This is a genomic window from Nonomuraea sp. NPDC054003 (assembly GCF_055585125.1).
Genome location: NZ_JBVJKR010000004.1, coordinates 284955 through 340334, shown reverse-complemented (window position 1 = coordinate 340334; position 55380 = coordinate 284955). Strand labels below are relative to the sequence as shown.

Here is a 55380-nt window from a genome sequence, read left to right as displayed (position 1 = left end):
TGCCGATCAGCTCGCTCCCGGGCATCCGGGCGAGGGTGAGCGTGTAGTCGGCGTTGATGAAGGCGACGCCGCCCTCGGCCATGGAGGTGAGCGGGCTGGCGAAGTCGCCGGCGAGGGCCGTGCGCACGATCGGGGTGAGCTTCTCGTCGTCGACGAGCGGGCGGTCCTCGCGCATCCACAACCGCCGTTGGCCGGGCACCCACCACATCTCGAACGGCGGCTCCCAGCCCGTCGAGAGCTCCGGGGGGCCGTCGGGCGGGGTCTCGTCCCACGGGTCGGTGAGCACCGGCTGGTTCTCCGGCTGCTCGCTGGTGCGCAGCAGGACGGCGCTCACGCGGCCGATCACTCCCTGCTCGGTGCGGATCGTCGCGTCGGCCACCCGGATCCGCCGCCCGTCCCTGACGAGCGCGGTCTCGACCGTGACCGGCAGCATCGGGCTGTTGCGGAACAGGTCGACGGTGAGCCGGGCTACGTGCAGGTCGGGGTCGGCGTAGCGGGACTCGATGGCGCGGGCCGCCAGCCCGCCGAGCAGGCGGCCGTGCAGCATGCCCGGGGACCAGGGGCTGTGCGCGTGGGCGGCCGGGACGAACTCGGCGCCTTGCGAGGTGAAGAACGGGGACGTCACAGAATGAGATTCTAGAGGAGAGCCGCCCGGCCAGGTCGTGCGCCTCGGGCGCCCCGGCTCTTGAACATCCTCGCGGGGCGGCGAAGATCGGAGATATGACGGTCCTACCGCCCGCGGGCGTGCTCGCCGCATTCGGCCTTTCCGGCGTCCCGGAACCGCTGCCCGGTGGTGAGGGCCGCGCCGTACGGGTCGGCGGCGCGGTGCTGAAGCCGGTCGACGGCCGCGAGGAGGCCGAGTGGAGCGCCGGGTTGTTCGAGCGCCTGCCGCCGTCGGTGTCCTTCCGCGTCCCCCGGCCGATCAGGGCCGGTACCGGCACGTACGTGGTCGGCGGGTGGACGGCGTCCGAGCTCCTCCCCGGCCGGACGGGAACCAGGAGGTGGGCGTCGCTGCTGGCGGTCGGCCGGGCCTTCCACGAGGCGTTGCGGGACGTGCCGCGCCCCGATCTGCTGGACCGGCGCGTACACCCGTGGGCCGTCGCGGACCGGGTGGCGTGGCAGGAGGAGGACGTCGCGCTCCGGGGGGACGCCGGGCCGATGCTGGCCGAGCTGCTCGGGCTGCTCGCGCCGGTCGCCGCGCCCGCCCAGCTCGTGCACGGCGACCTGACGGGCAACGTGCTCTTCCACCGGGGCAGCCCGCCCGCGGTGATCGACTTCTCCCCCTACTGGCGGCCCGCCCCTTACGCGGACGCGATCGTCGTCGCGGACGCCCTCCTCTACCACGACGCCGAACCGGACCTGGTGGACGCCATCGGCGAGGACGCGCCGCGCTGGCTCGCCCGCGCGCTGGCGTTCAGGCTCGTGGCGCTGGGCCTGCTCACCGAGGACCCCGCCCCCGATGAGCTGGCCCGCTTCGCAGCCGTCACCCGGCTGGCGAGAGCGCGCCGCTGACGATCCGGTGTGACCGCAGGTGCCGGGTGGGCGGGGCGGCCCGTAGAATCCGCGGGTGCGTGATATCGGAGAGGACCCGCGGCCCGTCAGGGGCGCCGTGCGGGAGGTGCGGTCCCTGCGGGAGGCCGCCACGCTGGCCTACTCGCCCGACCTCGACGGGCTCGCCGATCCTGGCGAGATCGTGTGGGCCTGGGTGCCGTACGAGGAGGACCCGTCGCGGGGCAAGGACCGGCCGCTGCTCGTGGTGGGCCGGAGCGGGCGCAGGCTGCTGGGCATGATGCTGTCCAGCCAGGGCGACGACGGGCCCGACTGGTACGAACTGGGCGCCTGGGGCCGCGACGGCAAGACCTCGTACGTCCGGCTGGACCGGGTGTTCGAGCTGGACGAGGACGACATCCGGCGCGAGGGCGCGGTGCTCGACGCCGACCGGTTCACGCGGCTGGCCGCGCTGCTGATGAGGACGTACGGGTGGGCCGCGGGACGGTGAGTCCCGCGGTGAGTCCCGCGGCGGTCAGGCGGGGCGCCAGGCGGGGATGTCCCCCGCCTGGTGGAGGTGGAAGTCGGGGGCGGCTTCCAGGGCCTTCTCCTCGCCGCCCGGCGTGTAGGTGACGATCAGGCGGAGCGGGCGCCAGGTGGTGTTGAACGTCGAATGGTAGACGCCCGCCGGGATGTGCACGGCGTCGCCCTCGCGGATCGGGAACTCCTCGCCGTCGCCGACCATCTGCCGGGCCGCGCCGGAGATCACGTACAGGACCTCCTCGGCGTCCGGGTGGTTGTGGCGGGCGTGGCCCATGCCGGGGTTGACGATGACCTCGCCCAGGGTGCTGCCCGCGCCGGCGATCGCCGACGGAGTGACGAACCACTTGATCGAGCCCCAGCCGAACGTCATCGTCGGGACCGCGCCGGGATTGATGAGCATCAGATCTCCAGGTTCTTGAAGGCGGCGACCTGCTCGGTGATGGCCCGCTCGGTGGGCAGGCGCTCGACGGAGGACGCGCCGAAGAAACCGGCCACGCCCTTGGTGCGCGCGAGCACGTGCTGGGCGTCCTGCGGCTCGGCGATCGGCCCGCCGTGACACAGGACGAGGACGTCGGGCCGGACGGCGACGGCCGCGTCGCGCATCGCCTGCACGCGGGTCACGGCCTCGTCGAGGGTGAGCGAGGTGCCGGCGCCGATGCTGCCCTTGGTGGTCAGCCCGACATGCGGCACGAGCACGTCGGCCCCGGCCTCGGTCATGGCCCGCGCCTGGTCCTCGTCGAACACGTACGGCGCCGTCACCAGCTCCCGCTCGCGCGCCAGCCTGACCATCTCGACCTCGAGGTCGTACCCCATGCCGGTCTCCTCCAGGTTCTGCCGGAACACGCCGTCGTACAGACCGACCGTCGGGAAGTTCTGCACGCCGGCGAACCCCATGGCCTTGAGCTGGTCGAGGAAGCGCGGCATGACCCGGAACGGGTCGGTGCCGCAGACCCCGGCCAGCACCGGGGTGTCCTTCACCACGGGCAGCACCTCGGCGGCCATCTCGACCACGATCTGGTTGGCGTCGCCGTACGGGAGCAGCCCGGCGAGCGAGCCGCGCCCGGCCATCCGGTAGCGGCCGGAGTTGTAGATGATGATCAGATCGACGCCGCCGGACTCCGCGCACTTGGCGGACAGCCCGGTGCCCGCGCCCGCGCCGATCACCGGCCTGCCCTCCGCGACGGTCGCGTGGAGCCGTTCGAGCACTGTCTGCCGGTTCACCGCTTGCCTCCGATCATCTCGTGGAGCCGGTCGGCCATCGCCCGCCCGAACTCCGGGTCGTTGATGTGCAGGTCGAGCCGCACGGTCGAGGGGAAGGACGCCAGGGCGGCGAAGCAGGCCCCGTCCGCCTCCGGGTCGTGGAAGGGCATGCCCTCGGCGTCGAGCGCGGACACCCCCTTGAGCGGCACGAACAGCTCGGCCGGCCCGCTCGCCCCGGCCAGCTTGGCCGCCACCCTGCGGCCCAGCTCGGCCATCTCCTCCGGGGTGGTGCGCATGAGGGTCACCGTGGGGTTGTGCACGTACAGGTTGCGGCGGCCGAAGCGCTCGGGGACGGTGTCGCGCGGCCCGAAGTTGACCATGTCGAGGGCTCCGGGCGCGACCACCTGCGGGACGCCGTGCCGTCCGGCGGCGGTCAGCCGGTCGGGCCCGGCCGACAGCACGCCTCCCACCAGGTCGTCGGCCAGCTCGGTGGTGGTCAGGTCGAGCACCCCGGCGAGCATGCCGCTTGCGGCGAGCCCTTCCATCGCCCGGCCGCCGGACCCGGTGGCGTGGAACACCAGCACCTCGTACCCGAGCTCGCGCAGCCGCTCGCGGGCGGCGTCGACAGCGGGCGTGGTCACCCCGAACATGGTCGCCCCGACGAGCGGCCGGTCGCCCTCGGCGGCCCGCTGCTCCCGGTAGGCGGCGGCCATCCCGGCGGCCGCGGCGGCGGCGTTGCCGAGGATCGCCCGGGACAGCCGGTTGACGCCCGCGATGTCGACGACGCTGTACATGAGCGTGACGTCCTTCGCTCCCACGTACGGGGACACGTCGCCGGACGCCATGGTGGAGACGATCAGCTTGGGCAGGCCGATCGGCAGGTCGCGGACGGCCCTCGCGGCGATCGACGAACCACCGCTGCCGCCCACGGCCAGGACGGCGGAGACCCGCCCCGCCGCGTGCAGCTCCCCCAGCACCGCCGCCGCGCCCTCGCCCATCGCGGTGACCGTCGCCCCCCGGTCGCCGGCCGCGCGCAGGGCTTCCAGGTCGGCGCCGGCGGCGGCCGCGACCCGGTCGTTCGGGTGGTCGACGGGGTACGGCACGCCCGGGTCTCCGGTGCCAGCGTCGACCACCACGACTTCCTGGCCCAGCTCGGTCAGCCGGTCGCGCAGCCATCCGTATTCCTCGCCCTTGGTGTCGAGGGTGCCGATGAGTACGACTGTCATCCTCCGACGTTAACCCGGATGGGATCATGGGGGCATGCGTGTCGTGGTCATCGGGAGTGGCATCGTCGGGGCCGCCGCGGCTCACCGGCTGAGCGGGCGCGGCGTGCCGGTGACGGTGGTGGACGGGGCGTACCCGGGGCAGGCCACCCAGGCGGGGGCCGGGATCGTGTGCCCGTGGGTGGACCATCCGGACGACGAGGACTGGTACCGGCTGACCCGTGAGGGCGCCCGCCACTACCCGGGGCTGGTGTCGTCACTCGGCGAGTCCCTGGGGTACGCGCGGGTGGGCGCGCTCCTGGTCGCCGGCGAGCCCTCCGACCTGGAGCCGGTGCGCGCCCTGCTGGCCCGGCGGCACGCGGAGGCGCCGGAGATGGGGGACGTCGTGGACGTGGCGGCGCCGTCCGTCCTGTTCCCTCCCCTGGCGGAGGACCTGAGCGCGCTCCTGGTGCCGGGCGCGGCGCGCGTGGACGGGCGGGCGGTGCGGGACGCCCTCCTGCGCGCGGCCCTCCGTCAGGGGGCGGAGCTGCGTACGGGCACAGCCACGCTCACCTCGGACGGCGGGGTGCTGGTGCGTGCGGTCCGTGAGGCGGACTCCCACGGGCGCGTCACGGGGTTGCCCGGGGCTCCGGCCGACCGGGAATCCTGGCGTCAGGCCACCCCGGGTTCCCCCCAGGGCCCGCCTTCCGCACACGGAACGCATCCGGCGTCCGAGGCGTCTCCGTCCGGGGCCGTCCGCGACGCCGCCGCAGGTGCCCCGCACGAACCCGGCTCACCGTACGGGGACGAGCCGGAGGCCACGCTTACGGCGGGCACCCCACCCGAACCCCGCTCACCGTACGGGGACGAGCCGGAGGCGGGCGGTGAGGGGACGCTGGTCGAGGCCGACGTGGTGATCGTGGCCGCCGGGGCGTGGAGCGGGGAGGTGTGCCGGGGGCTCGGGGTGGAACTGCCGGTGTTCCCGCGCCGGGGGCAGATCGTGCACGTGACGCTGGAGGGCGTGGACACCTCGCGGTGGCCGATCGTGCTGCCCCACGTCGGGCCGTACCTGCTGGGGTTCCCGGGCTCGCGGGTGGTGGTGGGGGCGACGATCGAGGACGCGGGGTTCGCGCCGCGGGTCACCATGGGCGGCCTGGACGAGGTGCTCCGTGCGGGCCTCCGGGTGGCGCCCGGCCTCTCCGAGGCGACGGTGACGGAGACCAGGGTGGGGTTACGGCCGGTGCACGCACCGGGCCCGCCGCTCATCGGACCGGTGAACGACCGGGTGATCGTGGCTACAGGCCTGGGCGCGTACGGCCTGACAGCGGGCCCCTTCACCGGACGGGTAGCGGCCGGACTGGCACTGGGCGAGGAACCACCCCTCAACCTCCGCCCATACCACCCCCGACTCCCCTGACCTCCGACCACCAGCCCAGCCGCGTCGTCGCCTCGGTCCTCTGACAGGACAGTCGGGCCGCTGACCTGGGCCTCTGACAAGGCTGCAGGGTCGCTGGTCTCCGCCTTCACCGGTGCCGGCGCAGCCGGGTTCCCTGATGGCTGTCGGTCGCCGGTAAAGGGGGTGACGTCGTGGGTACGATCTGTGACATCCCCCGCGTGTGGTCGTGGGGAGGCGTCGTTGCGCGCGTTGGTGGTGCTGCTCGTCGTGGTGGCGGGGTGTGCCGTGTCGGTCCCGTCGAAGCCTCCGCCGTCTCCTCCGGGGACGAGCGCGCCGCCGCCGAGCGCGCCGCCGCGTGCGGAGCCCGAGGTGCCGCGGCGGGCGTCGGGGAGGTACGAGGTGGTCCCGGGCGGCGCGATGGCGAGGCGGGGGCGTGGGAAGGTGATCCGCTACCTGGTGGAGGTCGAGCGGGGGCTGCCGTTCGGGACGCGGGCGTTCGCGGCGGAGGTGCACCGGACGCTCAACGACCCGCGCGGCTGGGGCCGGTTCCGGCGGGTGGACGGGCCGCCGGTGCGGTTGCGGGTCGCGCTGTCCAGCCCGCGGCTCACCGACCGTGAGTGCGTGCCGTTGCGGACCAGCGGCGACCTGTCCTGCTGGAACGGCTCCCGCTCGGTCATCAACGCGCGCCGCTGGGCCGAGGGCGTCCCGCAGTACGGCGGCGACCTGGCCGCCTACCGCCGCTATCTGATCAACCACGAGGTGGGGCACGCGCTCGGCCACCGCCACGCCAGATGCCCGCGACGCGGCCGGCTCGCGCCGGTGATGGCGCAGCAGTCGAAGTCGTTGCACGGCTGCCGCCCGAACCCGTGGCCGCACCCGGAGCGTGGCCGCGAGGAGCGTTGACGTGGAGAGCACGGCGGCGGTGCGGTCGGCGCGCTCCGATCTTCCGCGATCTATCGTACCGATAGGGAACATCGGGGCTCTCCCGCCGGGTTGACGCGGGAGGACGTTTTCCAGGGGGTGTGAGCATGGCGGGTTTCCGGACGGCACGGCGCGTGCTGGCGGGTGGCGCGGTCCTGGCGGCCGCGGGCTGGGCGCTGCGCCGGGTGCCCGCGGAGCTGGGGCTGCGGCCCCTGGGCTCCGGGCCGGTCCGAGCGGGCCGGATGCGGCGCTCGCCGCAGTTCCGTGACGGTGTCTTCTTCAACCGGATGCCGGAACCGGTCACGTTGATGACCGCGCCGCCGGTCGGCGCGATCGCCGGGCTGCTCAGGAACAAGGAGCTGCGCCGGCCGCCCGGCCCCGTCCCGGTGCTGGCGCCGCCGTCCGGTGAGCCCGCTGCCGGCGGGCTGCGCGCGACCTGGTACGGGCATGCCTCGACGCTGGTGGAGATCGAGGGCAGGCGGGTGCTGCTCGACCCGGTGTGGAGCCGGCGGCCGTCTCCGTCGCAGCTGGTCGGGCCGAAGCGGCATCATCCGGTGCCGGTGCCGATCGGCGGGCTGCCCCAGGTGGACGCCGTGGTGATCTCGCACGACCACTACGACCATCTCGACATGGCCACGGTGCGCGCGCTCACCCACACCCAGAAGGCGCCGTTCCTGGTCCCTCTGGGCATCGGCGCCCACCTGGAGCTCTGGGGCGTGCCGGCGTACCGGATCATCGAGCTCGACTGGGACGAGGAGGCGGAGGTGGCCGGGCTGCGGTTCACGGCCACCGCCGCCCGCCACTTCTCCGGCCGGTCGTTCACCCGCAACGACACGCTGTGGGGGTCGTGGGTGGTGGCCGGGGCCGCCAGGCGGGTCTTCTACGCGGGCGACTCCGGATACTTCCAGGGCTATCGGGGCATCGGCGCCGCCCACGGGCCGTTCGACCTGACGATCATGCCGATCGGCGCCTACAGCCCGTCCTGGCCGGACATCCACATGACCCCTGAAGAGGCGGTGACGGCCACCGTCGACCTCGGCGGGAGGCTGATGCTGCCGGTGCACTGGGCGACGTTCACGCTGGCGCCGCACCCGTGGGCCGAGCCGGTCGACCGGCTCTGGCACGAGGCCAAGGCACGCGACGTGCCGTTCGTGGTGCCCAGGCCCGGTGAGGCCGTCGACACCGCCGACCTCCCCGCCGTCGACACCTGGTGGGAGATGCTGGGCCCGGCCCGTACAGTCGGGGGGTGAGCAACCTGGAACCGGACCCCTCCGAGATCCTCTGCGGCCCCGGCGGCGGCGCGGGCGGCGAGACGCTGGAAGGGCGCGCGGTGCCGCTCGGCGGCCCGCGTGCCATGACCGTGACGCGGACACTCCCCCACGTGCACCGGCGCATGATCGGCGCCTGGTGCTTCGTCGACGCCTACGGCCCGGAGCAGGCGGAGATGCGGGTCGCGCCGCACCCGCACACCGGCCTGCAGACCGTGAGCTGGCTGGTGGCCGGCGAGGTGCTGCACCGCGACAGCCTGGGCAGTCTCCAGGAGATCCGGCCCGGCAGTCTCAACCTCATGACGGCCGGGCGCGGCATCTCCCACTCCGAGGAGTCGCGGCTGGGCACGCTGCACGGGGTGCAGCTGTGGGTGGCGCTGCCCGGCGGGCACCGGGAGGTCGCGCCCGCCTTCGAGCACCACGCCGTGCTGCCCGTGCTGTCAGGGCCCGGCTACGCGGCCACCGTGTTCATGGGCGCGCTGGGCGGGGTCCGCTCGCCGGCGACCGCGTACAGCCCGCTCGTGGGGGCGGAGATCGCGGTCGACGGTGACGCCGAGGTGCCGCTCGATCCCGCGTACGAGCACGGGCTGCTGCTGCTCGACGGCGAGGTCGCCGCGCTGCCGCCGGGGCCGCTGCTGTACGTGCCGCCGGGCCGCGAGGTCGTGCGGCTGAGCGGCGCCGGGCGGGTGCTGCTCGTCGGCGGCGAGCCGTTCGCCGAGGAGATCGTCATGTGGTGGAACTTCGTCGGCCGGAGCCACGACGAGATCACCGCCTTCCGCAAGGAGTGGATGGAGGGCGACGGGTTCGGCACGGTGCGCGGCTACGACGGCGCGCCGCTGCCCGCTCCCGCGCTGCCCGGCACGCGGCTCAAGGCCAGAGGCCGGGTTCGCTAGGCCGTTCACGGGGCCCACGGCGCGGCCAGCTGCCACGTGCTGTCGGCCGTCAGCGTCTGCGGGCGGTTCCACGCGGTTCCCGTGCCGTTCGCCGACCACACCTCCGCTTGGTAGTGCCGCAGGTACGAACCCGGATAGTTGATCGATTCGAGGGTCACGCCGTCGCCCTGCAGGCCGGGCCGGGCGCACCAGGTCGCGTCCTGGGCGAACAGCGCGCTTCCGTCGTTCGCGTCCATGCGCACGCGCGAGTTCGCGTGGCGGAGGAACCGTCCCGGGTAGTTGACCGACTCGAAGGCGTAGCAGCTGGAGTCGGCGAGCCCGCGGCGGATGGTCCACGTGGCGTCGTTCTTCAGCAGCGCGCCGCTGCCGGAGTTGACCACCGCGGTGGACGCCAGGCTGTCGGCGTGCCGCAGGTAGCGGTCGGTGAAGCCCCAGGTCCGCACCTGCAGCGACCGGCGCGCGTCCACGGGGAGGTCGGCGGAGCTGCGCCACAGGGCGGGGGCGCTGACGTCCCAGGTGGCGTCGGCGTCGAAGGTGGCGCCGCCGTCGAAGGGGTTGGGGCCGCTCGGCCTGGCCAGGTAGACGTTGTCCGAATGGTGCCGCAGGAACGCCCCGGGGAAGTTCAGCGATTCGAACGAGGCGCCCGTGCCGGTCCGGCCGGGGCGCGCGCACCAGGTGGCGTCCGCGGCGAACGACCCGCCGGTGCTCGCGTCGAGCCGCACCACGGAGTTCGCGTGCCGCAGGTAGCGGCCGGGGAGGTTGACCGACTCGAACGAGTGGCAGCGGGCGTCGGCCAGGCCGGGCACGGCGCGGAACGACGCGTCCCTGCGGGCGAGGTCGGGGCTCGTCGTGGTGATCACGTCGGTGCGCGCGACGGAGTCGGCGTGCCGCAGGTAGCCGCCGGTGTGGCCGGGGGTCGTCACGCGGAACGAGCGCACGTGGCCGGCCGTCAGCCGCGGCGTCGCGTTCTCGTTCGCGGCGGCGGCCAGGAGGTCCCGGTGGGCGGCGCGCACCTGGTTCGTGTCGACCTTCTGGACCCGGCGGTCGTAGGTCATCAGGCCGTTGTACTCGCCTTCCAGGTCGGTGATCTCGGTGTAGACGGACCCGCTCAGGCCCTTCTTGGTGACCAGCTCCCGCAGGTCGCGGACCATGCCGGTGTAGCGGTCGCCGAGCTGCGCGCCGCTGGTCAGGTGCTCGTAGGCGAAGAAGCCGCCGTGCGGGCTGTACTCGTGACCCGGCGTGCGCAGGCCGAGGCCGCCGAACTCGCCCAGGATCGAGACGCGGGTGGAGGAGGGCGCGGGAGCGTCCGGGCCCGTGTACACGTGCCAGTCGACCATGTCGCCGTTGCCCGGGTCGCCCAGCGAGTTGCAGCAGTTGAACCCGCTGTGCCCGTTGACCAGGCGGGTCGGGTCCTGGTTCTTGACGTTCTGGATGACGCGGCGGGTGTCGGCGAGGTTCCACTCGCCCCAGCCCTCGTTGAACGGGACGTAGGCGACGACCGCGGGTGAGCTGCGGTGCTCGTCGACGATCTCCCGCGCCTCGGTCTCGAACTGCTGCGCGTGCGCGGGGGTGATGTTCCTGTTGGACGCCTGCATCGACGGGATGTCCTGCCACACCAGCAGGCCGAGCCGGTCGGCGTGGTAGTACCACCGCTGGGGCTCGACCTTGATGTGCTTGCGCACCATGGTGAAGCCGAGCTCCTTGTGCTTCCGCAGGTCGAAGGCGAGCGCCGCGTCCGTGGGCGCGGTGTAGAGGCCGTCCGGCCAGTAGCCCTGGTCGAGCGTGCCGAGGTGGTAGACGAACTCGCCGTTGAGCGTGGGCCGCAGCACCCCGTTGACGAGCCGCTTGCCGACCTCGCGCATGCCGAAGTAGTGCGTGGTCCGGTCGACGGTCCGCCCGGCGCCGTCGCGCAGCGAGATCCGCAGGTCGTACAGGAACGGGTCGTCGGGCGTCCATCGGCGGGCGTTCGGCACGGGCACGCGGAACTCGGTGAACGCGCCGGTGGCGGTGCCGACGACGGTGGCGCCGTCCAGGGCTTCGGCGAGCACGGAGTGCCCGCTGACGTTCCCGCGCGTGAACACGCGCACCCGGAGCGTGTCGTCGCTCAGGCTGGGGTACGTGTCGACGCTGGAGATGGACGACGTGGGCGTCGGCTCCAGCCACACGGTCTGCCAGATGCCGGACACGGGCGTGTAGAAGATGGCCGACGGGTCGCGGGTCTGTTTGCCGATGACCGGGTGGCTGCCGTTGTGGCCGGAGTCGGTCGGGTCGTACACCTTGACGATCAGCTCGTTCGTGCCGCCGTCGAGCGCGTCGGTGATGTCGAACTCGAAGCGGTCGTATCCGCCCCGGTGGCTGCCCATCGCCCGGCCGTTGACCCAGACCGACGCCTCCCAGTCGACCGCGCCGAAGTGCAGCTGCACCCGGCGGCCCTGCCAGGCGGGCGGGACCGTGAACGTCCGGCGGTAGAAGAGGTAGTGGCGGTCGTCGCCGGCGGGGCGCATCACGCCCGACAGGGCGGACTCGACCGCGAACGGGACGTTGACGCGCTCCGGCAGGGTGACGCCGAACTGCGGCGCGCCGTCGGTCGCCGACTGCCTCAGCTGCCACTCGCCGTTGAGGTTCAGCCAGTCGGGCCGGGTCATCTGGGGGCGGGGGTACTCCGGTAAGGGCGTGCCGACGAGGGCCTGGCTCGTCCACGGGGTCGACAGCGGCGGCGGCTTGGCCGGCGCCGCGTGGGCGGGCTGGGCGGCGAGCGGCAGCCCGGCGAGGAGGGCGAGCAGGAGCGCGCACGCCCTGGCGCGATGGCGGGTCTTCATGGATATCTCCGTTGGGGGGTGGGAGACGGCCGGATCGGATGGTAACCCCGGGCGACAGCCGGGCCGGCAGAGCCGACATGACGTATACGTACACCTTGGTGCGCGCCACCGGCACCCCCGGTCATGGAAGAAGGCCCGCTCGGGCGAGCGGGCCTTCTTCGTCGCGGTCGTCTGATCAGATGGTGACCTGGTGCCAGGCGCCCCGCTTGGTGAGGTTGTTGCTGTAGTAGCCGATCTGGCTGACGCGGATGCGGACCTTGTCCACGTTGTGCTTCCAGAACGTGAAGTTCTTCACGTGGCCGGCGTTGCACAGCTTGTAGGCCCCGGCCTCGTCCCACTTCCAGTTCGGCTGGTAGAGGTGGTGGACCCGGATCTGCACGAACGCGCACTTGCCGCCCTGCTGCAGGGTGCGGAAGTCCAGGTCGTACAGCTTGCCCTTGATCCGGACGTCGTTCTGGGTGTGGGCCGGGTTCCAGTTGGCCTTGACGGTGCCCTTGGCCTTGGCCTTGAAGTTGCTGGAGTAGTAGGAACCCCAGTTCTGCGTCGGCGGGTTCATGATCAGGGGCTGCGGGTCTGTCGAGGCGGCGGCCGGCGCGCCCATGACCACGGCGGTGGCGGCGGAGGCGGCGGCGAGCGTGAGAACGGTGCGAAGCGAGCGGCGCATGACTTCTCCTTGAGGGATGAGTGCTCCCCGGGCTTCTCCCGGGGGCCCCGTGTGCTGTCGGGGTGTGCACCACCTTGATAAGGCCGACCGCCTGCCGGACGCTTGCTCGTGCGATGCCGCGCGCCTGCAGCGCACTGTATCCGTGGTTGCAAGCGCTGACTTACCGCGTTTTCCCGGCCGTCCCGGCTTCGACGGCGAGGAAAGCGCGGCTAGTAGACCGAGATGTGCGGGTGGTCGTAGTGGTTGGCCGTGGTGCCGCCGCGGTCGGTCATCACGCGCCAGGAACCCGTCCTGACGTGCCAGATCCGCTGCCGGTAGATGATGTACATGATGCCGAGGCGCCGGGCGTTCTTGATGGCCCACTCGGCGATCGCGTGGCCGCGCTGGACCTCGGCCGGCGAGGGGAAGGCGCCGCCCCGGCTGAGCATGAAGTCGCAGGCGCGGCCCAGGGGGTGCTCGCCACCGTCCTGGATGGGCCGGTAGCAGCCGATGCCCGGCCCCGTCCCGAAGCGTCGCTCGATGAGCGACTTGACCAGCCGCATGCGCGGGGTGACGTTGTCGGACCCGTCGGGGAGCTGCGGCACGAACGTGCCGTCGGAGCGGCGGCCGGGCGCCTTGTGCAGCTGGTCGATCTTGTCCCTGATCTTCTCGATCGTGGCTTCGGCCTTCTCGCGCCGGCCGGCGAGGTCCTTCACGGTGGCGTCCAGCTCGTCGGCGCGGGCCTCCGCCTCCTCCTTGGCCTGCCGGTGGCCGTCGCGCACCCGGGCGAAGCCCGACAGCTTGGCGTGCTGCTCGTCGGCGAGGTGCCGGGTGAGCGCCAGCCTGCGGATCAGGCCGCCCCGGTCCTCGACGCCGGTGAGCAGCGCCATGTTCTCGGACCCGCCGGTCATGTACTGGGTGATCGCCATGGCGCGCAGCTCGGTGGCGTGCCGGTCGAACACCTCCTGGGATCCGGCCAGCTTCTCACGGGCGGCCTTCTCGGCCTTCTCCGCCTGCTGCTGCTCCCGGCGGCCGTGGTAGTAGTCCTCGATCAGCTTGTCGGACTCCTTCTGGAGTGCGGCCAGCTCCTTCTCCAGCTTCTTGACCGAGGGCTTCGGGTCCGCGAGCGCCGTCAGCGGGACCGCCGCGGTCAGGCCGGGACAGAGTGCCGTCAGGAGGGCCGTCGTGCCCAGAACTCGGAGGAGGCCGCGCCGCCTGCCGGCGGAGGACGCAACGGCCACGCTTCTCCTTCGCCACGTGGTGCAGGACGCGTTTCCGGGCCTGGACTGCACGGGCCGGTCGCGCCCACTATCGAGGCAAAATAGTAGGGGATCTTTCGCTCACCTGTGGCCAATCATGATTTATCCGCATCAGAAGCGGTGCTCAGGCGGCGGCTCTGGTGAGGAGCCGGTCGACGGCGCGGGCCACCTCCCGGCCGGCCCGGTTCGCGCCGATCGTGCTCGCGGAGGGCCCGTATCCGACCAGGTGCAGGCGAGGCTCCCGGACCGCGCGGGTGCCGTCGACCTTGATGCCGCCGCCGGGCTCCCTCAGCCGGAGCGGCGCCAGGTGGTCCAGCGCCGACCGGAAGCCGGTGGCCCAGACGATCACGTCGGCTTCCTCGTACCGTCCGCCGGGCCAGACCACGCCGCCGGGGGTGATCCGCTCGAACATCGGCCACCGGCGCAGCGCGCCCGCCTCCAGCGCCTGCCGGACGACGGGGGTGGCGCCGAGGCCGGTCACGCTGACCACGCTCCGCGGCGGCAGGCCGGCGCGGACCCGGGCCTCGACCTGGGCCACCGCCTCGCGCCTGGCCTGCTCGCCGAAGTCGTCGCCCCGCAGGTCGGGCGGCCGGCGCGTCACCCAGAACGTCTCCCGTGCGACCCCCGCCAGCTCCGCCAGCACGTGCGCGGCCGAGTGGCCGCCGCCCACCACGACCACCCGCAGCCCGGCGAACTCGGCGGGCCCGCGATAGGAGACGTAGTGCAGCTGCCGGCCGCGGAAATCCGCCGCGCCCGGATAGTAGGGCCAGTACGGGCGCGTCCACGTGCCGGTGGCGTTGACCACAGCCCGCGCGGCCCACCCTGCGACGACCTCCCCCGTACGAGAGGACCCGGACGACGTCGACCCAGCGCGGGAGGACGAGCCCGCGTCGGCATCGACCGACGTGCTAGAGGATGGGCCCGCGTCGCCGTCGGCGGACGCCGCACCAGTGCGGGAGGACGGGCTCGCCTCGGCAGCGGACGACGCCGCATCGGTGGCGGCGGTCACGGCGGCGCCGAGGCGGGCGGTGATCAGGAGGCGGTCGGCGGGGCCCGGCTCGACGGCGGTGACCTTGGCGGGGCGGCGCACGTCCAGGCCGAGCTCCCGCTCGTAGGCGGCGTAGTAGGCGGGCACGACGGATGCGGCGGGCCGGTCGTCGCCGTCGCGGGCCGGGTCGCGCCGGACACCGGGCAGGTCGAAGACGCCGTGGACCTTGTCCATGGTGAGCGTGGGCGAGCGGTGCCGCCACGCGCCGCCGGGCCCGTCGTCCGCGTCCAGGACCAGCGGGTCGTGGCCGAACCGGCGCAGGAAGTAGGCGCTGGACAGCCCCGCCTGCCCGGCGCCGATCACTACCACGTCTACCTCGTCCATGTCCATGCCAACCATCCGCGCGAGCCGGCTCTTCCCCGCTGGTCGTCTACGCTGAGAGAGCGCTCTCACGCCCGTCGTCGTCAGGAGAGTCCATGCGGTGTCCCCCGGCGTGCGCGGCCCTGCTCGCCGCCTTCCTGATCACCTCGTGCGGCCCGGGAGGGCACGCTCCCCCGCCCACCCCCGTGGCGTCGGCGAGCGGGTTCGACGGCACCGACGCCGCGTGGCTGCAGCTCATGATCCCGATGGCCGGGCGCGCGCTCCCGATGCTGGACCTGGGCGCCCGGCGCGGTTCCACGCCGGAGGTGCGGGAGCTGGCGGCGTCGCTGGCCGAGGCGCACCGCGACGAGCTGGACCGGCTGCGCGAGCTGCGCGCCGCGGCGGGGCTGCCGGACGTGAACGCGCACGAGGGGCACGACATGCCCGGCATGGCGACGGCGGCCCGGCTCGACGCCATGCGCGGAGCCCGGGGGAAGGCGTTCGACCGGCTGTTCCTGGAGAGCGTGCGCGCGCACCTGGACCAGTCGGTCAAGGTGACCCGCGGCGAGCGGGACTCGGGCGCGGACCCGCGAGCCCTGGCCATGGCCGCCGACCTCGAACGGACGCGCACCGAGCAGCTGAAGGCGTTGTCCGCCGTGGAGTGACGGAAGAGGTCAGAGGGTCGTCTCCAGGACGGGACGGCCCCGTACTCCCGGATCGGCCGTGAACAGGGCGCCCGCGAGGGGCTGCTCCGCGCGGTCGACGCCGACCGCGGAGGTGGTGATGAACAGGCGGTCCAGGCCGTCGCCGCCGAACGTCACCGCGGTGACCTTCCGCACCGGCAGCTCGACCACCGCGTCGAGGGTGCCGTCGGGCGCGTAGCGGTGCACGGCGCCGCCGTCGAAGAGCGCCACCCACACGCCGCCCTCGGCGTCGACGGTCAGCCCGTCGGGTTTGCCCCGGTCCACGGTGACGAACGGGCGGCGCGCGGTGAGCCCGTGCTCACGGTCGTAGTCGAGGACGTCCACCCGGCCGGTCATGGTGTCGGCGTAGTAGGCGCGGTCTCCGGAGGGGCTGAAGTCGAGGCCGTTGGAGATGCCCACCCCGGACAGCACCACGGTCAGCGACCCGTTGCCACGCCTCGCCCAGCGAGCGGAGCGGCGCGTGGAGGTCGTCGGCGTCGGCGAGCAGCAACTCACGTTCGGCGGCGACGAGGAACCCGCCGCCCGCGCGCGGCCTGATGACGGCGGCCAGCGATCCGGCGTGCCTGCGCCGCACGCGCCCCTGCGCGTCGAGCGCGAGCAGGTCGCCGGCCAGCATGTCCACCCAGCGCAGGCCGCCCCAGCGCGGGTGCCACGCGGGGCCCTCGCCGTGGTGGGCGATGGGTTCTGTCACGGGATGTGCGGAGATCGCCATGCGGGCATGCTAACATCATGAATGCACGTTCATGAACGCATGTTCATCCAGGAGTTGGTATGGCGATCGTCAACACTCACCAGGCCGAGGCGTGGAACGGCTACGAGGGGGCCCACTGGGCCGGCCACCACGACCGCTACGACGCCATGAACGGCGTCTACAACGAGCACCTCCTCCGTTTCGTGCGCGACGGCGACCGGGTGCTCGACGTCGGGTGCGGCGCCGGCCAGCTCACCAGGCTGGCGGCGCGGCGGGGCCGGGAGGCGACCGGGCTCGACCTGTCGGCGCCCATGCTCGCCAAGGCCCGCGAGCTGGCCGCCGCGGAGGGGGTCGGCAACGTGACCTTCACCCAGGGCGACGCCCAGGTGCACGACTTCGGCGAAGGCGCTTACGACCTGGCTGTCAGCCGGTTCGGCATCATGTTCTTCGCCGATCCGGTGGCCGCCTTCCGCAACATCGGGAGCGCGCTGGCGCCCGGCGGGCGGGTGGCGTTCCTCAGCCTGCGCGACATACCGGAGCTGGTCACGGTGCTCGGCGCCATGGCGGCCCACCTGCCGCCGCCGCCCGAGTCGCCCGACGGCACCTCCCCCGCCTCGCTCGCCGACCCCGCCCGCGTCCAGGAGGTGTTCACCGCTGCGGGCTTCACCGATGTGGAGGTGACCCCGGTGGAGGCCGACCAGGTGTGGGGGCGCGACACGGAGGACGCGGCCGCGTTCCTCGCCGGGTGGGGGCCGATCCGCTACCGGCTCTCCCTCGCCGATCCCGCCTCCGCCGAGCGCGCCACGGCCGCGCTCGCGCCGGCCCTGCGCCCGTACGAGCGAGCGGGCGCGGTACGGCTGCGCGGCTACGCCAACCTGATATCGGGCGTACGGGCATGAGCCCTCGTAAAGCGGCAGCCGTCCCCGGCAGTGAGTCGTTGCCCGCGCACCTCATCGCGACGGCCGAGCGGCTGATCGCCCGGCACGGCGCGGCGGGGCTGACCGTGCGGGCCATCGCCAAGGAGGCGGGGGTCGCCGACGGGGTGCTGTACAACCACTTCGCCGACAAGGAGGAGCTGATCGCGCGGGCGCTGCTGGCGCACGTCCGGACGGTGGAGCGGAGCCTCCCCGCGCTGCCGGACGGCTCCGGCGAGGGTGACCTGGAGACCGGTCTGCGGGCGTACGTCGACTACGGGGTGGCGCTGCACCTGGCGATCCTGCCCGCCTTCGCCGGCCTCCTGGCCCAGCCGGGCGTCCTGGCCCGCTTCGCCGAGCTCGGCGACGGCCCCGGCCTCCTCCGAGGGCACGCCGAGGGGCCGGACGGTTTGCGGGGGGCGCTGACGCGTTATCTGCGGGCGGGGCAGGCGGCGGGCAAGGTCGCCGCGCGGGCCGACGCCGAGGCTGCGGCGACCATGGTGGTCGGGGCCTGCCACGAGCTCATCCTGCCGCACCTGTTCACGGGCACCCCGGCCGGCGAGATCCGGATCCCGCCCGGCTTCACCGACCGCCTGGTGGCGACGTGCCTCAGCGGCATCGCCCCTGGCTGAACCGTACGGGCGGGTTTGGCGTCAGCAATCGGTGGCATGGGGTCATTTACTGGACGAAAAGGGACAAAAGTCCTGCCCGACCGTTCCACCCGCAGGAGATGAGGACGCCATGCCCGCCACCGGCCGGGGGAGCCTGCTGTTCATCGGGAACGCCACGACGCTCATCCGCTACAACGGTTTCAACCTGCTCACCGACCCGAACTTTCTGCACCGCGGCCAGCGCGCCTACCTCGGCTACGGGCTGACGACCAAGCGCCTGACCGAGCCCGCGCTGCGGATCGACGAGCTGCCGCCGCTGGACGCGGTGGTGCTGTCGCACATGCACGGCGACCACTGGGACCGGGTGACCCGCAAGGGCCTGGACCGGGACACGGAGATCGTGACGACCCGGCACGCGGCGCGGCGGCTGGGCCGGCAGGGGTTCAAGCGGACGACGGGCCTGTCCATCTGGCAGCAGCACGAGCTGCGCGGCCCCGGCGGGTCGGTGACGATCACCGCGCTGCCGGCCCGCCACGCGCCCGGCTCCGCCGAGACGCTGCTGCCTCCCGTCATGGGGAGCATGCTGGAGTTCTGCGACTCGGAAGGGCTGCCCGACCTTCGGCTGCTCATCAGCGGCGACACGCTGATGGACCGGCGGCTGGAGTCGATCCCGATCCGCTTCCCCGACGTCGACGTGGCGGTCGTGCACCTGGGCGGCACGAAGCTGCTCGGTCTGATGACGGTCACGATGGACGGCGAGCAGGGCTCCCGCTACGTCGACCTCGTCGATCCCACCACCGTGGTGCCGGTCCACTTCGACGACTACGCGGCGTTCGCCTCGCCGCTGAGCGACTTCAAGCAGCACATGCTGAGCTGCGGCCTGGACGATCGCGTGGTCTATCTGGAACGGGGCCAGAGCCTCCAGCTGACCGGACGCCGTTCCAGCGTCTGAGCCCCTTGCCTTCACGCCGTGCGCGTGGTTCACTGCACTCAATGGAGATCGGTGCTCTCTGATTGGAGCGGTGAACTATGGAATCGCTGGACGTTCCCGGCGGCCGGATCGCGTACCGGGTCAGCGGCGAGGGCCCGCTGGTGGTGCTGGTCCACGGCATGGGCGACACTCACCGCACCTTCCGCCACCTGATCCCCCGGCTGGCCGGCCATCGGGTCGCGGCCATGGACGTGCGCGGCTACGGCGCCTCCGGCACCGGCTGGCCCGGGTACGGGGTGGACGCGATCGGCTCTGACGTGCTCGCCCTCATCCGCCGGTTGGGCGGCCCGGCGACGGTCATCGGCCACTCGATCGGCTGCTCGTCGGCGGTCTGGGCGGCGGCCGAGTCGCCGGAGTCCGTCTCCGGCCTCGGGCTCATCGGCACGTTCTCCGGTGAGACGAGGGTCAAGGCGTGGATGCGGGCGGCGTCCTGGCTCGTCGGCAGGAACGCCGGGCTTTGGGGGATGTTCCTGCGTACGAGCTACCCCTCGGCCCGGCCGGACGACTTCGACGCGTACCTGGCGGAGCTGAAGGCGGCCCTGCGCGCGCCCGGCGGCATGGTCCCGTTGCGCGCGCAGATCGCGCTCTCCCTGTCCGGGGTGGAGAACCGGTACGCCGAGGTCACCCAGCCGTCCCTGCTGGTGATGGGCGGCAAAGACGCCGACTTCCCCGACCCCGCCGGCGACGCCGCCCGCACCGCGGCCAAGCTCGGCGGACCGGCCACGGTACGCGTGATCGACGGCACGGGCCACTACCCGCACGCCGAGATGCCCGACCAGACCGCCCAGGCCCTGCTGCCCTTCCTGGCAACGATCACGCCACCCCTCGCGACCCACCACCGAAACGACCGCGCACCGACCAGCTGACCCGCAATCACCGAGCGGCACTCACCCGACCGGGGTGGTCGGGGTGAGTGACTGAGGGCGGGACAGCACTCACCCGACCGGGGCACTCACCCGGCCTGGACCAGCGAGCGGCGCTCGCCCGATCAGGTAGTCGGGCGGCGCTTGCCCGGCTTGGATAAGCGCGGGGTTCACCCGGCCGGGCGGGCGGTGGACGTCTGATGTCGGCGGGCCGGCTCCTTTGCCTGTGTCGAGGGCGACCGGCGGTCAGGCCGGTTGTGGGTGGTTATTTGACGGCGCCGAAGGCGACGGCGGTGGCTGAGGCGATCACGGTGGTCAGCACTGCCATCAGCAGGACGGTGGCGAGGGGGTTGGGCCGTTCTGGTGGGTCGGGGCGTGCGGCCACGATCCTCAGGTTGGAGGTGGGGGTGGGCTCGGCCTTCGTGGGGGTCGGGGTGGGGGTCTCGACGGGCGGCGACACCTGGGAGGCGTGCCAGGTGCTCTCCGGGGCGGGGGTGGCGCGGCATCTGCCGATGTGGACGTGGGAGCGCGGGGTCTCGACGCACACGGCGTCTCCGTACACCCGCACGTCAGGCACCGACACCAGCGGCCCCGGCCGCCGCTTCCCCGGCACCCGGCCCTCCCCGACGGAGACCCCGGGCGGCTCGACCCGGGGTTTCGACACCCGCGGTTTCGACACCCGGGGCTCGGCCAGCCGGGGCTTCGACAACCGGGAATCCGGCGTCCGGGACTTCGGCCGGGACAGGTTCCTGGCCAGCCGTTCCGCCCGCTCCCCCAGCTCGGCGGGGTCCGGAGGGCCGTAATCGGCACGCACGCCCGTCACGGACCAACGCCCGGCGCGATACGACGCGCCCTCGACGCGGCTGACACGCACGGGCGGGAGATCCGAGGGCGCGACGGGGCGGACGAGCGGTGGGGCGGGGCCGCTGCCGCGCGCCGCCGGTTCGGCGGGCAGGCAGGCGGACAAGGTCAGCAGGGTGATCGCCACCAGCAGGGGGACCAGGGGACGTGGCATGTCAGACGCCTCCGGCGATGCGGGCGAACTCGTTCAGCGCCGCCGTGAAGGCTTCCGGGCCGACCGCCAGAGGACCGTCGAAGGCGCGGGCGATGTCCCAGGTCAGATAGGTGCCGAAGCCCAGCAGGGCGGCCATCGCCGCCAGCGGCAGCAACGTGATCCCGCGCGGCCGGGCCCCCGCGAGGAACGGGAAGAAGATCACGGCCAGCCCGGTCAGGACCGTGAGGGACTGGAGGCCCGCCGGCGGGGTGGCGGCGGCGTCCGCGGCACGCTGGGCGCGGGCCGCGCCGATGGCCGAGAGGTGGCCGAGCGTGGTGGTCCTGGCCTCCCGCTCGTCGTCGTCGTCCGAGGTCAGCTCGATGATCCGGGAACGCAGTTCGTCGAGCCTGACACCGCCCATCGGGTCGAGCTCACCCCGGGCCATCCGCGGCCACTCGTCCTCCACGACAAAGGTCGCGTACTCCCGCAACCCGGTGCGGATCGGCTCCACCATGACGGACGGCAGCCCGGCGGCGGCCCAGTAGGCGTCGACCACGGCGCGGCTCTCGACCTGGGTGTTCTGTCTCGCCGCGTCGGCGGTGGTCCAGGGGACGATCACGGCGATCGCGAAGACCAGCAGGAACAGCGCCGACAGCATGGCCCCCGCGTGCCCGGCCGACGGCCCGTCGGCGCCGCGGTCGTCACTCCCCTTGCCCGCCAGCCGGAACGTGAAGGCGGCGGCCCCCACCAGGGCAACCGCCGCCATGACCGAGAACACGTACGCCACCATGACGATCTCCTCGTTACCGACGGTGATTTGACCAACACAGTAAGCGATGTGATCGGAATAGCCAAGGATTCGCCGGGCCCGGCTGGACGGATCGCCGCCCAGGCGGTCGCCGTCGCGCCATCCGTCCAGCCGGTTCCCGGCCGCGGGCGCGCAGCCTCCACGATGGAGCGCGTGAACCTACTCAACGGCCGCAAATTCGTGATGGTGAGCTCGACCGCGAGCAAGGTGGACCCCGACAGCCCCACCGAGTTCGAGTACTGGGAGGAGGACGGCCTGGTGTGGGGCAGCTACACCGGCGACACGGTGACCCTCGGCCGCTTCGTCGGCACCCGGGAGGGCGAGCGGGTCTCGATCTCGTACGTGCACGCGCTGGTGGCGGGCGGCACCGCGGCGGGACGCAGCGACAGCCGGGTGGAGAACGAGTCGGACGGCAGGCTGCGCCTGGTGGAGGAGTTCATGTTCGCCGGTGACGACACGCCGCACGTGAGCGTGTGCACCGAGGTCGTCGCCTGACCGTCAGGTGTCCTTGCGCAGCGCCGCCCTGCCCTCGGCGGCCTGCACGAAGCGCATCTTGCCCAGCGGCACGTCCCCCGGCGTCTCGGGGGCGGGCCGCCGGGCGGGGCGGGCCCGCTCGCGGTCGCTCGGCAGCACGTAGGGCCGTTTGAGCACCTCGTCCAGGATGAACACGGTCTCGGTGGCCTTGACCGCGGGGATGTTGGCCAGCCGGTCGGTCACCATGGCGTGCACCTCGGCCACGTCCGCCACCCTGACCAGGATCATCGCGTCGTGCTGCCCGGTGGTGATCGCGCAGTACTCGACCTCCGGCATGCGCGCCAGCTCGGCCCTGAACTGCTTCCACATCTGCTGCCGGACGGTCACGAAGATGAGCGCGGTGATGCCCAGTCCGGCCTTGACCGGGTCCACCTCGGCGGTGAAGCCCTTGATGGCGCCCTCCGCGCGCAGCGCCTCGAAGCGGGTGTAGGCGTTCGCCCGGGAGATGCCGACCCGCTCCGCCAGGGACGCGACCGAGATCCTGCCGTTCTCGCGGAGGACCTCAAGGATCTTCATATGGGTGGAGTCCAGGTCGAGCCCGATGCCGATCCGTCCAGGGTGCGTGCCCCCGGTACCACCATTTCTGGAAATTTCAGTCATTGTTACCTCGCACTCATTTATATCCGTCTCAGTGACCGCACAGAACCTGGACAGATTGACGGACAATCCTGGGCGTTCCCGTTCGAACCGTCCACTTGGAGGACCTACATGGCGACCCGCTCGCAGACGGCGGCAGTGCTGCTCGCCGGTGCGCTCGCCCTCGCCGCCTGCGGAAGCGGCGGCGCACAGGCCCCCGCCGCGCAGAGCGGCGGCAAGACCCTCGTCATCGACACGTCCTTCGACCTGAAGACGGCCGACCCCGGACGCACGTACGAGCCGACCGGCCTCATCGTGGGCAAGGCCACGTACGAGACGTTGCTCACGTTCGACGGGTCGGACGTGAGCAAGCCCGTCCCGGCCCTCGCCGAGTCCTACGAGCTGTCCGACGACGGCAAGGTGCTGACGCTCAAGCTCAAGCAGGGAGCCACGTTCGCCGACGGCTCCCCGATCACGGCCGACGACGTGGTCTTCTCGCTCACCCGGGTCCGTGACATGAAGGGTAGCCCGTCGTTCCTGCTCGACGGCGTGGAGGTCGAGAAGACCGACGACACGACGGTCACGATGACGTCGGAGAAGGCCAACGCCGCCCTGCCGTACATCCTGCCGAACCCCGCGCTCGGCATCCTCAACAGCGACGTGGTCAAGGAGAACGGCGGCACCGCCGACGCCCAGGACAAGGCCGAGCAGTACCTCAACGCCAACTCGGCGGGCTCCGGCCCGTACCAGATCGAGACGTTCAACGTCAGCAGCCAGGTCGTGCTGAAGGCGAACCCGCAGTACCACGGCGACAAGCCCGCGTACGAGAAGGTCGTCATCCGCAACGTCGAGTCGGCGACGCAGAAGCTCAACGTGCAGCGCGGCGACAGCCAGCTGGCGCTGAACCTGTCCGGCGACCAGGTGGCGAACATGCCGGACACGCTGCAGGTCAAGAAGACCGCCTCGGCGAACGTCTTCTTCCTGCTGGCCAACCAGGACTCCAAGATCAGCGACGTGACGACGAACGCCAAGTTCGTCGAGGCCGTCCGCAAGGGCGTCGACTACTCGGGCCTGCTGGAGCTGGCCGGCGAGGGCGCGGCCAGGGCGCCGGGCGTGATCCCGTCCCAGATCCTGGGCGCGCTGCCCGAGGGCGAGGCGGTCCAGCGCGACGTGGAGGGCGCCAAGGCGGCGCTGGCCGAGAGCGGGCTGTCCAACCCGACGGTCAAGCTGGAGTACCCGACCGAGCTGACCGTGAACGGCCTGTCCTTCCAGCCGCTGGCCGAGCGCGTGCAGGCCAACCTCAAGGAGGTCGGCATCACGGTGGACCTCCAGCCCGCCCCGGTGACGACGGCGCTGGACAACTACCGCAACGGCAAGGAGGAGATGGGCCTGTGGTACTGGGGCCCTGACTACCCCGACCCGAACGTCTACCTGGCGTTCCTGCCCGGCCAGCTCGTCGGCGAGCGCGCCGGGTGGAAGGCCGGCGCGAACAAGGAACTGGAGGAGCTCGGCGAGAAGGCGGCCACCGCGATCGGCGACGACGCCCGCACGCAGGCCTACCAGGAGGTGCAGCGCAAGCTGAACGAGTCCGGGCCGTTCGTCCCGCTCATCCAGCCGAGCCAGAACATCGTCGCGGCCACCTCGGTCACCGGCATCGAGTACCACCCGGTGTGGCAGGTCGACGTCGCCGACCTGGGCGTGCAGTAGAAGTGCCCGCGAGCGTGGAGAAGGGCGCGGCGGTCACCCCGCCGCGCCCCCGGCGGCCGGCGCTGCCGCCGCTGGCCCGGTTCCTGATCCGCCGGGTGCTGATGGCCATCCTCCTCGCGTGGGGGGTCACCCTGGTGACGTTCGTGCTGACGAACCTCGTACCGGGCGACCCCGTGGCGGCGAACCTGGGCCAGCGGGCCATGAACGACCCGGAGATCGTCGCCCAGTGGCGGGCCGAGCACGGGCTGGACAAGCCGCTGTGGGAGCAGTACGGCCTGTACCTGCAGGGGCTGGTCCAGGGTGACCTGGGCGACAGCCAGCAGAGCCACCGGCCCGTCAGCCAGGACCTGGCGGAGGCGGTGCCGGCCACGCTGGAGCTGGCTGGCGCGGCCATCCTCATCTCGCTGGTGCTCGGCGTGGCCTTCGGCGTGATCGCCGCGCTGCGCCGCGACCGGCTCTCCGACCACCTGCTGCGGCTGCTGAGCCTGATCGGCATCTCGGTGCCGACGTTCTGGCTGGCGCTGGTGGCGTTCTACGTGTTCTTCTACCGGCTGCAGATCACCCCGGGCAGCGGCCGGGTGGACCCGGCGCTCGGCGCGCCGCCCCCGGTGACCGGGCTGCACACGGTGGACGCGCTGCTGGCCGGCCAGTGGGACGTGTTCGGCTCCGCCGTCGGCCACCTGATCACGCCCGCGCTGGTGCTGGCGCTCTACACGATCGGGCTGCTGACCCGGTTCACCCGCTCGGCGGTGCTGGAGGTGCTCGGCCAGGACTACGTGCGCGCCGCCCGCGCCAAGGGCCTGCCGGGACGGGTGATCCTGTTCCGGTACGTGCTGCGCTCGGCGCTGGTGCCGGTCATCACGGTGGCGGGCCTGGCGTTCGGCAGCCTGCTGTCCGGCACCGTCCTGGTGGAGGCCATCTTCGCCTGGCCGGGCATCGGCCAGTACGCCTACAAGAGCGCCACCACGCTCGACCTGCCCGCGGTGATGGGCGTCGGCCTGGTGGTGGGCGTGGTGTACCTGGTCATCAACCTGATCGTGGACGTCCTGTACGGCGTGATCGACCCCCGAGTGAGGTTGCGATGAGGCGGGATCCCCTGGCCCGCAAGGGGCTGCTGGGCCGGCTGCCGCAGGCCTGGCGGCAGCCGCTCGCCGTGTCCGGCGTGGTGATCGCGGTGGCCTGGCTGGTGATCGCGGTGGCGGCGCCCTGGCTGGCCCCGCACGACCCGCTCGCCCAGGAGCTGCCGCGGCTGGCGCCGCCGGGGCCCGATCACTGGTTCGGCACGGACCAGCTCGGGCGCGACATCCTGTCGCGGGTCATGCACGGGGCGCGGGTGTCGATCCCGCTGACCCTGGCGCTGGTGGCGCTGTCGTTGCTGATCGGCGGTCTCCTCGGCGCCTGCGCCGGATATTTCGGCCGATGGGTGGACGAGACGATCATGCGGCTGGCGGACCTGGTGTTCGCGTTCCCGACGGTGATCCTGGCCATGGTGGTGGCCGCGGCGCTCGGCGCCAGCCTCACCAACGCGGTGCTGGCCGTGCTGGTCGTGGCCTGGCCCGCGTACGCGCGCGTCACCCGCGGGCTGGTGCTGGGCGTGCGGGAGCGGGAGTTCGTGCTGAGCGGGCGGCTGCTCGGCTTCTCCGCGTGGCGCTCGCTCCGCGTGGACGTGCTGCCGAACGTGACCGGCCCCATCCTGGTGCTGGCCACGCTCGACATCGGCACCGCGCTGCTGCTGCTGTCCGGCCTGTCGTTCCTGGGGCTGGGCGCCAAGCCGCCGTCGCCCGAGTGGGGGGCGATGGTGTCGTCGGGCGTCGAGGTGTTCGACAGCTGGTGGGTCGCCACCTTCCCGGGCCTGGCGATCCTGACCGTGGTGCTCGCGTTCAACTTCCTCGGCGACACCCTCCGCGACGCCCTGGACCCCCGTACCGCTCGCGCGATCAAGGAGCGTGCGCTGTGACGCTGGCGATCACTGACCTGAAGGTGACGATCGGCGGGAAGGACATCCTGCGCGGCGTGGACCTGACGCTGGAGCCCGGCCGGGTGCACGGCCTGGCCGGCGAGAGCGGCTCGGGCAAGACCATGACCGGGCTGGCCGTGCTCGGCCTGCTGCCGCACGGCTCCCGCGTCACCGGCGGCATCGCGCTGGAGGGGCGCGAACTGCTCACGCTGCCGCCCAAGGAGCTGAACAAGGTGCGCGGCGGCGAGGTCGCCATGGTCTTCCAGGACCCGGCCACCAGCCTGCACCCGATGCTGACCGTCGGCAGGCAGCTCACCGAGCACATGCGCCACCACCTCGGCCTCGGCAGGGCCGAGGCTCGGGACCGGGCGGTCGAGCTGCTGCGCAAGGTGCGCATCCCCGGCGCGGAGGAGGCGTACCGGCGCTACCCGCACCAGTTCTCCGGCGGCATGCGGCAGCGCATCGCGATCGCGGTGGCGCTGGCCTGCTCCCCCAAGGTGCTCATCGCCGACGAGCCGACGACCGCGCTGGACGTGACCGTGCAGGCGGGCGTGCTGCGGCTGCTGCGCGGGCTCTGCGACGAGCTGGGCCTGGCGGTGCTGCTGGTCACGCACGACCTGGGCGTCATGTCGGCGGTCGCGGACGAGGTGAGCGTGATGAAGGACGGCCTGGTCGTGGAGACCGGGCCGCGCTCCCGGGTGCTGCGCGAGCCGGATCACCCGTACACTCGCACGCTGCTGGCGTCGCTGCCCGACGCGGAGGTCTCATGAGTAGCCTGCTGAAGATCGACGACCTTGTGGTCGAGCACCGCACCCCCGGCCGGCCCGTGGTCAGGGCGGTCGCCGGGGCGAGCCTGGAGGTGCGCGCGGGCGAGGTGGTGGGCCTGGTCGGCGAGTCCGGCTGCGGCAAGTCCACGCTGGCCCGCGCCGTGGTCGGGCTGAACCGGGCCGCCTCGGGGTCGATCAGCTTCGAGGGGACGCCGGTGACGCCGCTGGGCCTGCGCCGCAGGACGATGACCGGGGTCCAGATGGTGTTCCAGGACCCGTACGCGTCGCTGAACCCGCGCCGCCGCGTCGGCGACCAGATCGCGGACGGGCTGCGGGTGGCGGGCGACGCCACGAGCAGTCCGGCCGACCTGCTGGAGCGGGTGGGGCTGCCGCGCGAGTTCGCCTCCCGGCACCCGCACGAGTTCTCCGGCGGGCAGCGGCAGCGGATCGCGATCGCGCGGGCGCTGGCCGCGCGGCCGCGGCTGCTCATCGGCGACGAGCCGATCTCGGCGCTGGACGCCTCCGCCCAGTCCCAGGTGGCCACCCTCATGCGGGACCTGGCCGTCTCCTCGGGGGCGGGGCTGCTGTTCATCAGCCACGACCTGTCGGTGGTGCGGCTGATCGCCGACCGGATCGCGGTCATGTACCTGGGGCGGATCGTCGAGGTGGGCGACACGGCCGAGGTGTGGGCCGAGCCTCGTCACCCGTACACGCAGGCCCTGCTGGGGGCGATCCCGAAGCCGGACGGGATGGGGGTGCTGCCGGCCGAGCTGCCGGGCGACGTCCCCGACCCGGCGGACCCGCCGCAGGGGTGCCGGTTCCATCCGCGGTGCCCGCTGGTGATGGACGTGTGCCGGGTCAAGGAGCCGGAGTTCGGGCCGGTCGCCTGCTGGCTGCACGAGCCGTCGTGACCCCGCCGGACCCCTCCCAGCCCTCGCCGGACCTCCGGCCGGTGGGCGGCGTGCGGGAGGAGCGGACGCGCCCCGCCGTGTCCGTTCCGGTCTCCGGAGGGGACCGGCTGAGTGCCGTGCGGGCGGGGATGGCGGCGGACGGGATCGACGCGCTGGTGCTGCGGCCCTCGCCGGACTTCCGGTTTCTCGGCGGGCGCGGTGACGGCTTCCTCGTGGTGACGATGGACGGGGCCGCCGAGACCGCGGACCCGCGCCCGTACCTGCCGCCGGGGGTGCGGCGGGTCGGAGTGGACCCCGAGATGCGGGTGCGGGAGCTGTTCGGGCTGGCCGTCGACGCGGAACTGGTCCCGGCCGCGCAGGTGCTCGCGCCCCTGCGGCTGCGGAAGGAGCCGTACGAGGTCGCGATGGTCGAGCGGGCCGCCCTCGCCGCCGAGTCCGTGCTGGCCTGCGCCCCCGAGCTGTCCTGGTTCGGCGCCACCGAGCGGGCCATGGCGACCCGGCTGCTCGTGCTGGCGCTGGAGGCGGGGTGCGAGGAGGTGCTGTCGGTGCGGGTCACGGCCGGTCCCGGCACCGCCGCGCCGGGGAGCGTCCCGTCCGACCGGGTGATCAATCCGGGGGACGCGCTGCTGGTGTCGCTGAGCGCGCGCTGGGACGGTTACTGCGCCGAGGTGGCCCGGGTGTTCGCGGTCGCCGAGCCGCCGGAGGACTACGACGCCGTGTACTCGGTCGTGGTGGCGGCCCGCCACGCCGGGATGGCGGCGGCCCGGCCGGGCGTGCCGGCCGCGGCGGTGGCGGCGGCCGTGGCGCAGGCCGTCGACGACAGCGGCTACGGCCGGTTCGCGGCGCCCGGGGCTGGCCGGGGCGTCGGGCTGGGCGCCGACGAGGGCCCCCGGCTGCGCGCGGACGACGACACGCCGCTGGAAGCGGGCATGGTGCTCTGCCTGGAACCGGCGATCTACGTACCGGACCTGTTCGGCGCCCGGGTGGCCGACATCGTGGCGTGCACGGAATCCGGCCCCCGCCCCCTGACCACGGCCCCCTCCTCCCTCCCCGTCCTCGAACGCTGACCCCGCCCAGAGCGGGCTCCTCGGGCGGGGCGACGAAGAAGCCCGCCGTCTTGGTATGCCCGGACGAATCCCGGCGGGGGTGCGGTGGCATAACGTCGCGGTGACATCCGACCCACGGAGAGGGCCGACAGCTTTGAACGCCATCAGAGAGCTCCACGGCATCGCGGAGTTCGAGCAGGTCATGGCGCTGTTCGAGGACATCTGGCACTTCGAGCCGGCCGGGCGGCCGATCACCGCCGAGCTGATGCTGGCCATGGCGCACGCGGGCAACTACGTGGCGGGCGCCTTCGACGGCGAGCGGCTGGTGGGCGCGTCCGTGGCGTTCTTCGGCGCGGACGCCACGCTGCACTCGCACATCACCGGCGTGCTGGGCTCCCCCGGCACCGGGTTCGCGCTGAAGCTGCACCAGCGGCAGTGGGCGCTGGAGCGCGGGGTGCGCCGGATCACCTGGACGTTCGACCCGCTGGTGCGCCGCAACGCCCACTTCAATCTGGCCAAGCTGGGCGCCCGGCCCGAGGAGTACCTGCCGGCCTTCTACGGCGTCATGGACGACGCGATCAACCAGGGCGACGAGGCCGACCGGGTGCTCGCGGTCTGGCCGATCACCGACCGGCGCGTCGAGGCCCTCGTCTCGGGTGCGCGCTCCCCCGTACCGGTGCCGCCGGACGCGGTGGTGGCCCTCGCCGGCGAGGGCGGGCGCCCGGTGCCCGGCCGCGCCGACGCCGCCACCGTCCTGGTCGCCGTGCCCGAGGACGTCGAGCGCCTGCGCCGCACCGACCCCGGCACGGCCAAGGCCTGGCGGCATGCCGTACGGGAGACGCTGGGTGACATGCTGGCTGAGGGACGCAGAGTCACCGGATTTCACGACAAGTCGTACTACGTAGTGGAGAGAGCGTGAAGATCACTGGAGTCGAGCTGCGCCGGGTCGCGATGCCGCTGGTGGCCCCGTTCCGCACCTCGTTCGGCACCGAGACGGCCCGCGACGTGCTGCTGGTGCGGGTGGTGACGCCCGACGCGGAGGGCTGGGGCGAGTGCGTGGCCATGTCGGAGCCGCTCTACTCCTCCGAGTACGTGGACGGCGCGGCCGAGGTGATCCGCCGCTTCCTCCTGCCCAGGCTGCCCGCGAGCGTGGACGCGCAGTCCGCCGGCCGGGCCATGGAACCGGTCAAGGGACACCGGATGGCCAAGGCCGCGCTGGAGACGGCCGTGCTGGACGCGCAGCTGCGGGCGTCGGGCGAGTCGTTCGGCCGCTACCTCGGGGCGTCGCGCGACCGGGTGCCGTGCGGGGTCTCGGTGGGCATCATGGACTCGATCCCGCGGCTGCTCGACGCGGTGGAGGGCTACCTGTCCGAGGGGTACGTGCGGATCAAGCTGAAGATCGAGCCCGGCTGGGACATCGAGCCGGTCCGCGCCGTCCGCGAGCGCTTCGGCGACGACGTGCTGCTCCAGGTGGACGCCAACGCCGCCTACACCCTGGCCGACGCCCGCCACCTGGCCCGCCTGGACGCCTTCGACCTGCTGCTCATCGAGCAGCCGCTGGCCAACGACGACTTCGTCCAGCACGCCGCGCTCGCCCGCCGGTTGCGCACCCCCGTCTGCCTGGACGAGTCCATCGAGTCGGCCGAGCACGCGGCGGCGGCGATCGCCCTCGGCTCCTGCTCCATCATCAACATCAAGCCCGGCCGCCTGGGCGGCTACCTGGAGGCCCGCCGCGTCCACGACCTGTGCCGGGCCAACGGGATCGCGGTGTGGTGCGGCGGCATGCTGGAGACGGGCCTCGGCCGGGCGGCGAACGTGGCGCTGGCGGCCCTGCCCGGCTTCACCCTCCCGGGCGACACCTCCGCCTCCCGCCGCTACTTCGCCACCGACCTCACCGAGCCCTTCGAACTCTCGGACGGCCACCTGGCAGTGCCGACGAGGCCTGGCCTCGGCGTGGACCCGATCCCGTCCATCCTGGACGAGATCACCACGTCCAAGGAGTGGATCCCCCTCTAGTACGGCAGCCGCCATTCATTAGTTGACCTGGCTATATGCAGTGGCCAGGCGGGCTCGGTGATGGAACCAGCGGGCGCGGGCTTGATGGCGGCGTCGCCAGGTCGACCAGTGGACGGTGTGTTCCAGCGTCGGTGGATGTCCGGTGACGGCGTTGAACAGGCGCTTGACCTCGGCGACCGTCAATGGGATCAGGCCAGGGTCGGCCGGCGTGGGTGTCGGTTCCATGCCGGGCTGCTGCGGCGGCGACCGCGCAGACGGCCAGGCCGGCCATGACCAGCACGAGGTGCCGCAGTAGTGCCTCATAGAGGCGGACCTGGGACTCGTCCAGGCCGAACAGGTCCTTGCCGGCCTGGAAGCTCTCCTCCACCGGCCACCTCAACCCGGCGGCTGAGATGAGGCGGGCCAGGGTGGCCGGCTGACCGGCGGGCACGAAGCAGTAGTGAAAGGCCAGCTCACCGGTGGTGCGGTGCTTGCGGACCAGCAGGAAGTGGGCAGGGCTGGCGGTGGCGATCCACGCCCAGGCATAGGTGCGTTCGCCCTTGGAGCCGTGCCCGGCTGAGCGAATGGTCCACCGGCGTTTGGGCCGCAGGTGCTTGGCCACGGCTTGTTCACAGGTCAGGCAGGCGCCGCCGCCGAGGGTGAGGGTGAAGGTGGCGCGGATGCGCAGCACGTAGGCCTGGCCGTGGGTTTCCAGGTAGGTGCGCAGCGTGGTGCAGGCGCCGTAGACCTCGTCCCCGGTCACGAAGTCCAGGCGCACGCCGTCGGCGTAGGCCTCGCGCAGCAGGCCGATGGCCAGTTCACCCTTGGTCGCGAAGCTGAGGTCCAGCGGAAGAGCGGTGGTGATGGCGGTGACCGGGTCGCTGATCTGCTCGGCGGGGATCCATTGCCGGGCGCCGATCAGCGCGTGCCCTGCCCCGGCGCGCACGTAGGCGAGGTAGACGGTGTTGATGCCGTTGTCGATGCCGCCGGCGCAGCCCATGTGCTGGCGTTTGACGCCTGCCGTGGCCGTGCCCTTCTTCTCCTGGCCGGACTCGTCCAGCACGCCGACGGTCAGGCTGCCCGGCCGGGTGGCGGCATCCAGCCGGGTGACAGCGAAGCGGCGGACGGTACTCATCGCGCCCACGGTGTCCCATCGGGCCCGGTTCAGCAGGCGCTGGGTGGCGTCCGGACGGCGGTCACCGATCCACTCGGCGATCGTCCAGCCGTTGCGCCGGGGCAGCTCGGACATCACGGCCCGGACGTACTTGGCGGCCTGCAGTCGCGGTTCGATCCGGGGGAACATCGGGGCCAGCGCGGTCATGAGGTCGTCGAGGTTCTGTTGCGCCCGCCTGGCCTCTACGATGAGGGCAGCAGCCGCTTTGGATCTTGTTCTCGTCACACAGACATGATCACGAGCGGCTGCTCTCGTTGTACGGGGATCCCGCCAGAAACTCACGCCCGGCCCGGCACCACGTCGTCCCAGCTCACACAGCAAATGGCGGCTGCCGTACTAGGCTTGCTTCTTTGTTCCCTAGATCGTCGTGAGGACTCTGGGGATGGGGCCGCGTTTGACGTTCTGCCCATGTTGTAGCGGTGCGCGGGGGCCGCTGATCAGCTGGCCGAGAAAGATCCACTCTATAATGCAATCAGACAAAGCGCACATATGCCTATAATGTATTATCAATACAATTTCGGCGCGCACCAATCAGGCAATAAGCGCACCTAGGCTTGTAATATGTTACAAACAAGCTTGCGCGGCGATTCTCGCTGTATATGATCCGATGCATGACGTGGTGGCAAGGGATACTTGCAGCGGGAACGGGGGGACTTTTCGCAGTCATAGGCGTGCTGATCGGCGTATGGGCAAATCGCAGGAAGATCGCGGCCGAAATTGCGAAACTAGGGGCTGACGCAACGAAGGTGCCACTCGAGGCCGAGAAGATAAGGGTGGACATCGAGAAGACGTTGCAGGAGGCCGAGAAACTGCGCCTGGAAACCCAGAAACTGCGACATGAGATCGGCACTGTGATAACTGCCGTGGACACTGCGAACTCCGGCCACAGTGAGAAACTGGAACAGATTCACGCGGCCGTGGAGGAGGCGGTGAGAGATGTGCGGGAGCTGGATAGCGCGGTGAAGAAGCGCATGCACTGGCAGATAGAGCCGGAAATGCTTCGTGTGTTGACCGCCCTGGTGCAACGATCGGGCCACGCGCTGAACGGCAGGCTCAAACACGCCGAGATGATAGAGACGATTAGCTCTGTCGAAAATACCGAGCCAGCCGAAAGAATAGTCGAGGCGTTGATGAACGAAGGATATATGCGTTCCAGCCCTGACAGTAGATACGAAGTGACGACCAAGGGCAGGCAGGCACTGTCACGGGGAGGTTCCTTCTGATGGCGCGTAGGTCATGGCCGATCAGCAGAATCAAAGAGAACGCGGGGGAAGGAGTGCTGGAGATACCGAGTCTCGCCATACTCCGGTACCGCACTCCTGAAGAGTTGATCTCCAACTTCACCCAGCTGTGGGGTGTCGAACCCACAGCGGTGAGTCTTCCGGCAACAGAGTTCGACGGCCCTCTCTTCGGGGTGGATGGACTTCGGGGCATCAAGTTCTCCACTTATGCCAGCGTCTCCAACGTCCTCAATGGTTTTGAGGACGTCGTCCAGGAGTTCGCCTCCCGCGGCATGGGCATCGTGCTCACCATCTGTCCGAACCTGTCTTTCATCCCAGGCGAAGGGCTATCGGTTCGCGACATCCTCGGTGACGCGTCGCCACAACTGTGTGTGGCGAATCCGCGGAGCGTGGAGGTGATCGCCGCCATCCTGGGCACAGGCGTCGATATCGTTAGAGAAGTATGCGCACAGCAGCCGGGAAAGCTGCAGGGCATCGCCATCGACGCGACCGACCTATGGCCGATGGGCGGAAGCCTGGGGCGCGTGGAGGCCACATGCTTCTGTGCGTTCTGCACCCAGCACTTCGACAGGGTGGCGCCGGATCTCCTGCTGAGGTTCAAAACGTTTCCGAATCCTTGGAGCCTGTTGCTGAAGCCCAGCAACACCGGCATCGGATTCGTTGACGAAGTCGGCCCGCTCACCAGCCCTGAGGAGATCGTCGGCCTGTCACGCCAGCGAGGCTACGTCGAGCAGTTCCAGAATGCCGCCGAGTCGTATCTGCTGGAGAATGCGAATCTCCTTCTGCGCTACATGCGGGCAAGGCACGAACAGACAGTAGGCGCAATAGCGGCTATCTTCGACCAGGCCTGCCACGAGCTGGACGATCTGCCTCGAAGGATACTCATCATCGAAGGCGAGCGGTATGGGTGGACCACAGGCATCTGGGCCGAGGAATTGGATCTGGCCTATCCCGCGGGCGATAGAACATTCGATGAGGTATGGCTCAACGCGAACCCCAACTTCATCCTTACAAGAGTTCCTTACCGAGTCTACATGTGGCGCAGGTCGCGCTACGTCATCTCCTCGTTCTTCGATCTTGCCGCCAGCGCCACGGATCCGACTCGCCGGGCTATATCCCAAATAGCACTGAGACCTCCCGGCCAAATCCGGAAGATTCTCTATCAGCGCTTCTATCAGATGCTGGCATACGGCCTGAACAGCGAAGGAGCGCTGCTGTCGCTGCCGGGAGGGCTCAGGCGCGGGGGAGCATCCGGGGAAGGCGACAGCACGCGGCTGGGATTCGTCGGCGTGTCACTCGATCGCGAATTCGGCGAGCGCTTCATCAATCAACTGAACATCGCCCCCGGCCAAGTGGACATCCTCGGCGACCAAGAGGCTGAAGCTCACCAGTCCCAAGCCGGTGCTTTGAGCAATATAGACCCCCATATCATGCAGCTCTTGCTGCATCAGTTCCAGGCCAGAGAAGGCTAGACATCGCCGGCTTCCTCCTCCCTGAGGAAACGGAGGAGCCGCAGGACCTCTCCGGGTCGTTCGACGCCGACAAACTTCAGCGGCGCAGGCGCGGCACCGCCTCCAGGAGGGTCCGCGTGTACGGATCGGCGGGGCTGGAGACCAGGTCCACCGTGGGGCCGTGTTCGACGACGCGCCCCCGGTGCATGACGGCGATCTCGTCGCACACGTACCGCACCACCGCCAGGTTGTGCGAGATGAAGAGGATCGGCAGCCCCGTCCGGTCGCGCAGGGATCGGATCAGGTTGAGTATGGACCCCTGCACCGACACGTCCAGGGCGCTGGTGATCTCGTCGGCGACCAGGAGGTCGGGGTCGGCGGCGAGGGCGCGGGCGATGGCGACGCGCTGGCGCTGGCCGCCCGACAGCTCGCGCGGGTAGCTCGGCGCCGTCTCCGGGGGCAGGGACACCATGCCCAGCAGGCGGGGCACCTCGGCGGCGCGGGCCCGGCGCGGGAGGTGGAGGAGGGCTTCGCCGACGGAGTCGCCGACGCGCATGCGCGGGTCGAGCGAGGCGTACGGGTCCTGGAAGATCATCTGGATGCGGGAGGCGCCGGTGACGCTGCCGGTGTGCGGGACGAGGCCGCTGACGGCGCGGGCCACGGACGACTTGCCGCTGCCCGACTCGCCGACGAGCCCGACGATGCGGCCGGGCGGGATCTCCAGGGTCACTCCGTCGACGGCGGTGAACGTGCCGTACCGGACGGTCAGGTCGTCGATTCTCACGAAGCCTCCCAGCAGGCGACCCGGTGGTCGTGGCCGTGTGCCTCCAGCGCGGGCCGGTCGGTGGCGCAGCGGCCGGTGGCGAGGGGGCACCGGGGGGCGAACGCGCAGCCGGCGCCCACCTCGGCGGGCGCCGGCTGGCGGCCGGGGATGCTGGCCAGCGGGAGCGCCCGGTCGGTGTCCATGTCGGGCAGGGACGAGATGAGCGCCCGGGTGTACGGGTGGGCGGCGCCGTCGGCGAGGCGGTCCACGGGCAGTTCCTCCACGACCCGGCCCGCGTACATGACCACCACCCGGTCGCACAGCTCGCCGACCACGGCGATGTCGTGGGAGATGAACAGCGCGCCCGCGCCGCTCTCCTCGACGACCTCGCGGAGCAGGCGGAGGATCTGGCGCTGGACGGTGACGTCGAGCGCGGTGGTGGGCTCGTCGGCGATGATCAGCTTGGGGTCGCCCATGAGGCCCATGGCGATGACGGCGCGCTGGCGCATGCCGCCGGAGAGCTGGTGCGGGTGCCGCGCGGCCTGCTTCTCCGGTTCCGGCAGGTGGACGTGGCCGAGCCGGTCGACGGCGCGCCGCCGGGCGTCCTCGCGGGTGGCGCCCTGGTGCACGACGGCGACCTCGGCGAGCTGGCCGCCGATCTTGAGCGCGGGGTTGAGCGAGGCCATCGGGTCCTGGAAGACCATGGCGAGGGAGGTGCCGAGCTGCTTGCGGCTCAGGTCCGCCACGTCCTCGCCGCACAGCCGCAGCCGCTCGTGGCTGACGGTCCCGGGGTACGGGACGAGCCCGCCGACGGCGGCGGCGGTGAGCGACTTGCCGCTGCCCGACTCGCCGACCAGTCCGACGATCTCGCCGGGCCGCACGCTCAGTGACACGCCGCGCACCGGGGTGACGCCGCCGGGGAAGGTGACCGTGAGGCCGGCGACGTCGAGGACGGCGCCGGGCTCGGTCTCCCCCCCGCCCGCGGCGGCGGCCGGCCGGTCCTGGCGGGAGCGCGGAGTCCGTACGGGGGTGCGGGCGGCCCGCCTGGCCAGGGCGTCGCCGAGGAGGTTGAAGCCGATGCCGGCGAGCGCGATGGCGGCGGCCGGGCCGAGCGCGACCTCCGGGTGGATGTAGATGCGGCCGAAGCCGTCGAAGAGCAGCCTGCCCCAGTCGTAGTCCGGCGGCTGCACACCGAGACCCAGGAACGACATCCCGGCCAGGCCGAGCAGCGCCCCGCCGAGCGCCTGGGTGAGGTTGAGTATGAGCGGCTCGGCGATGTTGGGCAGCACGTGCCGGGCGAGGATGCGGTGGCGCGGCACGCGCAGCATGCGGGCCGCGGCCACGTAGTCGGCCCCGGACACGGAGGCGGCCAGCGTCTGGGTGAGCCGGGCGAAGCCGGGGGCGATGGCCGCGCCGATGCCGAGCACCGCGCCGCGCGCGCCGAGCCCGGCGACCACCGCGGTGAACATGGCCAGCAGCAGGCCGGGGAAGGCGACGAGCGCGTTGACGGCGCCGGTGACGAGCCGTCCGGCGCGGGCGGGCAGCACGGACGGGAGCGCGCCGAGCACGATGCCGGCGCTCGCGCCGATGAGCGCGGCGGCCAGCGCGAGCTGCAGCGAGTACCGGCCGGCGACGAGGACGCGGGCGAGCAGGTCGCGGCCGAGGTTGTCGGTGCCGAGCGGGTGCGCGGCCGAGGAGCCCTGCAGGATCGCGCCGGCGTCGACGAGTTCGGCCGCGTCCCCCCAGATGGGCGGCCCGATCACGGCCAGCACCACCATGAGCGCGGCCAGGGCGGCGCCGGCGATGGCCGCGGGGGTGCGGAGCATCACGACTCCTTGATGGCGGAGGTCGGGTCGAGCACGCCGAGCACGACGTCGACCAGGAGGTTCACGAGCAGGACGATGGTGCCGTAGACGAGGATCACGCCCTGGGCGACCGGGTAGTCCTTCTGGGTGATCGCTTCGACGATCTTCCCTCCGAGCCCTGGCCAGGCGAAGACGTACTCGACCAGCACGCTGCCGGCGATGAGCGAGCCGAGCAGCAGCCCGCCCAGGGTGAGGGTGGCGGTGAGCGTGTTGGGCAGCACGTGCCGCAGGTGCAGCCGGGCGGCGGGCAGCCGCTTGGCCCTGGCCAGCCTGACGTAGTCGGTGCCGAGCACGCGCAGCGTCTCGACCCGGGCGATGCGGGCGATCATGGCGGCCGGTCCGAGTGCCAGCGCGAGCACGGGCAGCAGGTAGGACTCGGGCCCGGCCTTCCCGGCGGGCGGCAGCAGCCCCAGGCCGATGGCGAACACCGCCACGAGCGCGATCGCGTACAGGAACTCGGGGATGGCCACCACGGCGCTCGTGACGGAGCCGAACGTGGCCTCGGTGCCCCGGTTGCGGCCGTTCTCGGTCCGTACGGCGGCCCACATGCCGAGCGGGACGGCGGCGAGCAGCGCCACGACGGTGGCGAGCAGGGCGAGCGCCAGCGTGTTGGGCAGCCGGGCGGCGATCACGGCGGTGACCGGCTCCCCCGTGAGGAACGAGGTGCCCATGTCGCCGGTCACCAGCCCCGACACGTAGGCGGCGAGCTGCTCGTGCGGCGGCAGGTCCAGGCCGAGCGCGGCCCGGCGGGTCTCGACCAGCTCGACCGGGGCGGCCGGGCCGAGCGAGGCCCGCACGGGGTCTCCGGGGATCAGGTGGATCATCGCGAACGCGGCCAGCACGAGCACCGCGAGCGACACCGCGAACCGGACGAGCCGCCGGATGAGCGGACGGCGCACTCAGCCTCCCTGGGTGAGCCGGAACGAGCTCGGGTCGAACAGCCCGCCGGCCATCCGGAAGGCGGCGTTCTTGGTGGCGATGAGCGTGGTGTTCCCCACGACGGGCACCAGGTCGGCGCTCTCGAACAGGGCGGACTCGGCCTGGCCCCAGAGCGCGCAGCCCTCCTCTCCGGGCGTGCCGTTGGCCTCGGTCACCAGCTCGGTGTAGCGGTCGTTGTCCAGGTGGGCGAAGTTGGCGCCCTTGGGCGCGGCCGGGCCGGAGAGGAAGCCGACGAGCTGCGACGGCAGCGTGACGGTGATCGGCAGCCAGACGGCGTCCCAGTCCTGGGTGACGTTGAGCGACTCCGACAGCTTGGTGTCGAGCACGCCGTTGAGCTTCACCTCGGCGCCGGCCTTCTTCCAGGCGGCGGCCATGTACTCGGCGGCGGCCTGCACGCCCGGCCCCCGGGTGGTGGCGTAGAGCAGGCGCAGGCTGAGCCGCTCGCCGTCCTTGACCCTGATGCCGTCGGGACCGGGCTTCCAGCCGGCGGCGTCGAGCGCGGCGGCGGCCGCGGCCTCGTCGAAGGCGGGCACGTGGCCGGTGACGGTGTCGCCGGGGCAGGCTCGGGGTTCGACGACGAGCCCGGTGGCGGGCCGGCCGGTGCCGCCGGAGGCGATGCCGCCCAGCTCGGTCAGGTTGAGCGCCTGGGTGAGCGCCTTGCGGACGGCGGGGTCGGCGCCGGGCCGGCCGTCGCCCTGGTGGTAGAAGAACTGGCCGTTGCCGACGGGGGTGACGATCTGCCCGATGCCGGGGGTGGACTCCATGCGGGCGCGGTCGGGGCCGAGGAACTGGGCGCCGTTGAGGGTGCCGGCGACGAGCAGGTTGGCGGCGGTCTGCTCGTTCGGCACGACCTTGAGCACGACCTGCTCGGGCAGGTCCGCGCCGGTGCCGCTGCTCCCCCAGGCGTAGTCCCGGCGCACCTTGAACGTGTAGTGGTCGCCGGGCGCGGCCTCGGACAGCACGTACGGGCCGGAGCCGGAGGTGCCGCGGGCGAGCAGGGAGCGGTCCTCCACGCCCTTGCCGCAGACGATGAAGATGCTCCTGGCGCTCTCCAGGATGAAGCCGAACGGCTCCGGCGTGGACAGCGTGACGGTGCCGTCGCCGGCCTCCGCCTTCATGCCCACCGGTACGAACACGCCGTAGACGGGCGACTTGGTGTCCGGGTCGGCGATGTGGTTGATAGTCCCTGCCACGTCCTCGGGGGTGACCGGGGAGCCGTCGGAGCAGGTGACGTCCTTGCGCAGGGTGAAGGTGACGGAGTCCGGCTTGACGTCCCACTTCTCGGCGAGCCCGGGGACGATGCCGCCGTCCTCGCCGGCCCGCACGAGCGTGTCGTACGCGATCGAGAGCACGGTGTTGGTGACCGACAGCACGCCCGTCGCGGGGTCGAGCACGCCGGGGTCGGCCGGGATCGCGTACGTGAACGTACCGCCGGTGGACGTGGGCGCCGCCTCGGGCGTGCCCGCGCCACATGCGGTGGCCAACAGGGCCAGCGCGGCGGCGCCTGCTGCTTTCTTCATGGGAACTCCGGGAGGTGGGAGGTGATGCCCCACCTTTTCCGCTTGCGGCGGCTCGTTCTTCGTGCCCGCCCACGAAATCCGCGCGCGCCGTCGTGCTACGGCCCGAAGATCCGCATCTGCAGCATGACCGTGAGCCTGGCCTCGGGGTCGGACAGGTCCAGGCCGCTGATCTCGACGAGCCGCTTGAGCCGGTAACGGAAGGTGTTGGCGTGCACGTGGACGCGCGCCGAGGCGGCGTTCACGTCGCCGAACGCGTCGAGGTAGGCCCGCAGGGTGGCGGCCAGCTCGCTGCCGTGCTCGCGGTCGTGCTCCAGCAGCCGCTGGTAGGGGCCGGTGGGGGTCTGCTCCTCGGCGCCGGCCACGTCGGCGACCTGCAGCAGCAGCGACTCGAAGTGGACATCGGTGTAGCCGGCGGCCTGGCCGGAGGTGCCCCGGGCGCGCAGGACGCGCAGCGCCCGGTCGGCGTCGGCGCGGGACCTGGACGCCTGGGCGAGGGTGCCGGCGAGCCGGCCGACGCCGATGTTGGCGGGGTGGCGGGGGCCGACCCGGGCCAGGAAGTCCTGGGCGATGCGCACCGCGCGGGCCTCCTCGTCCTCCGGGCCCGCGGTGAGCGGCAGCACGGCGTACGCGACGGAGCCGACGAGCGCGGCGGCGGCCTTCGGGTGGATGGTGGCGACGTGCAGGGCGAGCGCGTCGCAGAAGCGCTGGCGGTCGCTCTCGCCGCGGGCGGGGTCGCCTTCCTGCTGGTCGGTGAGCTGGGCGGCGAGCACGCACAGCCGCTGGGTGGCGATGCCGAGCCGGCCCGCCGCCTCGGCCGCGCCCGTCCCGCCGGCGAGGACGGTGGACAGCAGGTCGGCGCGGAGCCGCCGCTGGGCGTCGGCGCCCGCCCGGTCGCGCAGCAGCCGCAGCGCCACGATCTTGGCGGCGTCGGCGAGGGCGCGCTGCCGCTGCTCGGTGAGCGGCTCGCCCACCGCGGCCCAGATCGAGCCGAGGATCTCGTCGCCGGAGCGGACGGCGACGGCGGCCCGGTCGAGCATGTCGGCGGGCAGCTCGATGTGGATGGGGTCGCGGCTCTGGTAGAGCTCCTTGAGCGCGCCGCGCTCGTCGAGCATGCGCCGGTAGCGCTCGGGCACCTGGCGGCCGAGCACGGTCTCGACGCGTCCGGGGTCGGCCTCGTCCTGCCGGCCGGAGAAGGCCAGGACGCGGGAGGAGCGGTCCTCGATGGTGACGGGCGCGTCGAGCAGCGCGCAGACGGCGTTGGCGAGGGAGAACAGGTCGCCCTGCGGCTCGTCCTCCGGCCCGTCCAGGTCGCCTTCGGCCAGCAGCGAGCGCAGCAGCGCGGCGACCTGCGACCAGGAGGCGGCGCGGGTGAGGCCGAGCACGGCCACTCCGGTCTCGGTCACCGCGGCGCGGACCCGTTCGTCCACCTCGACCGGCAGTTTGACGACGATGCCCGCCGCCCGCGGCGCCCGCTCCAGCAGGGCGCGGACGCCGTCGGCGCCGCGCACCCCGACGGCGAGCACGATCCCGCCCGGCGCCACCATCGGCTCGTCGTGCGGGTCGTAGATGTGCACGCCGGTGACCTCGGCGTCGAGGTCGCCGGGCGCGGCGGCCACGTCGAGGACGGTGCTGCCCAGGTCCTGCAGGATCCGCCCCAGGCTGGCGCGCGGGCGGGTGGTCATCCACTCACCATAGGGGGCGGCCGTCATGGGCCGCGCAACCGGTCCACCGCCAGCCGGGCGGCCCGCCCGATCACCGCGTCGGCGGCCGGGTCGCGCCCGCCCAGCTTGTCCGTGCGCAGGAACACCGCGACGGCGTAGCGGCCGCCGTCGGGGTACTCGACGACGCCGGCCTCGTTGCGCACCCCCCACAGCGTGCCGGTCTTGCCGGAGACCCGGACCTCGTCGCCGAACCCGGAGGCGAGCCGGTGCGGCCAGATCTGCCTGCCCATGACCGCGCGGACCTCGGCGCACGCCTCGGCGGGGCCGGCCTCGTCCCGCCAGATCCTGGCGAGCAGCGTGGTGATCTCGCGCGGCGTTCCCGACGTGGTCCGCGCCGGGTCGCGCACGGCCAGCGGCTCGATCAGCTCGCGCGGCATCCCGTCGAGCTCGACGGTGCCGAGCTCGGCCTCGACCTGGGCGAACAGCTCGGCGCAGCCGCCGATGAGCCGGGTGCGGCGCAGCCCGAGCCGGGCGAGCGTGGCGTGCACCCGGTCCAGGCCGACCCGGCGCAGCAGCACGTCGGTGGCCGCGTTGTCGCTCATCGTCATCATGAAGTGCGCGAGGTCCCGCAGCGTGAGCGAGACGTCGTCGGCGCAGCCCGAGGTGCCGATGCCGCCGTCCTTGTCGGCGGCGGTGACGGTCAGCCGCTCGGTCCGCGCCAGCTCGCCCGCCGCCGCCTGCAGGGCGTACTCCAGCAGCACGGCGATCTTGAACACGGACGCGAGGACGACGGGCTCGTCCGCGTCGAGGCATGTCTCGCGGTCGCCGTCGACGTCGCGGGCGTGCAGGAAACCCCGCGCGCCCGCGCCCTCGAACACCTCACGCACGCCTTTCAGCCCGTCCGGGGCGTGGCGCGGGCGCCCAGGTGCACGTACGGGGAGCCGTCGGGCAGCTCGAAGAACACGGCCGAGAGCCAGTCGGGGTCGCCGTCCCTGCGGCCGACGAAGGTGACCTCGTCGACGGGCCGCAGGTCCAGCTCGACGGGCTCGTCCAGCGCGGCCAGCTCGCCGGTGGACTCCATGCGCAGCCGCAGCCCGCCCTCGCGCTCGCCGATCGTGATGCGGGACCCGGCGCGCTCGTAGACGCCGGCGTAACGGGCGGAGTCGACTTGGACGGGCTGCTCGGGCGGGCCCAGCCTGGCGGGCACGGTGACGCCGTCGAGCTCGGCGAACAGCTCGGTGACGACCCGGTGGGTGAACGCGCCGCTGTGGCCGCCGTTGACGGTGACGCAGGCGATGGTGCCGGTGCCGGGCAGCATCCAGAGCATGGCGTGCTGGCCGATGGTGTTGCCGCCGTGGGAGACGACCTTCCGGCCGTCCCACTCGTCGAGGATCCAGCCGATGCCCCACTGCCTGCCGAGCGTGTGCGGGTTGGGGATGTCGATCTGCGGCTCCCACATGGCGGCCGGGTTCTCCAGCAGGCCGCCTTCGAGGTGGGCGCGGGCGAAGGCGACCACGTCGGCGGGGCGGGCGCAGATGAGCCCGGCGGGTCCGGCGGAGCGCATGAGCCCCCAGACCGGGGCGGGGTCCCCGTTCTCCATGTGGCCCATCGCGGCGCGGAAGCGGAGCACGTCCTCGGCCAGGGTGGCGGTGTGGGTGAGGCCGAGCGGCTCGATGATCCGCTCGCGCAGCACGTCGTCCCAGCGCTTGCCGGCCAGCTTCTCCAGCACCCGGCCGGCGACGATGAAGCCGGAGTTGCAGTAGGACTGGGTGACGCCGAGCGGGTGGTTCTGGGCCAGGTCGGCGCAGGCGGCCACGTACTTCTCGACGCAGTCGTCGCCGCGGCCGGTGTCCAGGAACAGGTCGCCGTCGATGCCGCTGGTGTGGGAGAGCAGGTGGCGGATCGTGACGGTCTTGGTCACCTCGGGGTCGGCGACCTTGAACTCGGGCAGTACGTCGACGACGGGCGTGTCCAGGGTGAGCCTGCCCTGCTCGATGTCCTGCATGAGCAGGGTGGCGGTCCACACCTTGGTGACGGAGCCGATCTGGAACAGCGAGTCGGGGGTGCTCTCGACCCCCGTCGCCTTGTTGAGCACCCCGGCGGCGAACTCGTGGAGCTCCCCCTGGTGCAGGTAGGCGAGGGCCGCGCCGGGCACCTCGTATTCGGCGATCAGCTCGGCGAGCCGGTGACCCATTGCTGCAGCCACGCGATGATCCTCTCGTTGTAGTCGAACCGGTGTGAGGGGCGTCCGTTGAGGATGAACAGGTGGGAGGCGTCTGGATAGCGCACCAGCCGGACGGGCACGCCGCGCTCGCGCAGCGCCGCGAACCACTGCTCGGCCTGGCCCACGGGGCAGCGGTCGTCGGTGTCGCCGTGCAGCAGGAGGGTGGGGGTCGTGACGTCGTCCACGTGGGTGAGCGGGGACTGGGGTACGACGTCACCCCCGCATTCAAACATTCTCAGGAAATATCCCATATCGGAGGTTCCACCCATGCTGACCAGGTCAGTCACGGCACCTCCGGGGATGGCGGCCTTGAACCGCCCGGTCCGCGTGGACAGCCAGCAGGTCATGTAGCCGCCGTAGCTGTAGCCGGTGACGGCCAGCCGCTCCGGGTCCGCGACGCCCTCGGCCACCAGGTCGTCGAGGGGGCCCAGGAAGTCCTGGGTGTCGGCCAGCCCCCAGGCTCCGGCCGCCGCCTTGTAGAAGGCTTCACCGTACCCGTCGCTGGCGCGCGGGTTCAGGGTGAGCACGGTCCAGCCGCGTGCGGCGAGCACCTGGTGGTAGAGGTGCGCGCCGTCGAAGACGGGCGCCCAGGCGTTGTGCGGGCCGCCGTGGATGTCGAGCAGCAGCGGCCCCGGCCCGTCCATCGTCTCGTCGCGCAGCACGAACCCCTCGACGGGCGTGCCGTCGGCGGCGGTGAACGTGCGGCGGACGGGGGTGAACAGGTCCACCCCGGCGAGCGCGTACGAGGTGAGCGCGCCCTCTGGCGCCGGGGTCTCGGATGGGTCCGGCGGTGACTCTCCCGATGTCTCGGATGTTCCGCCCGGCGGGAGATCCGTCAGGTACACCTCGCCAGCGCTGCGGGCCGTCGCGGCGACGTACGCGAGCTTTCCGGCTGCGGTGCCCGCACCGGCCACCACGGCGTCGCCGCCGACGACCTTCACCGCCGTCCCTCCGGTCAGGGGCACGGTGTAGAGGTGCGTGCAGCCGCGGTCGCGGGCCGCGAACAGCAACTGCCCGCCGGCGAGCCGGGGCGCGGCGCCGGGGTAGCCGGGCGCGCCCACCATGACGTTGCGGTCCAGCCCGGTCTCCAGCTCCCGCGCCCCGTCCGCCTCCACCAGGTGGAGCCGCGTGTGCCCGACCGGCTCGACCGGCCCGGCCACCACCAGCCGCCCGCCGAGCCACCACACACCGCTGGCGATCACCTCGGGACCGGTCAGCCGTTTCGGCTCACCCCCGCCCGCCTCGACCGCGTACACCGAGCTCGACAGCCGCAGGTCGCCGTCGGGCTCCATCCCGGCGGTGAACGCCAGCCGCTCCCCGTCCGGCGCCCACGAAGGCTCCCCCGCGTGGAAGCCGCCCTCGGTGAGCCGGACGGTCTCCCCCGACGTCACCTCGGCGACGAAGACCTGCGTGGTGATCCCGCGCAGCAGCCCGGCGCCGTCGGCCTTGTAGTCCAGCCGGTCCGCCACCACGGGAGCGTGCGGGTCGAGCTCGCCGTGCGGACCCGCGTACGCGATCCTGTCGCCGCCGGGCGACCACACCGGCGCGCCCGCTCCGAGCGGCGCGGCGGTGAGGACGCGCGGCTCACCGCCGTCCATGGGCAGCAGGTGGATCTGCGGCCGGCCCTCGACGGACCGCAGGTACGCCAGGGTGCGCCCGTCCGGCGACCAGCGCGGGCAGCTCCCCTCGGCGAGCCGCCGGGGCTCCGCGCCGGGGGCGGCGAGCCAGATCTCGTCGTGGTTCCCGTCCGGCTCGCGCCGGGCCGTGGTGAGCGTGTACGCGACCGCGCCGCCGTCCGGTCGCGGCTGCGGATCGGACGGCACGGCCAGGCGGAACAGGTCGTCCAGCGTGATGCGGGGCATGAGCGAACGCTAGGCCAGCACCGTCACGCCTTCTTCGGTCTGCAGGACGAACCGGGGCCCGCGCCTTGTCCGACGGACCAAAGGGAATATTCGATTGCCCATCGCCGCTGAGAGCAGCACCATGGTCATCATGATCCGGCACGCGCTCCCGACGACGCCCGCCCGCGCGGGCGCGTTCGAGCGTGCCTGCGACGGCCTGGAGCGCTGACCTCTTCCCGTTCGTCCCGGAGTGTGACCCGGCGGGGAGAGGTAGACGGCCCTGCACGGGTCACCACGCATCCAGGTTCGCAAGGAAGGGATCATGGCCAAGCAGGCCTATGTGCGGAACAAGCCGCACCTCAACATCGGCACGATGGGCCACGTCGACCACGGCAAGACCACGCTGACCGCCGCCATCACGAAGGTGCTGGCGGAGCGCGGCCAGGCGACGTACACGCCGTTCGAGCGGATCGACCGCACCCCGGAGGAGCACTCCAGGGGCATCACGATCAACATCTCGCACGTCGAGTACGAGACCGCCACGCGGCACTACGCCCACGTGGACATGCCGGGCCACGCCGACTACGTGAAGAACATGATCACGGGGGCGGCGCAGCTCGACGGCGCCATCCTGGTGGTGTCGGCGCGCGACGGCATCATGCCGCAGACCAGGGAGCACGTCCTGCTCGCCCGGCGCGTGGGCGTCGAGCACCTGGTCGTCGCGGTCAACAAGGCCGACGGGGCCGACCCGGAGCTCACCGACCTGGTGGAGCTGGAGCTGCAGGACCTGCTCGGCGAGCACGGCTTCGGCGGCTCGCCGATGGTGCGCGTCTCCGGGCTGCGGGCGCTCGAGGGCGACCCGGCCTGGACGGCGTCCATCGACGAGCTGCTCCGTACGGTCGACGACCACATCCCGGTCCCGGTCCGGTACGTGGACGCGCCGTTCCTCATGCCCGTGGAGAACGTCATGTCCATCACCGGCCGCGGCACGGTCGTCACCGGGGCCATCGAGCGCGGCGCCGTCCGCGTCGGCGACCCGGTCACGGCCGTCGGGCTGGGCGGCGACCTGTCCGCGGTCGTCACCGGCGTCGAGACGTTCGGCCGCACGATGGAGCGCGGCGAAGCGGGCGACAACGCCGCCCTCCTGCTCCGGGGCGTCCAGCGGCACCAGGTCAGGCGCGGCATGGTGCTCGCGGCCCCGGGCAGCCAGGCGGCGCACCGGGCGTTCACCGCCCGGGTGTACCTGCTGACGGCGGAGGAGGGCGGCCGGCGCAAGCCGATCGCCTCGGGCTACCGGCCGCAGTTCTACCTGCGCACGACGGACGTGCCGGGTGAGCTGCTGCTCACCTCGCCGGCCCGGCCGGGGGACACGATCGAGGTCCCGGTCACCCTCGGCAAGCCGGTCGCCCTGGAGCCGGGCCTCGGCTTCGCCATCCGCGAGGGCGGCCTGACCGTGGGCGCCGGCACGGTGCTCGCCGTGACGGACTGAACCGTGGTCGCCGGGACCTCTTCGGAGGTCCCGGCGACCAGCGGCATCAGCTGAAGCCCTGGGGACAGAGGAAGGTCTTGATGCTGCCCGGCGCTCTCGTGAGGAGGGCCGGGCGGTCCGACAGTGAGCAGAAGTTGCTGCCGATCTCGGCGTCGACGAACCGGGCTCTGTTCCGCGTCGCGATCACGGAGATCCCGCCGACACTCGGGGACTCGATCTCGGCCGCGAGCCAGGAGCCCGCGCACTTCCTGCCCCCGACCGCGGCGTCCTGCGGCAGGCTGCCGCCGTTCATCGCGGCGACCTGCTGGAGTATCGCGCTGTCGGACGGGCACGGCGCGGTGGTGGCCGAGGGGCGCGGGCTCGTCTTCCTCGCGGTGGGCGTCTTCACGGGGGTCCTGCTGGGAGTGGGCGACTCCTCGGCGGTCTCGTCCGCCGTCGCCGTCTCCTCCGGGCTCTCGCTCTCATCCGGCTCCGGGCTTTCGCTCCCGCCCGGCTCCGGGCTTCCGGACCGCGTGGACGAGGAAGAGACGCCCGGGCTCCGCAGCGCCTCCGGCGTCCCAGCCGCGTTCACCGTGAAGGCCACGCCGACGGCCGAGACCGCCGCCACGACGGCGACGGCCGACCACAGCGGCACCACGGGGCGCCTGCCGGGCACCGGCATGGGGGTTGTCGCGCCCCTCCTCAGCGCGGTGACCCGGGCGAGCAGCTCGTGCGTGGCCGGCCGCGCCTTCCGATCCTTGGCGAGCGCGCTCCGTACGAGGTCGCGGACGCGCGGCGGCACGCCGGACAGGTCGGCGTCGACGCTCATGACGCGGTAGGCCAGGACATCGGGGGCGCCGGTGCCGAACGGCGGGCGCCCGGTCGAGGCGTACACCATCAGCGCGCCCCAGGCGAAGACGTCGGCGGCCGCGTCCGCCTGGTCGCCCCGGTACTGCTCCGGGCTGATCCAGCCGGGGGTGCCGATCAGCGCGCCGGTGCCCGTGAGCCCGCTCTCGTCGAGGGCGCGGGCGATGCCGAAGTCCAGGACCTTCGCGCCGGAGGCGGAGAGGATGACGTTCCCGGGTTTGAGGTCGCGGTGCACGACGCCGGCTCGATGGATGTCGGTGAGCGCTTCGGCGATGTCGGCGCCGAACGACAGCAACTCGTCCGGCGGCAGCGGCCCGTTGCCCTGCACGTGCGTGCTGAGCGTCGGGCCGGGCACGAACTCGGTGGCCAGCCAGGGAGGCATCGTGGCGGTGTCGGCGGCCAGCACCGAGACCGTGCAGCGCCCGCGCACCCGGGACAGGAGATCGACCTCGCGCACGAAACGGGCATGGAACTGCGGATCGGCGGCCAGCCCCGGATGGATGACCTTGACCGACACCCGGGCGCCGTCCGCCGCCACCCCCGCGTAGACCACGCCCATGCCGCCGGCGCCCATCCGGCCTTCGACGCGGTACGGGCCGATCACCTCTGGCTCGTCCATCGCCCGGGGGCCGAAGCCGCGGGGGTCGCTCATCGGGGCTCCCGATCGCCGGGGTCATCGCAACGGCAATGATCCTAATGATCTGGGCGTGGTGGTGCTCCATGGCATACTGGCGGCCCCGCGGCATGGAGGTGCCATGTTCGAGTCCGTCAGATTATGGCTGGTGATCGCCCTCGGTTTCCTGACGAGCGCCTGCGCGCTGGGGAACAACGTCCTCTGGGCCGGCGCGATCGCCTGCCTTCCGGTGATCGGCTACATCGGCGTCCGCCGGCTGCGCCACGGGAGCGCGCGCGGGACCGGTGACGTGTTCGGCGCTCTCACCTGGACGCTCGTGGGAGCCATGGCGTTGTACCTCGGCTGTGTGCTCGCCTGGCCGTTTCCCACAGGGCTGGTCGTCTCACTGTTCTTCCTGGTCGTCGCGATGATCATCGGTATCCGGAAGGACGTCTCGGCACGCTACGCGGGCGACTGAGGACCGGCTGACGGCTCAGGTCAGCGAGCGCAGGTCCGCGACGTCGTACTCGGTCACCGAGGCGGCGAGTATGGCGTCCTGCTGGGTGTCGTCGGGGCCGCTGCCGCGGAACGCCTCGACGGCCGCCCGCGACTCCCAGCGTTCGAAGATGTTGACGCGGCCGGCGTCCACCAGGTCCGCGCCGATGGCGAAGTCGAGGCAGCCGGGTGCGCGGCGGGCCAGCTCGACGACGCCCTCGCAATCCGCCAGATAGCGCTCGCGCCGGTGCGGATCGACGACGATGTGCCCCGCGACGATGACCATGTCCTGCTCCTCTGCCGAGTTCGTCCTGACCGTCGTGGTTGTGACCGCCGAACGAGCCGGAACTCATCGGTGCGCGCACGAGAGGGTCACCTTCGCGCAGGGGCGGCGCGCCGGGTCCGGGCGAGCGTGACCGCGGCCAGGACGAGCAGGGCCATGGCGACCGGCGCGAGGACGGTGTACCCACCAGAGGAAAGGACCATGGTGGAGGCCAGGCCGGCCACGGCGGCCGCGCCCCAGAGTCCGGCGTCGACCGCGCCCTCCACGCGCATCCGGTCGGCCCCCTCCGGCAGCCCCGTGGCGAGGCCGGCGCTGCCGCCGATGAAGCAGAGGTTCCAGCCGTACCCGAGCAGGAACAGGCCGGCCGTCAGCATCGGCATGCGGCCGGGCCCGGCCGCGGCCAGGGCCACGGACAGCGCCATGATCGCCAGCCCGGCGGCCATCACGGGCCGCGCGCCGTACCGGTCGATCAGGTGGCCGGTGAGCGGCGAGAACGCGAACATGCCGAAGGTGTGCGCCGCCAGCGCGGCGCCGACCGCATCCAGGCCGTGGTGGTGCAGGTGCATGTCCGGCGGGGCCGCGGTCATGATGCCGACCATCACGACCTGCGCCGCGGCCATCACCGCGAACGCCGACCGCGCGGCGGGCCCGTGCACCAGGTCGCTGAGCCGTGCCCGCCCAGGAACCGGGCGTGCCCCGGATCCCGCCAGGGCGGCGGAGACGGCCATGGCCGCGGCGCAGGCGACACCGGCCAGCAGGAAGGGGCCGGTGAAGGCGATCCATCCCAGCCCCGTCGCGACCGTGCTCGACGGTGCGAGCAGCAACGGCCCGCCGACCGCGCCGAGCGTGCCGCCCCAGACCACGGTCCCGATCGCGAACCCGCGCCGCGCCGGTGGATACAGGTCCGCCGCCGCGTAGCGGGACAGCTGGGCCCCGGCGTTGCCCACCCCCAGCAGGAGCATGCCCAGGGTCAGCGTGACGATGTCGTACGAGGCGACGGCCACGAGCGCGAGGCAGGCCCCCGCCGTCGCCACCGCGAAGCCGAGCACGAACCCGGCACGCCGCCCGGCGCGGTTCATCACGCGGGTCAGCGCGAGGGCGCCGGCGCCGGTGCCGACGATGCCCGCCGTCACGGGCACGCCGGCCCACGCGAGGCCGAGGCGGTCTGTGGCGACGAGGGTGCTGACCGCGCTCGCCGCCGCCATCGCGGCGTTCATGAGCGCGGTCGCCGTGAACAGGGCGGTTATGCTGCGCCGGTGTCTATTGATCATCCCTTTACGATAGGAATGTCGGTTTTGAGAATGAAGGGGATCTGAACGGTCCTGCGGCGGTTACGCTTCTCGAACGTGATGCATGATCCGGTCAGAGGTTGACGAATGGACAGACAGTTGGATCGTACGGACTGGCGGATCCTCGCCGAACTCCAGCGCGACGGCCGTCTCTCGTACAACCGGCTCGGCCGCCTCGTCAACCTGTCGCCGCCCGCCGTGGCCGAGCGGGTGCGCCGTCTGGAGGAGGCCGGAGTGATCACCGGATATCAGGTCACGATCGATCCGGCCAAGGCGGGGCTGCCGCTCACCGCGTTCGTCCAGATGCGCTGCGCGCCGGGCCGCTGCCTGCTGAAGACCACCACGGCGGGGGACTATCCCGAGGTCGTCGAGGTGCACAAACTGACGGGCGACTCGTGCACCATGCTCAAGATCCGCACCGCCTCGATGCGCCATCTGGAAGGACTGCTCGAACGCCTCGGCGGGCACGGCGAGCTCACCTCGTTCGTCGTCCTGTCCACCCAGTACGAGGGCCGTCCCGTCGAACCTCCGGCCTCCGAGCTCAGACCGGTGACCGACTCCGCCGGGTGGAGCCGCTGACCCTACTTGAGGGACAGGATGCGGCCGTGGTACTTCGGGTGCTTGGTCTCCCAATAGCGCCAGCCCTCCACCTTGGCGGGGACGTTGGCTATGCCGCGGTCGATGAGACGGTGACGGCAGGTGCCGAGCACCGACCAGGCCGACCAGCCGACGCGGTAACCGAAGACGCGGTAGCGCATGTTGCCGTACATGCCCTTGCTGACTTCCCGCGTGTACTCATGGCCGGCGAAGACCATGTGGCGCTCCTCCAGGTGCGGGATTCCCAGCCGGCGCAGGTTGCGCACCACGTCTCCGGTGGTGAGGGAGATCTGCTTCTCCGACTCGGTCTCGAGGAAGGCGAGCACCTCGTGCTCACGTGTCACACTCACCGTCATCGTGCCGCCCGGCCCGTCGATGAAACGGGTGCGTGGGATGTAGAAGTTCCGCGGCGAGAGCCGGTGGATCTTGAAGAAGACCCTGGACTCGCACGTCGCGTCGACGTCCCCGAAGCCCCACCTCACCCGCGGAGCCGGGGTCGGGGTCTCCGTCGGGCTCTCCGTGGCGCTGGGCGTGGGAGTCGGGGTAGGACTCGGGGTCGGGCCCGCGCTCGCCGACGGGGACAGGGTGGCGACGAGGGCCGCGGACAAGGTGCCCGCGGCGACCAGCATCGCCGATCTCCCGGCCGGGCGACGCCTTCCCGGCCCGGACGAGGCCACTCTTCCTGGTTTCGCCGTGGACATGTCGGTGAGCTTCCTTTCGACCGGGTCCGTACGATGCTCGCAGCCGACCCGAGCCGCAGGGCGACGGCTCGCCGGTTCCTCCTTTCTGGTACCTGGAAAGAATGGTCGACAAAGGGACCAAGCCGCTCGTCGCAACCGGCCCTGGAGGCTGATCCGTCTTCACGACGGCGCGTCGTGAAGAGCTCCGATCGGGGCGACCACGTGGGAGCCGCCCTTGCAGCGCCACACGGGCCGCCGCGCCTCGAAGTCGACGTGCAGCCCGAAGTCGTGTGCCGGGCACTCCGGCCACACGATCCAGAGCACCTCCATCATCAGGTCCTGCATGCACTCCGCGACGTTCGCCACGTCGTACTCGGTGTCGGCGTTCAGGAACGCTCCCCCGCTCCAGGACCTGCCGTCCTCCAGGGCGAGGTACCGGTACTCGTCCTGCCATTCCGTGAAGTGGAACCGGTGGCGGGCCCTGACCTCGGGCGGCAGGTCGGCGATGACCGTCTCCAGAGCCCGTTCCAAGGGAGTCACGACGGCTCGAAACGGAGGCGGAAGGTGGCCGGGCGGGCGCGCAGTTCGTAACGCGCCAGGGTGGCCGGGCCGCAGGCGGCGCTGCCGATGCCGTGCTGGGCCAGGTCCAGGGTGAGATGGAGGCGGCCATCCGGGACGAGGTCGGGGCGGTGGGCGGCGGCGTCCAGGGCCGCGGTGCTCCAAGGGCGGACCGTCAGGCCGAACACCGGGGCGCCGGTGATCCGGATGCCGGCGAGCTCGGCCCAGCGGACGGCGGCGCGGTGGCCGTTCTCCTGGGGGTAGACGTACGGGGTCTGCATCCCCTCCACCGTGCTGGTCCACCGGCCGACCCGGGTGGCCATGCCGGTGTCCGGGTACGCCTCCCCCGGCCCGAGGCCATACCAGGTGACCGTCCGAGGGACGGACGGAAGCGTCAGGGCGAGGCCGAGGCGCGGGATCGGCTCGGGCCAGTCGCCTTCGGGGACGATGTCGACCCGGAGGTCGAGGGCGTCGCCCGAGGCGGTCCAGGTGTAGGTGGCGCGCATGCCGAGGTCGGTCGCGGCGGGCGCCACCCTGGTGCGGACGGTGAGCGCGTCGCCGGGCTCGACCGCGTCGACGCGGTGGGTGAGGCGGTGCAGGCCGAGCAGGCGCCAGCGGAACTCGGTGCCGTCGTAGCGGTCGTTGTCGATCGGCGCCCGCCACAGCTCCAGCCGAGGACCTTCGACGTCGAGGCCGAACAGGCGGGTGAGACGGCCGGTCGCCCCGTCGAACACCGCCCCGCCGACCTCGATCTCCGCACCATGAGCGGCCGAGGCGGCGTCCCTGCGGTGAGCGGGTCCATCGGCACGGCGCGGGACGGCGCGGAGGTCGTCCGGCCCCGTGTACGGGGTGCCGTCCGTGTCGAGGGGGACCTGGGCCCACGCCACCTCGTGCCCCGCGTCCGCCCACGGCTCGTCGCGGGCCAGGGAGGCGCGGACGGTGAGCCAGCGCTCGCCTTCCCCCTCCGGGAAGACCGGCAGCTTGACCTCGCCGCCCTCGGCCGGGACCTCCAGCGGGAACGACCCCAGGGGCACGCCCTCCGCCTCGACCTCGCCCGAGAAGGCCAGGTGGGACAGGTCGCGGAAGCCGTACTTGCTCCGGATCGTCACCGAACCCGCCGAGAAGGTGAACGCGACCGGCTCGAACACCTTCTTCAGGTCCAGGAACCCGGGTGACGGCGTGCGGTCGGGGAAGACGAGGCCGTCGACGACGAAGTTGCCGTCGTGGACGGGCTCGCCGTAGTCGCCGCCGTACGCGTACCCGAGCGCGGGATGCGCGAGGCCGTGGTCGATCCACTCCCAGATGAAGCCGCCGGCCAGCCGCGGATGGCGCTCGAACAGCTCCTGGTACTCGGCGAGCCCGCCGGGGCCGTTGCCCATCGCGTGCGCGTACTCGCACTGCAGGAACGGCATCGCGCGCCGCCGCGCGTCCAGCTCGGGGTCGTCCAGCGGGTCCTCGGCGCCCCGGCCGATCGCCTCGACCTCGGCGTGCGAGGCGTACATGCGCGAGTACACGTCCGTGTGCTCGCACGAGCGGTCGCCCTCGTAGTGGATGGGCCGGGACGGGTCCCGCTCGCGGGTCCACTCCGCCATGGCGCCGAGGTTGCGGCCGACGCCCGCCTCGTTGCCCAGCGACCACATGATGACGCTGGGGTGGTTCTTGTCACGCTCCACCATGCGGCGCATCCGGTCGAGGCACGCCTCCTCCCAGCGCGGGTCGTCGCTGGGGTTGCGCCGCCAGCCGACCTGGCCGAAGCCGTGCGTCTCCAGGTCGCACTCGTCGATCACCCACAGCCCCAGCTCGTCGCAGAGGTCGAGGAAGGCGGGGTGGGGCGGGTAGTGGCTGGTGCGGACGGCGTTGACGTTGTGCCGCTTCATCAGCAGCACGTCCTCGCGCATGGTCTCGTACGAGACCGCCCGCCCGTGCTCGGGGTGGAACTCGTGCCGGTTGACACCCTTGAGCAGCAGCGGCCGACCGTTGACGAGCAGCACCCCGTCCTCGATGGAGACGGTGCGGAAGCCGACGCGCAGCCGGACGGTCTCCCCCGGCGCGCGCAGCACCGCCTCGTACAGCCGCGGCGTCTCGGCGCTCCACGGCTCGGCTCCGACGGTGACGCGCTCGCCCGGCCCGAGCCCGGTGATGCCCAGCTCTGGCACGTCGAGGGCGCCGTCGCCGTCGAAGCTCAGCGTGCCGCGCCCTTCCTCGTACGAGGCGCGCACGAACACGTCGGCGGCCGAGCGGGTGAGGGTCACGTCGCGGAAGATGCCGGGAAGCCACCACTGGTCCTGGTCTTCCAGGTAGGAGGCGGCCGACCACTGGTGGACGCGCACGGCCAGCACGTTACGTCCCGGCTTGAGCCACGGCCCGGCGTCGAACTCGGCGGGCAGCCGGCTGCCGGTGGTGAAGCCCAGTTCGTGCCCGTTCAGCCAGACCTTCGCGTACGATTCGACGCCCTCGAAGCGGAGCCTGCCGCCGCTCCAGCCGTCCGGCAGGTCGAAGGCGCGGCGGTAGTCGCCGGTCGGGTTCTCCGTGGGCACGTGCGGCGGGTCGACGGGGAAGGGATAGGACACGTTGGTGTACGCGGGAGCGCCGTGGCCGTGCAGCGGCCAGTGCGACGGCACCGGTAAGTCGTCCCAGCCCGTGTCGTCGTAGCCGGGGTCGGCGAAGCTCTCGGAGACGGTCGCCACCGGTGACAGGCGGAACCGCCAGGTGCCGTTGAGATCGAGCGAGGGGGCGTCCGAGCGCAGGGCCGCGCGAGGGTCGAGGCGGCCGGAACCAGGGGTGAAACGTTCGCATTCCATC

General features: G+C 72.3%; 52 protein-coding genes and 1 pseudogene (1 of these 53 cut by a window edge). 25 read left to right on the top strand and 28 right to left on the bottom strand.

What is annotated here, in order from left to right:
* Nucleotides 1-625, bottom strand: the 5' portion of a protein-coding gene (locus ACZ6YG_RS12175) for an acyl-CoA thioesterase domain-containing protein (protein WP_466017991.1). Its footprint begins 128 nt before the window's first position; only the first 625 of its 753 coding nucleotides appear in the window; its start codon is at nt 623-625; the stop codon falls past the left edge of the window.
* A gap of 95 nt (nt 626-720) precedes the next feature.
* Here ACZ6YG_RS12175 and ACZ6YG_RS12170 point away from each other — a divergent pair, with 95 nt between their 5' ends.
* Both ACZ6YG_RS12170 and ACZ6YG_RS12165 read left to right on the top strand, forming a co-directional pair.
* Complete coding sequence (locus tag ACZ6YG_RS12170) at nt 721-1512, top strand: hypothetical protein (RefSeq protein WP_466017990.1); 792 nt, start codon at nt 721-723, stop codon at nt 1510-1512.
* 55 nt (nt 1513-1567) lie between these two features.
* Nucleotides 1568-1999, top strand: coding sequence for a type II toxin-antitoxin system PemK/MazF family toxin (locus ACZ6YG_RS12165; RefSeq protein WP_466017989.1), 432 nt, complete (start codon nt 1568-1570; stop codon nt 1997-1999).
* Between the two features lie 24 nt (nt 2000-2023).
* Here the strand turns inward: ACZ6YG_RS12165 and ACZ6YG_RS12160 are convergent, their stop codons facing one another.
* The 3 genes from ACZ6YG_RS12160 to ACZ6YG_RS12150 are packed head-to-tail and all read right to left on the bottom strand — an operon-like array spanning nt 2024 to nt 4457.
* Complete coding sequence (locus ACZ6YG_RS12160) at nt 2024-2431, bottom strand: cupin domain-containing protein (RefSeq protein WP_466017988.1); 408 nt, start codon at nt 2429-2431, stop codon at nt 2024-2026.
* Nucleotides 2431-3252, bottom strand: coding sequence for a phosphoenolpyruvate hydrolase family protein (locus ACZ6YG_RS12155; protein WP_219544339.1), 822 nt, complete (start codon nt 3250-3252; stop codon nt 2431-2433). The genes ACZ6YG_RS12160 and ACZ6YG_RS12155 overlap by 1 nt, the downstream gene beginning before the upstream one ends.
* Nucleotides 3249-4457: a Tm-1-like ATP-binding domain-containing protein gene (locus ACZ6YG_RS12150; RefSeq protein WP_466017987.1), complete on the bottom strand. Its 1209-nt coding sequence runs from the start codon at nt 4455-4457 to the stop codon at nt 3249-3251. The genes ACZ6YG_RS12155 and ACZ6YG_RS12150 overlap by 4 nt, the downstream gene beginning before the upstream one ends.
* Nucleotides 4458-4491: 34 nt before the next feature.
* Between ACZ6YG_RS12150 and ACZ6YG_RS12145 the strand changes: the two genes are divergently transcribed.
* From ACZ6YG_RS12145 to ACZ6YG_RS12130, 4 genes are all read left to right on the top strand, one after another.
* Nucleotides 4492-5850 carry an FAD-dependent oxidoreductase gene (locus tag ACZ6YG_RS12145; protein WP_466017986.1) on the top strand — a complete coding sequence of 453 codons (1359 nt, stop codon included), beginning with the start codon at nt 4492-4494 and terminating at the stop codon, nt 5848-5850.
* Nucleotides 5851-6069: 219 nt separating this feature from the next.
* The gene (locus ACZ6YG_RS12140) at nt 6070-6732 is read left to right on the top strand and encodes a DUF3152 domain-containing protein (RefSeq protein WP_261808600.1); all 663 of its coding nucleotides are present in this window, start codon (nt 6070-6072) and stop codon (nt 6730-6732) included.
* A gap of 125 nt (nt 6733-6857) precedes the next feature.
* A complete protein-coding gene (locus tag ACZ6YG_RS12135) occupies nt 6858-8000 on the top strand; it encodes an MBL fold metallo-hydrolase (RefSeq protein WP_148032050.1) in 1143 nt (380 codons plus the stop codon).
* The gene (locus ACZ6YG_RS12130; protein ID WP_148032051.1) at nt 7997-8911 is read left to right on the top strand and encodes a pirin family protein; all 915 of its coding nucleotides are present in this window, start codon (nt 7997-7999) and stop codon (nt 8909-8911) included. Before ACZ6YG_RS12135 ends, ACZ6YG_RS12130 begins: the two co-directional genes overlap by 4 nt.
* 5 nt (nt 8912-8916) lie before the next feature.
* Here the strand turns inward: ACZ6YG_RS12130 and ACZ6YG_RS12125 are convergent, their stop codons facing one another.
* The 4 genes from ACZ6YG_RS12125 to ACZ6YG_RS12110 form a co-directional block, all read right to left on the bottom strand.
* Entirely contained in the window at nt 8917-11730 is a 2814-nt protein-coding gene (locus tag ACZ6YG_RS12125) for an AbfB domain-containing protein (protein WP_466017985.1), read from the bottom strand.
* A gap of 175 nt (nt 11731-11905) precedes the next feature.
* Nucleotides 11906-12394, bottom strand: coding sequence for a hypothetical protein (locus ACZ6YG_RS12120; protein ID WP_148032053.1), 489 nt, complete (start codon nt 12392-12394; stop codon nt 11906-11908).
* Between the two features lie 209 nt (nt 12395-12603).
* On the bottom strand, nt 12604-13614 hold the full coding sequence (locus ACZ6YG_RS12115) for a coiled-coil domain-containing protein (protein ID WP_271276237.1): 1011 nt from the start codon (nt 13612-13614) through the stop codon (nt 12604-12606).
* Nucleotides 13615-13756: 142 nt separating this feature from the next.
* The gene (locus ACZ6YG_RS12110; RefSeq protein ID WP_148032054.1) at nt 13757-15004 is read right to left on the bottom strand and encodes an FAD-dependent oxidoreductase; all 1248 of its coding nucleotides are present in this window, start codon (nt 15002-15004) and stop codon (nt 13757-13759) included.
* A 92-nt stretch (nt 15005-15096) separates the two neighbouring features.
* Here ACZ6YG_RS12110 and ACZ6YG_RS12105 point away from each other — a divergent pair, with 92 nt between their 5' ends.
* Nucleotides 15097-15645, top strand: coding sequence for a DUF305 domain-containing protein (locus ACZ6YG_RS12105; protein ID WP_466017984.1), 549 nt, complete (start codon nt 15097-15099; stop codon nt 15643-15645).
* 9 nt (nt 15646-15654) lie between these two features.
* Here the strand turns inward: ACZ6YG_RS12105 and ACZ6YG_RS12100 are convergent, their stop codons facing one another.
* Nucleotides 15655-16098, bottom strand: coding sequence for an SMP-30/gluconolactonase/LRE family protein (locus tag ACZ6YG_RS12100; RefSeq protein ID WP_466017983.1), 444 nt, complete (start codon nt 16096-16098; stop codon nt 15655-15657).
* A complete protein-coding gene (locus ACZ6YG_RS12095; RefSeq protein ID WP_466018167.1) occupies nt 15983-16300 on the bottom strand; it encodes a hypothetical protein in 318 nt (105 codons plus the stop codon). Before ACZ6YG_RS12095 ends, ACZ6YG_RS12100 begins: the two co-directional genes overlap by 116 nt.
* Nucleotides 16301-16455: 155 nt before the next feature.
* Between ACZ6YG_RS12095 and ACZ6YG_RS12090 the strand changes: the two genes are divergently transcribed.
* From ACZ6YG_RS12090 to ACZ6YG_RS12075, 4 genes are all read left to right on the top strand, one after another.
* Complete coding sequence (locus ACZ6YG_RS12090; protein WP_271276234.1) at nt 16456-17274, top strand: class I SAM-dependent methyltransferase; 819 nt, start codon at nt 16456-16458, stop codon at nt 17272-17274.
* A complete protein-coding gene (locus ACZ6YG_RS12085; RefSeq protein ID WP_466017982.1) occupies nt 17271-17921 on the top strand; it encodes a TetR/AcrR family transcriptional regulator in 651 nt (216 codons plus the stop codon). The genes ACZ6YG_RS12090 and ACZ6YG_RS12085 overlap by 4 nt, the downstream gene beginning before the upstream one ends.
* A 109-nt stretch (nt 17922-18030) precedes the next feature.
* On the top strand, nt 18031-18852 hold the full coding sequence (locus ACZ6YG_RS12080; RefSeq protein ID WP_148032058.1) for an MBL fold metallo-hydrolase: 822 nt from the start codon (nt 18031-18033) through the stop codon (nt 18850-18852).
* Nucleotides 18853-18929: 77 nt separating this feature from the next.
* Nucleotides 18930-19757 carry an alpha/beta fold hydrolase gene (locus ACZ6YG_RS12075; RefSeq protein ID WP_466017981.1) on the top strand — a complete coding sequence of 276 codons (828 nt, stop codon included), beginning with the start codon at nt 18930-18932 and terminating at the stop codon, nt 19755-19757.
* A gap of 262 nt (nt 19758-20019) precedes the next feature.
* Here ACZ6YG_RS12075 and ACZ6YG_RS12070 read toward each other — a convergent pair whose 3' ends face one another.
* Nucleotides 20020-20769 carry a hypothetical protein gene (locus ACZ6YG_RS12070; RefSeq protein WP_466017980.1) on the bottom strand — a complete coding sequence of 250 codons (750 nt, stop codon included), beginning with the start codon at nt 20767-20769 and terminating at the stop codon, nt 20020-20022.
* A gap of 1 nt (nt 20770) precedes the next feature.
* Nucleotides 20771-21538 carry a bestrophin-like domain gene (locus ACZ6YG_RS12065; RefSeq protein ID WP_466017979.1) on the bottom strand — a complete coding sequence of 256 codons (768 nt, stop codon included), beginning with the start codon at nt 21536-21538 and terminating at the stop codon, nt 20771-20773.
* A 171-nt stretch (nt 21539-21709) separates the two neighbouring features.
* On the opposite strand from ACZ6YG_RS12065, the gene ACZ6YG_RS12060 reads away from it, so the two are divergent.
* Nucleotides 21710-22051, top strand: a complete 342-nt coding sequence (locus ACZ6YG_RS12060) for an avidin-fold protein (RefSeq protein ID WP_261808604.1) — start codon at nt 21710-21712, stop codon at nt 22049-22051.
* Between the two features lie 3 nt (nt 22052-22054).
* Here ACZ6YG_RS12060 and ACZ6YG_RS12055 read toward each other — a convergent pair whose 3' ends face one another.
* Nucleotides 22055-22690 (bottom strand): Lrp/AsnC family transcriptional regulator, encoded by a 636-nt coding sequence (locus ACZ6YG_RS12055; protein ID WP_219544325.1) that lies wholly within the window; start codon nt 22688-22690, stop codon nt 22055-22057.
* Nucleotides 22691-22798: 108 nt separating this feature from the next.
* Between ACZ6YG_RS12055 and ACZ6YG_RS12050 the strand changes: the two genes are divergently transcribed.
* The 8 genes from ACZ6YG_RS12050 to menC all read left to right on the top strand — a co-directional run bounded on the left by ACZ6YG_RS12050 (nt 22799) and on the right by menC (nt 31070).
* Complete coding sequence (locus ACZ6YG_RS12050; protein WP_466017978.1) at nt 22799-24373, top strand: ABC transporter substrate-binding protein; 1575 nt, start codon at nt 22799-22801, stop codon at nt 24371-24373.
* 2 nt (nt 24374-24375) lie between these two features.
* Nucleotides 24376-25458 (top strand): ABC transporter permease, encoded by a 1083-nt coding sequence (locus tag ACZ6YG_RS12045; protein WP_271276229.1) that lies wholly within the window; start codon nt 24376-24378, stop codon nt 25456-25458.
* Nucleotides 25455-26330 carry an ABC transporter permease gene (locus ACZ6YG_RS12040; RefSeq protein WP_148032063.1) on the top strand — a complete coding sequence of 292 codons (876 nt, stop codon included), beginning with the start codon at nt 25455-25457 and terminating at the stop codon, nt 26328-26330. The genes ACZ6YG_RS12045 and ACZ6YG_RS12040 overlap by 4 nt, the downstream gene beginning before the upstream one ends.
* A complete protein-coding gene (locus ACZ6YG_RS12035; protein WP_219544323.1) occupies nt 26327-27100 on the top strand; it encodes an ABC transporter ATP-binding protein in 774 nt (257 codons plus the stop codon). Before ACZ6YG_RS12040 ends, ACZ6YG_RS12035 begins: the two co-directional genes overlap by 4 nt.
* Nucleotides 27097-28008, top strand: a complete 912-nt coding sequence (locus ACZ6YG_RS12030) for an ABC transporter ATP-binding protein (RefSeq protein ID WP_148032065.1) — start codon at nt 27097-27099, stop codon at nt 28006-28008. The genes ACZ6YG_RS12035 and ACZ6YG_RS12030 overlap by 4 nt, the downstream gene beginning before the upstream one ends.
* Complete coding sequence (locus ACZ6YG_RS12025) at nt 28005-29075, top strand: M24 family metallopeptidase (protein ID WP_466017977.1); 1071 nt, start codon at nt 28005-28007, stop codon at nt 29073-29075. The genes ACZ6YG_RS12030 and ACZ6YG_RS12025 overlap by 4 nt, the downstream gene beginning before the upstream one ends.
* Nucleotides 29076-29208: 133 nt before the next feature.
* The gene (locus ACZ6YG_RS12020) at nt 29209-29973 is read left to right on the top strand and encodes a GNAT family N-acetyltransferase (RefSeq protein ID WP_397196884.1); all 765 of its coding nucleotides are present in this window, start codon (nt 29209-29211) and stop codon (nt 29971-29973) included.
* Nucleotides 29970-31070 (top strand): o-succinylbenzoate synthase, encoded by a 1101-nt coding sequence (gene menC, locus ACZ6YG_RS12015; RefSeq protein ID WP_271276226.1) that lies wholly within the window; start codon nt 29970-29972, stop codon nt 31068-31070. The genes ACZ6YG_RS12020 and menC overlap by 4 nt, the downstream gene beginning before the upstream one ends.
* A gap of 18 nt (nt 31071-31088) precedes the next feature.
* On the opposite strand, the pseudogene ACZ6YG_RS12010 reads toward menC, so the two are convergent.
* Nucleotides 31089-32370: pseudogene (locus ACZ6YG_RS12010) on the bottom strand (IS701 family transposase).
* 464 nt (nt 32371-32834) lie between these two features.
* Between ACZ6YG_RS12010 and ACZ6YG_RS12005 the strand changes: the two are divergent.
* Together ACZ6YG_RS12005 and ACZ6YG_RS12000 are read left to right on the top strand one after the other, a co-directional pair.
* A complete protein-coding gene (locus ACZ6YG_RS12005; RefSeq protein ID WP_271276224.1) occupies nt 32835-33446 on the top strand; it encodes a hypothetical protein in 612 nt (203 codons plus the stop codon).
* Nucleotides 33446-34936 (top strand): hypothetical protein, encoded by a 1491-nt coding sequence (locus ACZ6YG_RS12000; protein ID WP_345482589.1) that lies wholly within the window; start codon nt 33446-33448, stop codon nt 34934-34936. Before ACZ6YG_RS12005 ends, ACZ6YG_RS12000 begins: the two co-directional genes overlap by 1 nt.
* A 76-nt stretch (nt 34937-35012) precedes the next feature.
* Here the strand turns inward: ACZ6YG_RS12000 and ACZ6YG_RS11995 are convergent, their stop codons facing one another.
* The 8 genes from ACZ6YG_RS11995 to ACZ6YG_RS11960 all read right to left on the bottom strand — a co-directional run bounded on the left by ACZ6YG_RS11995 (nt 35013) and on the right by ACZ6YG_RS11960 (nt 45749).
* Nucleotides 35013-35699 carry an ABC transporter ATP-binding protein gene (locus tag ACZ6YG_RS11995; RefSeq protein WP_466017976.1) on the bottom strand — a complete coding sequence of 229 codons (687 nt, stop codon included), beginning with the start codon at nt 35697-35699 and terminating at the stop codon, nt 35013-35015.
* On the bottom strand, nt 35696-37504 hold the full coding sequence (locus ACZ6YG_RS11990; RefSeq protein ID WP_466017975.1) for a dipeptide/oligopeptide/nickel ABC transporter permease/ATP-binding protein: 1809 nt from the start codon (nt 37502-37504) through the stop codon (nt 35696-35698). Before ACZ6YG_RS11990 ends, ACZ6YG_RS11995 begins: the two co-directional genes overlap by 4 nt.
* Nucleotides 37504-38442, bottom strand: coding sequence for an ABC transporter permease (locus ACZ6YG_RS11985; RefSeq protein WP_261808607.1), 939 nt, complete (start codon nt 38440-38442; stop codon nt 37504-37506). Before ACZ6YG_RS11985 ends, ACZ6YG_RS11990 begins: the two co-directional genes overlap by 1 nt.
* Nucleotides 38443-40002, bottom strand: a complete 1560-nt coding sequence (locus ACZ6YG_RS11980) for an ABC transporter substrate-binding protein (RefSeq protein WP_466017974.1) — start codon at nt 40000-40002, stop codon at nt 38443-38445.
* A gap of 95 nt (nt 40003-40097) precedes the next feature.
* The gene (locus ACZ6YG_RS11975) at nt 40098-41684 is read right to left on the bottom strand and encodes a PucR family transcriptional regulator (RefSeq protein WP_271276219.1); all 1587 of its coding nucleotides are present in this window, start codon (nt 41682-41684) and stop codon (nt 40098-40100) included.
* 23 nt (nt 41685-41707) lie between these two features.
* Nucleotides 41708-42550 (bottom strand): serine hydrolase, encoded by an 843-nt coding sequence (locus ACZ6YG_RS11970; RefSeq protein WP_308248869.1) that lies wholly within the window; start codon nt 42548-42550, stop codon nt 41708-41710.
* Nucleotides 42551-42555: 5 nt separating this feature from the next.
* Nucleotides 42556-43869, bottom strand: coding sequence for a serine hydrolase domain-containing protein (locus ACZ6YG_RS11965; protein WP_466017973.1), 1314 nt, complete (start codon nt 43867-43869; stop codon nt 42556-42558).
* Nucleotides 43833-45749: a S9 family peptidase gene (locus ACZ6YG_RS11960; RefSeq protein WP_466017972.1), complete on the bottom strand. Its 1917-nt coding sequence runs from the start codon at nt 45747-45749 to the stop codon at nt 43833-43835. The genes ACZ6YG_RS11965 and ACZ6YG_RS11960 overlap by 37 nt, the downstream gene beginning before the upstream one ends.
* A gap of 301 nt (nt 45750-46050) precedes the next feature.
* On the opposite strand from ACZ6YG_RS11960, the gene tuf reads away from it, so the two are divergent.
* Nucleotides 46051-47217: an elongation factor Tu gene (tuf, locus tag ACZ6YG_RS11955; protein ID WP_466017971.1), complete on the top strand. Its 1167-nt coding sequence runs from the start codon at nt 46051-46053 to the stop codon at nt 47215-47217.
* A 46-nt stretch (nt 47218-47263) separates the two neighbouring features.
* Here tuf and ACZ6YG_RS11950 read toward each other — a convergent pair whose 3' ends face one another.
* Complete coding sequence (locus ACZ6YG_RS11950) at nt 47264-48715, bottom strand: serine/threonine-protein kinase (RefSeq protein WP_466017970.1); 1452 nt, start codon at nt 48713-48715, stop codon at nt 47264-47266.
* Between the two features lie 103 nt (nt 48716-48818).
* Here ACZ6YG_RS11950 and ACZ6YG_RS11945 point away from each other — a divergent pair, with 103 nt between their 5' ends.
* A complete protein-coding gene (locus ACZ6YG_RS11945) occupies nt 48819-49154 on the top strand; it encodes a hypothetical protein (protein ID WP_219544309.1) in 336 nt (111 codons plus the stop codon).
* Between the two features lie 15 nt (nt 49155-49169).
* Here the strand turns inward: ACZ6YG_RS11945 and ACZ6YG_RS11940 are convergent, their stop codons facing one another.
* Both ACZ6YG_RS11940 and ACZ6YG_RS11935 read right to left on the bottom strand, forming a co-directional pair.
* The gene (locus tag ACZ6YG_RS11940; RefSeq protein WP_148032079.1) at nt 49170-49457 is read right to left on the bottom strand and encodes a putative quinol monooxygenase; all 288 of its coding nucleotides are present in this window, start codon (nt 49455-49457) and stop codon (nt 49170-49172) included.
* Between the two features lie 86 nt (nt 49458-49543).
* On the bottom strand, nt 49544-50725 hold the full coding sequence (locus ACZ6YG_RS11935; RefSeq protein WP_271276213.1) for an MFS transporter: 1182 nt from the start codon (nt 50723-50725) through the stop codon (nt 49544-49546).
* 105 nt (nt 50726-50830) lie between these two features.
* On the opposite strand from ACZ6YG_RS11935, the gene ACZ6YG_RS11930 reads away from it, so the two are divergent.
* Nucleotides 50831-51322: an Lrp/AsnC family transcriptional regulator gene (locus ACZ6YG_RS11930; protein WP_271276212.1), complete on the top strand. Its 492-nt coding sequence runs from the start codon at nt 50831-50833 to the stop codon at nt 51320-51322.
* Between the two features lie 2 nt (nt 51323-51324).
* Here the strand turns inward: ACZ6YG_RS11930 and ACZ6YG_RS11925 are convergent, their stop codons facing one another.
* From ACZ6YG_RS11925 to ACZ6YG_RS11915, 3 genes are all read right to left on the bottom strand, one after another.
* Nucleotides 51325-51969, bottom strand: a complete 645-nt coding sequence (locus tag ACZ6YG_RS11925; protein ID WP_466017969.1) for a hypothetical protein — start codon at nt 51967-51969, stop codon at nt 51325-51327.
* Between the two features lie 231 nt (nt 51970-52200).
* A complete protein-coding gene (locus tag ACZ6YG_RS11920) occupies nt 52201-52551 on the bottom strand; it encodes a hypothetical protein (protein ID WP_466017968.1) in 351 nt (116 codons plus the stop codon).
* A gap of 5 nt (nt 52552-52556) precedes the next feature.
* The gene (locus ACZ6YG_RS11915; RefSeq protein WP_466017967.1) at nt 52557-55379 is read right to left on the bottom strand and encodes a glycoside hydrolase family 2 TIM barrel-domain containing protein; all 2823 of its coding nucleotides are present in this window, start codon (nt 55377-55379) and stop codon (nt 52557-52559) included.
* Nucleotide 55380 lies beyond the last annotated feature (1 nt).

What these genes read in the sequence shown, in the direction of transcription:
- ACZ6YG_RS12160 (WP_466017988.1), bottom strand. Translation starts at nt 2,431, where the DNA reads ATGCTCATCAATCCCGGCGCGGTCCCGACGATGACGTTCGGCTGGGGC.
- ACZ6YG_RS12085 (WP_466017982.1), top strand. Translation starts at nt 17,271, where the DNA reads ATGAGCCCTCGTAAAGCGGCAGCCGTCCCCGGCAGTGAGTCGTTGCCC.
- ACZ6YG_RS11935 (WP_271276213.1), bottom strand. Translation starts at nt 50,725, where the DNA reads ATGATCAATAGACACCGGCGCAGCATAACCGCCCTGTTCACGGCGACC.
- ACZ6YG_RS12170 (WP_466017990.1), top strand. Translation starts at nt 721, where the DNA reads ATGACGGTCCTACCGCCCGCGGGCGTGCTCGCCGCATTCGGCCTTTCC.
- ACZ6YG_RS12030 (WP_148032065.1), top strand. Translation starts at nt 27,097, where the DNA reads ATGAGTAGCCTGCTGAAGATCGACGACCTTGTGGTCGAGCACCGCACC.
- ACZ6YG_RS12005 (WP_271276224.1), top strand. Translation starts at nt 32,835, where the DNA reads ATGACGTGGTGGCAAGGGATACTTGCAGCGGGAACGGGGGGACTTTTC.
- ACZ6YG_RS12125 (WP_466017985.1), bottom strand. Translation starts at nt 11,730, where the DNA reads ATGAAGACCCGCCATCGCGCCAGGGCGTGCGCGCTCCTGCTCGCCCTC.
- ACZ6YG_RS12105 (WP_466017984.1), top strand. Translation starts at nt 15,097, where the DNA reads ATGCGGTGTCCCCCGGCGTGCGCGGCCCTGCTCGCCGCCTTCCTGATC.
- ACZ6YG_RS12120 (WP_148032053.1), bottom strand. Translation starts at nt 12,394, where the DNA reads ATGCGCCGCTCGCTTCGCACCGTTCTCACGCTCGCCGCCGCCTCCGCC.
- ACZ6YG_RS11945 (WP_219544309.1), top strand. Translation starts at nt 48,819, where the DNA reads ATGTTCGAGTCCGTCAGATTATGGCTGGTGATCGCCCTCGGTTTCCTG.
- ACZ6YG_RS12135 (WP_148032050.1), top strand. Translation starts at nt 6,858, where the DNA reads ATGGCGGGTTTCCGGACGGCACGGCGCGTGCTGGCGGGTGGCGCGGTC.
- ACZ6YG_RS12050 (WP_466017978.1), top strand. Translation starts at nt 22,799, where the DNA reads ATGGCGACCCGCTCGCAGACGGCGGCAGTGCTGCTCGCCGGTGCGCTC.
- ACZ6YG_RS12000 (WP_345482589.1), top strand. Translation starts at nt 33,446, where the DNA reads ATGGCGCGTAGGTCATGGCCGATCAGCAGAATCAAAGAGAACGCGGGG.
- tuf (WP_466017971.1), top strand. Translation starts at nt 46,051, where the DNA reads ATGGCCAAGCAGGCCTATGTGCGGAACAAGCCGCACCTCAACATCGGC.
- ACZ6YG_RS11975 (WP_271276219.1), bottom strand. Translation starts at nt 41,684, where the DNA reads ATGACCACCCGCCCGCGCGCCAGCCTGGGGCGGATCCTGCAGGACCTG.
- ACZ6YG_RS11940 (WP_148032079.1), bottom strand. Translation starts at nt 49,457, where the DNA reads ATGGTCATCGTCGCGGGGCACATCGTCGTCGATCCGCACCGGCGCGAG.
- ACZ6YG_RS12070 (WP_466017980.1), bottom strand. Translation starts at nt 20,769, where the DNA reads ATGCCACGTCCCCTGGTCCCCCTGCTGGTGGCGATCACCCTGCTGACC.
- ACZ6YG_RS12075 (WP_466017981.1), top strand. Translation starts at nt 18,930, where the DNA reads ATGGAATCGCTGGACGTTCCCGGCGGCCGGATCGCGTACCGGGTCAGC.
- ACZ6YG_RS12145 (WP_466017986.1), top strand. Translation starts at nt 4,492, where the DNA reads ATGCGTGTCGTGGTCATCGGGAGTGGCATCGTCGGGGCCGCCGCGGCT.
- ACZ6YG_RS12040 (WP_148032063.1), top strand. Translation starts at nt 25,455, where the DNA reads ATGAGGCGGGATCCCCTGGCCCGCAAGGGGCTGCTGGGCCGGCTGCCG.
- ACZ6YG_RS12055 (WP_219544325.1), bottom strand. Translation starts at nt 22,690, where the DNA reads ATGACTGAAATTTCCAGAAATGGTGGTACCGGGGGCACGCACCCTGGA.
- ACZ6YG_RS11980 (WP_466017974.1), bottom strand. Translation starts at nt 40,002, where the DNA reads ATGAAGAAAGCAGCAGGCGCCGCCGCGCTGGCCCTGTTGGCCACCGCA.
- ACZ6YG_RS12150 (WP_466017987.1), bottom strand. Translation starts at nt 4,457, where the DNA reads ATGACAGTCGTACTCATCGGCACCCTCGACACCAAGGGCGAGGAATAC.
- ACZ6YG_RS12090 (WP_271276234.1), top strand. Translation starts at nt 16,456, where the DNA reads ATGGCGATCGTCAACACTCACCAGGCCGAGGCGTGGAACGGCTACGAG.
- ACZ6YG_RS11990 (WP_466017975.1), bottom strand. Translation starts at nt 37,504, where the DNA reads ATGCTCCGCACCCCCGCGGCCATCGCCGGCGCCGCCCTGGCCGCGCTC.
- ACZ6YG_RS11930 (WP_271276212.1), top strand. Translation starts at nt 50,831, where the DNA reads ATGGACAGACAGTTGGATCGTACGGACTGGCGGATCCTCGCCGAACTC.
- ACZ6YG_RS12065 (WP_466017979.1), bottom strand. Translation starts at nt 21,538, where the DNA reads ATGGTGGCGTACGTGTTCTCGGTCATGGCGGCGGTTGCCCTGGTGGGG.
- ACZ6YG_RS11950 (WP_466017970.1), bottom strand. Translation starts at nt 48,715, where the DNA reads ATGAGCGACCCCCGCGGCTTCGGCCCCCGGGCGATGGACGAGCCAGAG.
- ACZ6YG_RS12095 (WP_466018167.1), bottom strand. Translation starts at nt 16,300, where the DNA reads ATGCTGGCCGGCGACCTGCTCGCGCTCGACGCGCAGGGGCGCGTGCGG.
- ACZ6YG_RS11915 (WP_466017967.1), bottom strand. Translation starts at nt 55,379, where the DNA reads ATGGAATGCGAACGTTTCACCCCTGGTTCCGGCCGCCTCGACCCTCGC.
- ACZ6YG_RS11960 (WP_466017972.1), bottom strand. Translation starts at nt 45,749, where the DNA reads ATGCCCCGCATCACGCTGGACGACCTGTTCCGCCTGGCCGTGCCGTCC.
- ACZ6YG_RS12110 (WP_148032054.1), bottom strand. Translation starts at nt 15,004, where the DNA reads ATGGACGAGGTAGACGTGGTAGTGATCGGCGCCGGGCAGGCGGGGCTG.
- ACZ6YG_RS11925 (WP_466017969.1), bottom strand. Translation starts at nt 51,969, where the DNA reads ATGCTGGTCGCCGCGGGCACCTTGTCCGCGGCCCTCGTCGCCACCCTG.
- ACZ6YG_RS12080 (WP_148032058.1), top strand. Translation starts at nt 18,031, where the DNA reads ATGCCCGCCACCGGCCGGGGGAGCCTGCTGTTCATCGGGAACGCCACG.